The 46,424-nt window shown below is 70.7% G+C and carries 44 protein-coding genes; 34 read left to right on the top strand and 10 right to left on the bottom strand.

Going from position 1 to position 46,424, the window contains the following annotated elements:
* Positions 1–271: 271 nt before the first annotated feature.
* Both arfB and PD653B2_RS21885 read right to left on the bottom strand, forming a co-directional pair.
* Positions 272–724 (bottom strand): alternative ribosome rescue aminoacyl-tRNA hydrolase ArfB, encoded by a 453-nt coding sequence (gene arfB, locus PD653B2_RS21890; RefSeq protein ID WP_085874545.1) that lies wholly within the window; start codon positions 722–724, stop codon positions 272–274.
* Positions 721–1,131, bottom strand: coding sequence for a CoA-binding protein (locus tag PD653B2_RS21885; RefSeq protein WP_085874539.1), 411 nt, complete (start codon positions 1,129–1,131; stop codon positions 721–723). The genes arfB and PD653B2_RS21885 overlap by 4 nt, the downstream gene beginning before the upstream one ends.
* A gap of 146 nt (positions 1,132–1,277) precedes the next feature.
* On the opposite strand from PD653B2_RS21885, the gene PD653B2_RS21880 reads away from it, so the two are divergent.
* Together PD653B2_RS21880 and PD653B2_RS21875 are read left to right on the top strand one after the other, a co-directional pair.
* Positions 1,278–2,135 carry an Ig-like domain repeat protein gene (locus PD653B2_RS21880; RefSeq protein ID WP_085874538.1) on the top strand — a complete coding sequence of 286 codons (858 nt, stop codon included), beginning with the start codon at positions 1,278–1,280 and terminating at the stop codon, positions 2,133–2,135.
* Between the two features lie 98 nt (positions 2,136–2,233).
* Positions 2,234–3,406, top strand: coding sequence for an acyl-CoA dehydrogenase family protein (locus PD653B2_RS21875; RefSeq protein ID WP_085874537.1), 1,173 nt, complete (start codon positions 2,234–2,236; stop codon positions 3,404–3,406).
* Between the two features lie 24 nt (positions 3,407–3,430).
* On the opposite strand, the gene PD653B2_RS21870 is transcribed toward PD653B2_RS21875, so the two are convergent.
* Positions 3,431–4,816: an FAD-dependent oxidoreductase gene (locus PD653B2_RS21870; protein ID WP_085874536.1), complete on the bottom strand. Its 1,386-nt coding sequence runs from the start codon at positions 4,814–4,816 to the stop codon at positions 3,431–3,433.
* Between the two features lie 111 nt (positions 4,817–4,927).
* Between PD653B2_RS21870 and PD653B2_RS21865 the strand changes: the two genes are divergently transcribed.
* The 8 genes from PD653B2_RS21865 (at position 4,928) to paaK (ending at position 11,682) form a co-directional block, all read left to right on the top strand.
* Entirely contained in the window at positions 4,928–5,857 is a 930-nt protein-coding gene (locus tag PD653B2_RS21865; protein ID WP_085874535.1) for a helix-turn-helix domain-containing GNAT family N-acetyltransferase, read from the top strand.
* Positions 5,858–6,077: 220 nt separating this feature from the next.
* A complete protein-coding gene (locus PD653B2_RS21860; RefSeq protein WP_242665395.1) occupies positions 6,078–6,389 on the top strand; it encodes an ArsR/SmtB family transcription factor in 312 nt (103 codons plus the stop codon).
* A complete protein-coding gene (gene arsB / locus PD653B2_RS21855; RefSeq protein WP_085874534.1) occupies positions 6,386–7,519 on the top strand; it encodes an ACR3 family arsenite efflux transporter in 1,134 nt (377 codons plus the stop codon). Before PD653B2_RS21860 ends, arsB begins: the two co-directional genes overlap by 4 nt.
* Positions 7,520–7,530: 11 nt before the next feature.
* Positions 7,531–8,232: a three-helix bundle dimerization domain-containing protein gene (locus PD653B2_RS25965; RefSeq protein WP_085874533.1), complete on the top strand. Its 702-nt coding sequence runs from the start codon at positions 7,531–7,533 to the stop codon at positions 8,230–8,232.
* A 101-nt stretch (positions 8,233–8,333) separates the two neighbouring features.
* A complete protein-coding gene (locus PD653B2_RS21845; RefSeq protein WP_085874532.1) occupies positions 8,334–9,074 on the top strand; it encodes a dienelactone hydrolase family protein in 741 nt (246 codons plus the stop codon).
* 108 nt (positions 9,075–9,182) lie between these two features.
* A complete protein-coding gene (locus PD653B2_RS21840; protein ID WP_085874531.1) occupies positions 9,183–9,992 on the top strand; it encodes a sigma-70 family RNA polymerase sigma factor in 810 nt (269 codons plus the stop codon).
* On the top strand, positions 9,989–10,414 hold the full coding sequence (paaI, locus tag PD653B2_RS21835; protein ID WP_242665394.1) for a hydroxyphenylacetyl-CoA thioesterase PaaI: 426 nt from the start codon (positions 9,989–9,991) through the stop codon (positions 10,412–10,414). The genes PD653B2_RS21840 and paaI overlap by 4 nt, the downstream gene beginning before the upstream one ends.
* Positions 10,411–11,682: a phenylacetate--CoA ligase PaaK gene (paaK, locus tag PD653B2_RS21830; protein WP_242665393.1), complete on the top strand. Its 1,272-nt coding sequence runs from the start codon at positions 10,411–10,413 to the stop codon at positions 11,680–11,682. The genes paaI and paaK overlap by 4 nt, the downstream gene beginning before the upstream one ends.
* On the opposite strand, the gene PD653B2_RS21825 is transcribed toward paaK, so the two are convergent.
* The 3 genes from PD653B2_RS21825 to PD653B2_RS21815 are packed head-to-tail and all read right to left on the bottom strand — an operon-like array spanning position 11,676 to position 15,145.
* Entirely contained in the window at positions 11,676–12,542 is an 867-nt protein-coding gene (locus PD653B2_RS21825) for a crotonase/enoyl-CoA hydratase family protein (RefSeq protein ID WP_085874530.1), read from the bottom strand. The two genes, paaK and PD653B2_RS21825, sit on opposite strands and share 7 nt — an antisense overlap.
* Before the next feature lie 6 nt (positions 12,543–12,548).
* Positions 12,549–13,757 (bottom strand): LCP family protein, encoded by a 1,209-nt coding sequence (locus tag PD653B2_RS21820; protein ID WP_085874529.1) that lies wholly within the window; start codon positions 13,755–13,757, stop codon positions 12,549–12,551.
* Positions 13,758–13,768: 11 nt separating this feature from the next.
* Complete coding sequence (locus PD653B2_RS21815; protein ID WP_165763578.1) at positions 13,769–15,145, bottom strand: wax ester/triacylglycerol synthase family O-acyltransferase; 1,377 nt, start codon at positions 15,143–15,145, stop codon at positions 13,769–13,771.
* A 120-nt stretch (positions 15,146–15,265) separates the two neighbouring features.
* Between PD653B2_RS21815 and PD653B2_RS21810 the strand changes: the two genes are divergently transcribed.
* The 4 genes from PD653B2_RS21810 (at position 15,266) to PD653B2_RS21795 (ending at position 19,092) form a co-directional block, all read left to right on the top strand.
* On the top strand, positions 15,266–15,775 hold the full coding sequence (locus PD653B2_RS21810) for an acyl-CoA thioesterase (protein ID WP_085874527.1): 510 nt from the start codon (positions 15,266–15,268) through the stop codon (positions 15,773–15,775).
* A 133-nt stretch (positions 15,776–15,908) separates the two neighbouring features.
* A complete protein-coding gene (locus PD653B2_RS21805) occupies positions 15,909–17,354 on the top strand; it encodes an LCP family protein (RefSeq protein WP_085874526.1) in 1,446 nt (481 codons plus the stop codon).
* Between the two features lie 83 nt (positions 17,355–17,437).
* On the top strand, positions 17,438–18,475 hold the full coding sequence (locus PD653B2_RS21800) for a 5'-3' exonuclease (protein ID WP_085874525.1): 1,038 nt from the start codon (positions 17,438–17,440) through the stop codon (positions 18,473–18,475).
* A gap of 149 nt (positions 18,476–18,624) precedes the next feature.
* The gene (locus PD653B2_RS21795) at positions 18,625–19,092 is read left to right on the top strand and encodes a hypothetical protein (protein ID WP_085874524.1); all 468 of its coding nucleotides are present in this window, start codon (positions 18,625–18,627) and stop codon (positions 19,090–19,092) included.
* Positions 19,093–19,177: 85 nt separating this feature from the next.
* Here PD653B2_RS21795 and PD653B2_RS21790 read toward each other — a convergent pair whose 3' ends face one another.
* From PD653B2_RS21790 to PD653B2_RS21780, 3 genes are read right to left on the bottom strand one after another with little or no spacing between them, the layout of a single operon-like run.
* Positions 19,178–19,993 (bottom strand): N-acyl homoserine lactonase family protein, encoded by an 816-nt coding sequence (locus tag PD653B2_RS21790; RefSeq protein WP_085874523.1) that lies wholly within the window; start codon positions 19,991–19,993, stop codon positions 19,178–19,180.
* A gap of 27 nt (positions 19,994–20,020) precedes the next feature.
* Positions 20,021–20,659 (bottom strand): dihydroxyacetone kinase subunit DhaL, encoded by a 639-nt coding sequence (gene dhaL, locus PD653B2_RS21785; protein ID WP_089504039.1) that lies wholly within the window; start codon positions 20,657–20,659, stop codon positions 20,021–20,023.
* A gap of 1 nt (position 20,660) precedes the next feature.
* Entirely contained in the window at positions 20,661–21,659 is a 999-nt protein-coding gene (locus tag PD653B2_RS21780; protein ID WP_085874521.1) for a dihydroxyacetone kinase subunit DhaK, read from the bottom strand.
* Positions 21,660–21,835: 176 nt separating this feature from the next.
* Between PD653B2_RS21780 and PD653B2_RS21775 the strand changes: the two genes are divergently transcribed.
* The 19 genes from PD653B2_RS21775 to PD653B2_RS21685 all read left to right on the top strand — a co-directional run bounded on the left by PD653B2_RS21775 (position 21,836) and on the right by PD653B2_RS21685 (position 44,524).
* Positions 21,836–23,434, top strand: coding sequence for a sugar ABC transporter ATP-binding protein (locus PD653B2_RS21775; RefSeq protein ID WP_085874520.1), 1,599 nt, complete (start codon positions 21,836–21,838; stop codon positions 23,432–23,434).
* A complete protein-coding gene (locus tag PD653B2_RS21770) occupies positions 23,431–24,459 on the top strand; it encodes an ABC transporter permease (RefSeq protein ID WP_085874519.1) in 1,029 nt (342 codons plus the stop codon). The genes PD653B2_RS21775 and PD653B2_RS21770 overlap by 4 nt, the downstream gene beginning before the upstream one ends.
* The gene (locus tag PD653B2_RS21765; RefSeq protein ID WP_085874518.1) at positions 24,456–25,562 is read left to right on the top strand and encodes an ABC transporter permease; all 1,107 of its coding nucleotides are present in this window, start codon (positions 24,456–24,458) and stop codon (positions 25,560–25,562) included. The genes PD653B2_RS21770 and PD653B2_RS21765 overlap by 4 nt, the downstream gene beginning before the upstream one ends.
* 19 nt (positions 25,563–25,581) lie before the next feature.
* Positions 25,582–26,715 (top strand): sugar ABC transporter substrate-binding protein, encoded by a 1,134-nt coding sequence (locus tag PD653B2_RS21760; protein WP_085874517.1) that lies wholly within the window; start codon positions 25,582–25,584, stop codon positions 26,713–26,715.
* Between the two features lie 103 nt (positions 26,716–26,818).
* Positions 26,819–27,556 (top strand): FadR/GntR family transcriptional regulator, encoded by a 738-nt coding sequence (locus tag PD653B2_RS21755; protein WP_133059092.1) that lies wholly within the window; start codon positions 26,819–26,821, stop codon positions 27,554–27,556.
* An 8-nt stretch (positions 27,557–27,564) separates the two neighbouring features.
* Positions 27,565–28,275, top strand: coding sequence for an isochorismatase family cysteine hydrolase (locus PD653B2_RS21750; RefSeq protein WP_085874515.1), 711 nt, complete (start codon positions 27,565–27,567; stop codon positions 28,273–28,275).
* A 59-nt stretch (positions 28,276–28,334) separates the two neighbouring features.
* Complete coding sequence (locus PD653B2_RS21745; protein WP_085874514.1) at positions 28,335–28,859, top strand: type 1 glutamine amidotransferase domain-containing protein; 525 nt, start codon at positions 28,335–28,337, stop codon at positions 28,857–28,859.
* Positions 28,860–28,878: 19 nt separating this feature from the next.
* The gene (locus PD653B2_RS21740; RefSeq protein WP_085874513.1) at positions 28,879–30,552 is read left to right on the top strand and encodes a GMC family oxidoreductase; all 1,674 of its coding nucleotides are present in this window, start codon (positions 28,879–28,881) and stop codon (positions 30,550–30,552) included.
* A gap of 21 nt (positions 30,553–30,573) precedes the next feature.
* Entirely contained in the window at positions 30,574–31,290 is a 717-nt protein-coding gene (locus PD653B2_RS21735; protein ID WP_085874512.1) for a gluconate 2-dehydrogenase subunit 3 family protein, read from the top strand.
* A gap of 91 nt (positions 31,291–31,381) precedes the next feature.
* Positions 31,382–32,518 carry a mandelate racemase/muconate lactonizing enzyme family protein gene (locus PD653B2_RS21730; protein ID WP_085894336.1) on the top strand — a complete coding sequence of 379 codons (1,137 nt, stop codon included), beginning with the start codon at positions 31,382–31,384 and terminating at the stop codon, positions 32,516–32,518.
* 127 nt (positions 32,519–32,645) lie between these two features.
* Positions 32,646–33,749, top strand: coding sequence for a sugar kinase (locus PD653B2_RS21725; protein ID WP_242665392.1), 1,104 nt, complete (start codon positions 32,646–32,648; stop codon positions 33,747–33,749).
* A gap of 116 nt (positions 33,750–33,865) precedes the next feature.
* Entirely contained in the window at positions 33,866–34,582 is a 717-nt protein-coding gene (locus tag PD653B2_RS21720; protein ID WP_165763577.1) for a FadR/GntR family transcriptional regulator, read from the top strand.
* A 44-nt stretch (positions 34,583–34,626) separates the two neighbouring features.
* Positions 34,627–35,571: a glycosyltransferase family 2 protein gene (locus PD653B2_RS21715; RefSeq protein WP_242665391.1), complete on the top strand. Its 945-nt coding sequence runs from the start codon at positions 34,627–34,629 to the stop codon at positions 35,569–35,571.
* Positions 35,568–36,467 carry a glycosyltransferase family 2 protein gene (locus PD653B2_RS21710; RefSeq protein WP_085874509.1) on the top strand — a complete coding sequence of 300 codons (900 nt, stop codon included), beginning with the start codon at positions 35,568–35,570 and terminating at the stop codon, positions 36,465–36,467. Before PD653B2_RS21715 ends, PD653B2_RS21710 begins: the two co-directional genes overlap by 4 nt.
* Positions 36,468–36,473: 6 nt before the next feature.
* Positions 36,474–37,661, top strand: coding sequence for a UDP-galactopyranose mutase (glf, locus tag PD653B2_RS21705; RefSeq protein ID WP_085874508.1), 1,188 nt, complete (start codon positions 36,474–36,476; stop codon positions 37,659–37,661).
* Entirely contained in the window at positions 37,658–39,661 is a 2,004-nt protein-coding gene (locus PD653B2_RS21700) for a glycosyltransferase (RefSeq protein ID WP_085874507.1), read from the top strand. Before glf ends, PD653B2_RS21700 begins: the two co-directional genes overlap by 4 nt.
* Positions 39,654–40,535 (top strand): ABC transporter permease, encoded by an 882-nt coding sequence (locus PD653B2_RS21695; RefSeq protein ID WP_085874506.1) that lies wholly within the window; start codon positions 39,654–39,656, stop codon positions 40,533–40,535. The genes PD653B2_RS21700 and PD653B2_RS21695 overlap by 8 nt, the downstream gene beginning before the upstream one ends.
* Complete coding sequence (locus tag PD653B2_RS21690; protein WP_085874505.1) at positions 40,535–41,323, top strand: ABC transporter ATP-binding protein; 789 nt, start codon at positions 40,535–40,537, stop codon at positions 41,321–41,323. Before PD653B2_RS21695 ends, PD653B2_RS21690 begins: the two co-directional genes overlap by 1 nt.
* Before the next feature lie 291 nt (positions 41,324–41,614).
* Positions 41,615–44,524: an FG-GAP-like repeat-containing protein gene (locus PD653B2_RS21685; RefSeq protein ID WP_085874504.1), complete on the top strand. Its 2,910-nt coding sequence runs from the start codon at positions 41,615–41,617 to the stop codon at positions 44,522–44,524.
* Between the two features lie 35 nt (positions 44,525–44,559).
* On the opposite strand, the gene PD653B2_RS21680 is transcribed toward PD653B2_RS21685, so the two are convergent.
* Positions 44,560–45,273 (bottom strand): TIGR03089 family protein, encoded by a 714-nt coding sequence (locus PD653B2_RS21680; RefSeq protein ID WP_085874503.1) that lies wholly within the window; start codon positions 45,271–45,273, stop codon positions 44,560–44,562.
* Positions 45,274–45,290: 17 nt separating this feature from the next.
* Between PD653B2_RS21680 and PD653B2_RS21675 the strand changes: the two genes are divergently transcribed.
* Positions 45,291–46,376, top strand: a complete 1,086-nt coding sequence (locus PD653B2_RS21675) for a mannose-1-phosphate guanylyltransferase (RefSeq protein WP_085874502.1) — start codon at positions 45,291–45,293, stop codon at positions 46,374–46,376.
* Positions 46,377–46,424 lie beyond the last annotated feature (48 nt).

Genomic DNA, 46,424 nt, shown 5'->3' with positions numbered 1-46,424 from the left:
TGCTCCTGCAACCTCGCCCCGCTCTGCCGCCACCACCACCGCCTCAAGACCCACGGCGGCTGGACCTACCAACGCACCGCAGCACGCATCTTCCGCTGGACCAGCCCGTTGGGGCACGTCTACGTCAACGACCTCACCCACCCACGACATCCCTGACCCACCGACCCCGCCGGCCACCGCCGACGGGGCCACACCCGTGCGCGCACCCTGGTGGTCCGCTACGGCGGGCCGGGTCGATCGCGGCCGTCGCACCGACGCAGGCCCGGGCTCCCTACTCGCCGACGACCCGCCCCCGGAGCGACTTGGTCTGGCCGCGCTGCTTCTTGGCCTCGAGCCGGCGGCGCTGCGAGCCGCGGGTGGGCTTGGTCGGGCGGCGCGGGGGAGGGGGTGGGGCGAGGGCGTCCCGGAGCTGCTCGGCCAGCCGGTCGCGGGCGGCGACCCGGTTGCGGTGCTGGGAGCGGTGCTCCGAGGCCACGACGGTGATGACCGGACCCGGCAGCCGGCCGAGGGCCCGGGCGCGCTGCGCGTCGGTGAGGACGGTCGAGGCGGCGACGTCGTACTCGAGCTCGACCCGGCTGTCGGTGGTGTTGACGGACTGGCCGCCGGGGCCCGGCGACTTCGAGAACCGCTCGACTAGCTCGCCCGCGGGGACGGTCACGCCGTCCGGGAGTCCGGGTCCGGCCGGGACGACGAGGTCGGAGCCCGGGCCGCTCTGCGGGCTCACCGTCTCGTGCGCCACTCGATCGCGGGACAGGTGTCCATCACCATCGGCACGCCCGCGGCGGTGGTCCGCGCGAACGCGTCCTCGTCGACGACCCCGAGCTGGAACCACACGCCGCCGGCCCCGATCGCGACCGCCTGGTCGGCGAACTCACCGGCTGCCTCGGAGCGCCGGAACACGTCGACGACGTCGATCGGGAACGGGACGTCGGCGAGGCTGGCGTAGCCCTGCTCGCCGAGGACCGTGGCGGCCGACGGGTGGATCGGGACGATCCGCTTGCCGCGCGACTGGAGCAGCTCCGCGATCTGGTACGCCGTGCGCGACGGGTCGCCGGACAGGCCGACCACCGCCCAGGTGTGGGCGTCGTCGAGCATGGTGTCGATCCAGTCCGAGTTCTGCCAGTCAGCCATGGGCCCAGCCTAGGCGGAGCACTCTCCTGGACATTTGCCGGAGATTCCGCGGTTCGTGCGCGCGCCCCGGGAGCAGGGGATACGGTGGCCCGGTCTTTGCTACCCCCTGGTAGCGAAATGAGTTGCTCGGGAGGGAGCACTTCTTCATGAACATTCGCCGCATCACCGCCCGCACCGCGATCGCGGGCGTCACCACCGCCCTTGCCGCCGGCGCCCTGGTCGGGATCAGCACGACCGCCGCCAACGCCGAGTCCGCGTCGAGCACCTACACCTGCAGCGCCCCCGCCGACGCCTACGTCTCCGACTTCGCCATCACGGTCGAGGGTGGTCTGCCGGTCCCGCAGTTCTGGGCCGGCGCGCCCGTCCCGCCCGGTCTGGTCTCCATCGACGTCACCTCGACCCTGACCCCGGAGCAGGCGGCGGCGCTCGGCAGCTTCGGTGTGACCGGTGCGCACTCCGACGACTTCACCCTCGGCTTCGGCCCGACCACGGTGCCGCTGCCGGTCGACGGTGACTTCGACTCCAGCTCCGGCTCGACCGTCTGGACGGCCTCCGGGTCGAACCAGGCCTTCACGACGCCGGACCCGGGCATGCACGACATCGTCCTGCCGTCGTCGTTCACGATGATGACGGAGAACTCGTCGGGTGACTTCCTCCCGCTGTCCTGCGTCATCCAGGCCGACACGACCCCGGCGGTCCTGGTCAGCGGCTACCCGCTGGCGCAGCAGCTGTCGCAGACCACGGCCACGCCCAAGAGCGGCAAGAAGCCCACGATCGCCGTCGTGGTGCAGAGCACCTCGTGGGGCCAGACGGTCCCGGCCGGCAAGGTCGTCGTCAAGGAGGGCAAGAAGGTCGTCGGCAAGGGCACCCTCAAGAAGGGCAAGACCGTCGTCACCCTGGTCAAGACCCTGAAGGTCGGCAAGCACAAGGTCACCGTCTCCTACGCGGGCACCAAGAGCCTGAAGGGCAGCTCCACCAAGGCGACCGTCACCAAGAAGAAGTAGCTCCACAGCTCCGTCCCGAACGCCCGGCCGGGTTCTACCCGGCCGGGCGTTCGCATGCCCGGTCCGAGCGCCGGTTACTGGCGAGTAAACTCGGCCCTATGAGCTCCGAGTACCCCCTCTATGCCCTCTCCGAGGAGCACCAGGCGATCCGCGAGGCCGTCCGCGCGGTGTGTGACGCGAAGGTCGCGCCGTACGCCGCGGACGTGGACGAGAACGCCCGTTACCCGCAGGAGGCGGCCGACGCGCTGCTGGCCGCGGACTTCCACGCCCCGCACGTGCCCGAGGAGTACGGCGGTGCCGGGGCCGACGCGCTGGCGACCGTGCTCGTCATCGAGGAGGTGGCCCGGGCGTGCGCGTCGTCGAGCCTGATCCCGGCGGTCAACAAGCTGGGCTCGCTGCCGGTGCAGCTGTCGGGCTCGGAGGAGCTGAAGCAGAAGTACCTCGGAGCGCTCGCGCGCGGCGAGGGCGGGTTCTCCTACTGCCTCTCGGAGCCGGACGCGGGCTCGGACGCGGTCGGGATGAAGACCCGCGCGGTCCGCGACGACGACACCTGGGTGCTCAACGGGGTGAAGCGGTGGATCACGAACGCCGGCGTCTCGGAGTTCTACACGGTGATGGCGGTGACCGACCCGGAGAAGCGGTCGAAGGGCATCTCGGCGTTCGTGGTGGAGAAGTCGGACGACGGTGTCTCGTTCGGCGCCCCGGAGAAGAAGCTCGGGATCAAGGGCTCGCCGACGCGTGAGGTCTACCTCGACAACGTGCGGATCCCCGCGGACCGGATGATCGGCGCCGAGGGCACCGGCTTCGAGACCGCGATGAAGACCCTCGACCACACCCGCGTCACGATCGCCGCGCAGGCCGTCGGGATCGCCCAGGGTGCCCTGGACTACGCGCTGGGCTACGCCCAGGAGCGCCAGCAGTTCGGCAAGCCGATCGCCGACTTCCAGGGCCTGCAGTTCATGCTCGCCGACATGGGCATGAAGGTCGAGGCGGCCCGGCAGATGACGTACGCCGCGGCCGGGCGCTCCGAGCGCAACGACAAGGACCTCACGTTCTTCGGTGCGGCCGCGAAGTGCTTCGCCTCCGACGTCGCCATGGAGGTCACGGTCAACGCCGTGCAGGTCCTGGGTGGCTACGGGTTCACCCGCGACTACCCGGTCGAGCGGATGATGCGCGACGCGAAGATCACCCAGATCTACGAGGGCACCAACCAGGTCCAGCGGATCGTGATGGCCCGCCAGCTCCTCGCCGGGGTGCAGAGCACCCTCTGAGTACGCGGCTCCCGGCCCCGCCGCTCATCCGCAGCTGGTGCCTCCACCGATGGTGATCAGCTCGGGCTCGGCGGGGCTGCAGCATCCGCCGCCAGACTCCTCGCTCGGCTGGCTGTCGAACTGTCCCGAGCCGCCACAGACGCCGGACTCGGGCAGGACGAGCTCGACGCGGGCCGCGGACTCGTGGTCTCCGGCGATCGCTGCGATGACGCTGCGGGTCTGCTCGAAGCCGGTCAGCGCCAGGAACGACGGGGCGCGGCCGTAGGACTTCATCCCGGCCAGGTAGAGACCGGTCTCGGGCTGGGCGAGCTCGCCGGCGCCGTGCGGGTAGACGGTGCCGCAGGAGTGGACGTTGGGGTCGATGAGGGGCGCGAGCTGGGTCGGCGCGGACAGGACCGGGTCGAGGTCGAGACGGACCTCGCCCAGCCAGGTGAGGTCGGGGCGGAAGCCCGTGACGACGACGACTTCGTCGACGCCGACGAGCGTGGCGCCGTCGAGGCTGGTGAGGACCAGGGCGCCCGTGCGGTTCGGGTCGGCGGCGACTTCGCCGGTGCGAAACGACGTCACCACGGAGACGGGGCCGGACTCGACGGCTGCCTGGGCGCGCTTGCCGAGCGCGCCGCGGGCTTCGAGCTGGTCGTTGTCGCCACCGCCGAATGCGTCGCCGGTCGCGGCACGGCGCACCAACCAGGAGATCTGCGTGGCGGGGTGGGACTCGGCGAGGGTGGTCAGCCCGACCAGGGTGTTCAGCGCGGAGGCGCCGGTGCCTGCGACGGCGACGTGCTTGCCGGCGTAGCGGGCTGCGGTAGCTGGGTCGGTGAAGTCCGGGATGCCGTAGAAGATCCGGCCGGCGTGAGTGTCCTCGCCGATTGCGGGCAGCCCGTCGCCACCCAGCGGGCTGGGGCCGCCCCAGGTGCCGGACGCGTCGACGACGGCGGCGGCTTCCAGCCGGACCCGTCCCTCGGGAGTCTGAACGTGCACGGTGAACCCGGCGGCCTCGCGGCCCGAGTCGACCATCCGGTCCCGACCACGCTTGGCGAGGCCGACGACGCGGTGCCCGAACCGGACGTCGACCTCGTCCGTCGCGGCAAGGGCGGTTGCGAGCGGAGCGAGGTACTGCTCGACCCAGTCCGCACCGGTCGGGTAGGCCTGCGGGTCGGGTGCGATCCAGCCGGTGGGCGCGAGGATCTCCTCCGCGACGGGATCGACCAGCTCGCTCCAGGCCGAGAACAACCGCACGTGGCCCCACTGCCGCACCGCGGCCCCCGCGGCGTCGCCCGCCTCGAGGACGACGGTGGGCAGCCCGCGGGACTGGGCGTGCGCCGCCGCAGCGAGGCCGATCGGACCGGCACCGACGACCACGACCGGACGGGCCGGGCTCGGGGCCACCTGAGGGGGGGCGGTGGTCATGCTCTGCTCCTGCACCTGGTCGAAGACGTATCGACGGTGGTCGATGAACCGGACTGTATCGACGGTTGTCGATGATTGCAACCATCGACGGTGATCGATACAGTCTCCGGCATGAGCGTGGACCTGACCATCCCGATCGCCGACGTGACCAGCCCGCCCGCGGGCGACTGCGCCGCGCCGGGTGGCGGTCCGGCGTCCGCAGGCGGGGCAGCAGTTCTGGGTGAGGACTCGGCCGCGACCTACGCCGGGTGGTTCGCCAGCTTGTCCGACCCCACGCGTGTCCGGCTGCTGCACGCAGTCTCCACGGCGCCGGCCGGCCGCATCCGGGTCGGAGACCTGGCGAGCGTGCTCGGCATCAGCCAGTCGACCTGTTCCCACCACGTCCGCAAGCTCGCCGAGATCGGCTTCGTGTTCGTCGACAAGGTCGGCACCGCCTCGGTCGTCACCGTGAACCCGGCCTGTTGTACCGGTCTTCCGCACGCGGCCGACGTGGTGATGGGCACGCTCGCATCGGCTCCGTGCTGCCCCGAAGACCTCCCGACCGACGTCACCACCCGCGCCCTGGTCGAGGACGACCTCCCGGTCGTGCGGGACATCTACGCCGAAGGCATCGCCACCCGCAACGCCACCTTCGAGACCGAGGTGCCCACCATCTCGGCGTTGACGACGAAGTGGCTGCCGGGCCATGCCTGGGTCGCCGAGCTCGACATCGACGGTCAGCGGCAGGTCGTCGGCTGGACCGGGGTCTCGGCGGTCTCGGCCCGCGACTGCTACGCCGGCGTGGGCGAGACCAGCGTCTACGTCACCGAGGCAGCCCGCGGGCGGGGTGTCGGCAAGACGCTGCTGCATCGCCAGGTCACCGAGGCCGACGCCGGGGGGCTCTGGACGCTGCAGACCTCGATCTTCCCGGAGAACCGCGCCTCCCTGGCCCTGCATCACTCGGCCGGCTACCAGACCCTCGCCGTACGCTCACGTATCGCCCGGCTCGATGGCGTGTGGCGCGACACCGTGCTGCTCGAGCGTCGCCGCGAGAACGACTGAGCCGGCCTTCCCTCGGGTGGCGCCGATCCCAGCACCCGATCGCACCACGTGCCTGGGCGGCACACTAGGTGGCCAGGGCTGTTGTTCACCCAGCGTTCGCTCACCTGGGTCGCCATCAGACATAGACACATGTGAGTATTCACCTATGTCGATGTCCGGTTCTGGTGCGTGCAACCCCGATGACGAGCTGGCGTGCTGCACGCCGCTGGCGCGTGAGCCCATGAGTGCCGAGCAGGCGGCCCAGGTGGTGCCCCTGCTGAAGGCCCTCGCCGACCCGGTGCGGTTGCGGCTGATGTCGATGGTGCTCTCGCACGAAGGTGCCGAGGCGTGCGTGTGCGACCTGCTCCCGGCCTTCGATCTGTCGCAACCCACGATCAGCCACCACCTCAAGGTGCTGCACGAGTCCGGGCTGCTGAACCGGGAGAAGCGCGGCGTGTGGGTCTACTACCAGGCACGCCCCGCGGCGATGGAGGCGATGGCGACGCTGTTCACCACCGCCGGACTCTCGCTGCCCGTGGGAGCTGGAGCATGAGCGACCTGTCCCAGGAGACCGGCCGTACCCCACCGGAGGGCACGTCGCTCGAGGACGCGGCCGTCCTGCACCGGCTCTCGGTGCTCGACCGGTTCCTTCCCGTCTGGATCATCGCCGCGATGGTCGTCGGACTCGTGCTCGGCCGGGCTGTCGACGGTCTCGACGACGCCTTGTCCGAGGTCGAGGTCGGATCAGTCTCACTCCCGATCGCGATCGGTCTGCTGATCATGATGTACCCGGTCCTCGCCAAGGTCCGCTACGACGAGCTCGGCCACGTCACCGGCGACCGCAAGCTCCTGGTCTCCTCGATCGTCCTGAACTGGATCATCGGGCCGGCACTGATGTTCACCCTGGCCTGGCTGCTGCTGCCCGACCTGCCCGAGTACCGCACCGGCCTCATCATCGTCGGCCTCGCTCGCTGCATCGCGATGGTGCTGATCTGGAACGACCTCGCCTGCGGCGACGGCGAGGCTGCGGCGATCCTGGTCGCGCTCAACGCGGTCTTCCAGATCATCGCGTTCGCCGGCCTCGGCTACTTCTACCTCGCACTGCTTCCCGGCTGGCTCGGCCTCGATCAGACCGGCCTCGACGTCTCGGTCTGGGGCATCGCCAAGTCCGTGCTGATCTTCCTGGGCATCCCACTCCTTGCCGGGTTCCTGACCCGCACGCTCGGTGAGCGCGCGAAGGGCAGGGAGTGGTACGAGTCCCGCTTCCTGCCGAAGATCGGACCCACCGCGCTCTACGGGCTGCTGTTCACCATCGTGATCCTGTTCGCCCTCCAAGGCGACACCATCACCAACCAGCCCCTCGACGTCGCCCGGATCGCCCTCCCGCTGCTCGCCTACTTCGCCCTGATGTGGACCGGGTCCTTCGTCCTCGGCCACCGGCTGCACATGACCTACGAACGGACCACGGCCCTGGCTTTCACCGCGGCCGGCAACAACTTCGAACTCGCCATTGCCGTCGCCATCGGTGTTTTCGGGGTCACGTCCGGAGAGGCGCTCGCCGGTGTCGTCGGTCCGCTCATCGAAGTGCCCGTTCTGGTTGCGCTCGTGTACGTCGCCCTCTGGGCACGACGTCGCTACTACCCCTCGACCTCGTCGTCGACCGCAAGGTTGCCTGCCTCGTGAAGGGCTAGCCCATGACACCCGCACTCGACCGATCACCGCCGCTGTCCCTCCGGACCGACGTCACCGGATGGCACCTGCTCGAGCCCGAGCACCTGCTGCACAACATCGCCGAGGCCCTCACGCCTGAGTTCGCAGGCATCTTCGGCCCCGAGACGATCGAGGCCTACGTCGCCGACGCATACCAGCGCATCGCCCACGAAGCCCGGATCAAGACCTACCTGCCCACGCTGACCGCCCGGATCGCGCAGGCCGCACTGATCGAACGAGCCCGAACCCAGAAGGACATCCACATGACCACCACCCCCGAGGTCCTCTTCGTCTGCGTCCACAACCAGGGCCGCTCCCAGATGGCCGCTGCTCTCCTCGCTCACCATGCGGCCGGCCGCGTCCATGTCCGCTCCGCCGGCTCCGCGCCCGCCGACTCGGTCAACCCCGCCGTCGTCGAGGTCATGGCCGAGGTCGGGATCGACATCTCCCAGGAGTTCCCCAAGAAGCTCCTGACCGAAGACGTCGCTGCCTCCGACGTCGTCATCACCATGGGCTGCGGAGACGCCTGCCCGATCTTTCCCGGCAAGCGCTACGAGGACTGGGCGCTGAACGATCCGTCCGGCAAGGGCCCCGACGCGGTTCGAGAGATCCGCGACGAGATCGACCAGCGCGTTCAGAAGCTGCTCGCAGAACTCGTCGCCGGGACCGAGGCGCCCGTCGGGTAGGCAGGCGGCGACATGCTGTCCTGGTGAGACCGGTCCGTCCACGGCCGGCGGGGCGACCGCGTCCGGTCGGAGGACTTGGACCTCCCGCTAACGTCGCCCGCATGGGCGAGACCATCGAGATCCAGGCTCCCGGGGGAGCGGCCGAGGCGTACCTGACCGGCGAGGCCGGCAAGCCGGGTGTGCTGTTCTACATCGACGCGATCGGGCTGCGGCCGCAGATCGAGGAGATGGCCGACCGGATCGCGTCCTGGGGGTACGTCGTGCTCGCGCCCAACGTCTTCTACCGCGACGGCCGCGCCGCCGACCTGGCGCCGCAGGGCGACCTCCGCGACGCGGGCGCCCGGGAGGCGTTCTTCGCCTCCGGGGTGATGGAGCGGGTCAACGAGCTCACGCCCGACCGGTCCGGCCCCGACGCCGAGGCGTGGGTCCGCACCCTCGAGGAGCACGCCGGCGACGGGCCGATCGGCGTCACCGGCTACTGCATGGGCGCGCGGCTCGCCGTCCGCACCGGCGGGCAGTTCCCCGGCACGGTCGGGGCCGTGGGCGGCTTCCACGGTGGGCGACTCGTCACCGAGGCCCCCGACAGCCCGCACCTGGCGATCGCCGGGTCGACCGCGGAGTACGCGTTCGGCCACGCCGACCAGGACGGTTCGATGCCACTGGAGGCGGTCGCCGCGCTCGAGGAGGCGCTCCAGGCCGCCGGCCGGCCGCACGTGAACGAGGTCTACGCCGGGGCCGCGCACGGTTACTCCATGGCCGACACGTCGATGTACGACGAGGCCGGGGCCGAGCGACACTTCCGGGTCCTGCAGGACCTGTTCGCCCGCACGCTGGGCGGCTGAGCCCGCCACCGTTCTCGCCCCAAGGGGTGGTGTGGTCGTTCGATCGGCGCTGTCAGTATCGAATGAGAAGCGCGCCCTTCGGTCGCGCTGCGCGGTGAGGAGGGTGGAGTGGAGGACCGTCGCGAGGCCACCGCCCGCCTGTTCGACCTCGTCCGGGAGAGCGACGGCGACGACCGGGCGCGACACGAGGACGAGATCATCCGGCTCAACATGGTCGTCGCCCGCGACTGCGCCCGGCGCTACCGGGGCCGGGGCGTGGCCGACGACGACCTGGAGCAGGTTGCCTACCTGGGCCTGGTGAAGGCCGTCCGCGGCTTCGACCCCGACCGGGGCTTCGACTTCCTCTCCTTCGCGGTCCCGACGGTCCGCGGCGAGCTGCGCCGCCACTTCCGCGACCTCGGCTGGGCGCTGCGCCCACCACGCTCGATCCAGGAGCTGCAGACCCGGATGCTCGCCGCCGAGGGCGACCTCGCCCAGCAGCTCGGTCGCTCGCCGCGCCCCTCCGACTTCGCGCGCCACCTCGACGTCGACCTCGAGCACGTCCTCGACGCGCTCGGCGCGAGCGGCTGCTTCGCGCCCGCCTCGCTCGACGTGCCGACCGGCGAGGACGACTCCGTGCTCGCCGACCGGCTCGGTGGCCTCGACCCCGCCTTCGACTCGGCGGAAGCGCGGGTCACCCTCGCCGCCGTCATGCGCGGGCTGACCCCGCGGGAACGGCGGATCCTCGAGCTGCGCTTCTTCGGTGGCCACACCCAGGCCGAGATCGGGGCCGACATCGGGGTCACCCAGATGCAGGTCTCCCGGCTGCTGAACCGGATCCTCGCGCGGATGCGGGACAAGATGTTGGCCGACACCGCCTCCAGCGGCCCCCGCTGCCTGACCGCGTGCCGCAGGACGACCACTAGCCTGACCGGGTGACGCCCGACGAGGTCGCCCGGCGCAGCGCCGACGCCATGTGGGCCGAGGACCGCGCCAGCCGGTCGCTCGGGATGGTCCTCGATGCCGTCGGGCCCGGCACGGCGACGCTGCGGATGACCGTGCGCGACGACATGGTCAACGGCCACGACATCGGCCACGGCGGCCTGACCTTCACCCTGGCCGACTCGGCCTTCGCATTCGCCTGCAACTCCTACAACCGGCGCACGGTCGCCGCCGGCGCCGAGATCCGCTTCCGGGCACCGACCCGGGCCGGCGACGTGCTCGTGGCCACCGCGGTCGAGCGGGAGCGGTCCGGCCGCGACGGCACCTACGACGTGACCGTCAGCGCGGGCGAGATCGTGGTCGCGACCTTCGTCGGCCACTGCCGCGAGGTCGGCGGGGCGTTCTGGGGGGAGTCGTGACCGTCGGCGGGGTGCCCGACCTCGACCGGGCCGGCCTCGACGGGCTCCAGCTCACCCGGCTGCGGAACACGCTGCGCCACGTCCAGGAGCACGTGCCGCACTACCGGCGGGCGTTCGCCGACGCCGGCGTCGGGCCCGAGGACCTGCACACGCTGACCGACCTGGGTCGCTTCCCGTTCACCACCAAGGCCGACCTGCGGGAGAACTACCCGTTCGGGATGTTCGCCGTGCCGCGCGAGCAGGTGGTGCGGGTGCACGCCAGCAGCGGGACGACGGGGCGGCCCACGGTCGTCGGCTACACGCAGGAGGACGTCGACACCTGGGCCGAGCTGATGGCCCGCTCGATCCGCGCGGCCGGCGGCCGGCCGGGCGACCTGCTCCACGTCGCGTACGGCTACGGGCTGTTCACCGGCGGGCTCGGGGCGCACTACGGCGCCGAGCGGCTCGGCTGCACGGTGGTGCCCGTCTCCGGCGGGATGACCGAGCGCCAGGTCCAGCTGATCGTCGACTTCGGGCCGCGGGTGATCATGGTGACGCCGTCGTACTTCCTTGCGATCCTCGACGAGATGGACCGGCAGGGCGTCGACCCCCGGAGCACGGCGCTCGAGGTCGGCATCTTCGGGGCCGAGCCCTGGACCGACGAGCTGCGCCGCGCCGTCGAGGCGCGGTCGGGCATCCGCGCGGTCGACATCTACGGGCTCTCCGAGGTGATGGGGCCGGGCGTCTCCCAGGAGGCGGGGGAGACCCAGGACGGCCTGCACGTCTGGGAGGACCACTTCCTGCCCGAGGTCGTCGACCCCGTGACCCTCGAGCCGGTGCCGGACGGCGAGGAGGGCGAGCTGGTCCTCACCTCGCTGACCAAGCAGGCGATGCCGGTGATCCGCTACCGCACCCGCGACCTGACGCGCCTGCTGCCGGGTACGGCGTACCCGGCGTTCCGGCGGATGCAGAAGGTCACCGGGCGCACCGACGACATGATGATCGTGCGCGGCGTCAACGTGTTCCCCAGCCAGGTCGAGGAGCAGATCCTCGCGGTCGACGGCCTGGCGCCGCACTACCTGTGCGTGCTGACCCGGCCGGGCAGCCTCGACGAGCTCACCGTGCAGGTCGAGGCGGCGACCGCGGCGTACGACGCCGCGCTCGCCGGCCGGCTCGCGGAGCGGATCAAGCAGCGGATCGGCGTGACTCCCCGGGTCGAGGTGCTCGCGCCCCACGCCCTGGAGCGCTCGCTCGGCAAGGCGAAGCGGATCAGCGACCGTCGTCAGTAGACGCGGGGCAAGTCCGACGCCTTGCCGGTGAACTCCGGCGCGCGCTTCTCGAGGAACGCCGCGACGCCCTCCTTGCCGTCCCCGATCGACGCGTAGAACATCGCCAGCGAGTCGGCGAGGTGGGCCTCGAGCGGGTCGGCCACCGCGCTGTTGCGGTAGAGCAGGCGCTTGGCGAGGCCGAGCGCGACCGGGGAGCGGCCGACCACGAACGACCGGGCCAGGTCGTGGGCCGCGGGCAACAGCTCGTCGGGCTCGTGCACGCTGCGGAGCAACCGGCCGGCCAGCGCCTGCTCGGCGGTGAGGATGTCCGCGGCGTAGACCCACTCGAGCGCCTGCTGGATGCCGACGATCCGCGGGAGGAACCACGACGACGCGGCCTCGGGCACGATCCCCAGCCGGCCGAAGACGAAGCCGACCCGGGCCTTGGTCGACGCCAGCCGGAGGTCCATCGCGAGGGTCATGGTCGCGCCGATGCCGACCGCGGGCCCGTTGATCGCGGCGATCACGGGCTTCGGGAGCGCGTGGATCGCCAGCGTGACGCGGCCCCCGGTGTCGCGCACGCCGTCGTGGTACGGCGCCTCCGTGAGGTGGGCGCGGAGGTCCTCGGGAGTCGGTCGCACCGACTCGTCCAGACCGAAGACGTTGCCCTCGGCCGACAGGTCCATGCCGGCGCAGAAGGCCCGGCCGGCGCCCGTCACCACGACCGCGCGGACGTCGTCGGAGCGGGCGTCCTCCACGAAGACCTGCTCGAGCTCGCGGGCCATCGTGAGGTCGAACGCGTTGAGCTGGTCGGGGCGACTCAGCGTGAGGGTGGCGATGCCGTCCTCGTCGATCGTCCAGTCCAGGGTCTCGAAGCTCATGCGGTCCTATCCGGTGACGCTCTTGGGCAGGCCCGTCGGGGTGCACAGGGCCTTCGGGACGTCGGCGGTCTTGTCTTCCTTGATGAGGTCGAACATCTGCTGGGAGCGCTGCGGGTCCCAGTGCACCACGAGGTCGGAGATCGGCACGACGCAGCTGAGGTCGACGTTCGTCATCGCCGTGGCCCACTTGCCGGCCTGCAGGGTGCCGGTCCCCTCGCCGAAGGCGAAGAAGTCCGGCACCGCCATCGCCAGGCGCCAGTACCGCACCGGGTTGACGAAGGTCCAGGGTGACAGGACCTTGTCGCCGACCGCCGCGACGACCTCGCGCTGGTGCTTGACCCGGGTGATGTCGCCGTAGCGCGGATCCGTGTGGCGGGACCGGGCGTAGCCGAGCGCCGTCGCACCGTCGGCCTCCTGGCAACCCTTCTCGATGTCCAGGTTGGCGAGCTTGTCCTTCATGTCGAACGTCGGGCAGATCTCGATCCCGCCCACCGCGTCGACCACGCCGGCCAGGCCGCCGAGGCCGATCTCGACGTACTCGTCGACCCGGATGCCGGTGTTGAGCTCGATCGTCCTGGTCAGCAGCTTGGCGCCGCCGTAGGCGTAGGCGGCGTTGATCTTCGAGGTGCCGTGGCCGGGGATCTCGACGAGCGAGTCCCGGGGGATCGACATCAGCAGGTTCGGTCCGTCACCGGTGTGCAGCAGCATGATGGTGTCGGTGCGCTGCCCGCTGGCGTTGCCGGTGCCGAGGGCCTTGCGCTCCTCCTTGCTCAGCCGGGCGCGCGAGTCCGAGCCGACCATGAGGTACGTCGTGCCGGGCTGGTCGCCGGGTCGCTTGCCGGAGGGCTCGAAGTCGACCTTGTCGACCTTGGTCCACGCCCACACCGGCACGGCGACCAGGTAGACGACCCAGAGGAGCAGGAGCACCAGCACGAGGCGCAGCCAGAACCGGAAGCCGCGGCGCCGGCGCGGCGGCGGTGCGGTCGGGCCGGGCGTCGGCGCGGGCCGAGGCGGCACCGGAGGAGTGGAGGAACGACCGGGGGCGGTGGTCGGAGGTGGCACCGGCGTGCCGGACGGCCGCGGCTGCGTGGGCATCACGCGGGTCTCGTCGGGGCGGGGCTCGGCGCCATCCGGGCGCGCACCGCCGCCGTACAGCCAGTGGAAGTCGGGGGAGCCGTCCTCGGGCGCACCGTCTCCCCGAGGACGATCGGTCATGCTGGCAGACGCTACCGTGCGGCCAGGTCCGACCAGGACTCCGCAATGCCGTCGGCGAGGACCTGGAGGTCGGGCACGCTCTCGTGGTCGCCGGTCACGCCGTACGTGAGCGCGTCACCGTAGGACAGCATCGCGACGCCGATGCGCACGTCGTCGGCGATCGGGACGTAGGGGACCAGAGACCGGAGCGGTCGGCCCAGACAGTAGAGCGGCACCGGTGGGCCGGGCACGTTCGTGGTCACCGTGGTGACCTGGTGCTGCGGGATCCGGAGCGCCGATCGCATCGTCCAGGACACGAGGGGGAACGGGCTGAGCGCCGCGGTCGACGTGATCCCGCTGCCGGCCTCGGGTTCGTGGTGCCGGCGCAGGGTCCGCAGGCGACGGTGCACCTCCAGGACCCGCTGCCGGGCGTCGGGCTCCTCCACGGGCAGGTAGGGCAGCATCAGGGAGACCTGGTTGTCGGTCGTCGACTCCTGGCCCGGCGCCCGCGTCGACACCGGGACGAGGGACCGGACAGCCCGCGCGTCCGGCACCTCCCCCCGCCCGATGAGCAGCCGCCGGAAGCCGCCGGCGATCGCGGCCAGGGCGACGTCGTTGACACTCGCGCCGCACTCCCGGCGTACGGCGGCCACGTCCGACATGTGCACCTCGACCCAGGTGAAGCGGCGGTCGGCGCCGGTCGGACCCACCAGCGAGGTCGGGTGCACCGGCACGATCGCGCCCCCGAGGTCGAGCAGGCCCCGGGTGGTGCGGGCGGCGACCGCTGCCGAGCGCAGGGGGGTCCGTGCGAGCCGGCCCAGGGCGCCGATCAGGTGGCTGGGCGACGCGGCGAGCTCGCGGAGCCCGCCCACGGTGAAGGACAGGATCGACTCCGCGGCCGGCGGTGGTGCTCGATCGGGGATCACCGGCGTGGCGGTGGGCGTGAGGTCCAGGAACAACCGGTAGAGATCGGTGCCGGACACGCCGTCGGCGACGCAGTGGTGGATCCGCGACAGCACGGCCCACTGTATGTCCGGCATGCCCTCCACGAGCCAGCACTCCCAGAGCGGGTGGGACCGGTCCATCCGGGAGGCCATCAAGGTGGCGACCAGGTCGGCGATCTCCCGATGACCGCCCGGCGTCGGGAGCGCGGCCCGCAGCACGTGGCGACGCACATCGAAGTCCTCGTCCTCCACCCACGCGGGTGGTGCGAGATCCAGGAGGACCGGCCGGACGCGCTGCCGGTGGCGGGGGACGAGCGGCAGGCGGTGCTCGATGAGGGCGACGAGCTCGGCGTAGGTCGGAGCCGGGCCGTCGAACACGGCGAGGGAGCCGATCGCCAGGGATGCGGCGGGATCGGCGTCCTCGGCGGAGAGGAACGCGTCGGCGAGAGGAGTGAGTCGCTCCACGGTGGTCTCCTGGGGGATGCGGTCTCCCCAGTCTCGACGGGCCGGCGCGACGCCACCCGGGCACACGGACCCCTCCGGCTGGGCCCAAAGGCCCCGGCCGGCGCCGGTACGGTGCTGGGCATGGCAGCTGAGATGCACGGCCTCGCGCCGTCGTACGCCCGTGTGTCGCTCGCGATCGTGACCTCCGGGCGGGAGGCGAACCTGCTCGGCAACATCCACGGCGGCGAGATCATGAAGCTGGCCGACTCGACCGCCGGCGCGGTGGCCGCCCGGCACAGCGGAGGGCCGGCGGTGACGGCGGCCATGGACGAGATGGCCTTCCTCGAGCCGGTGCACGTCGGCGACATCGTGCGCACCTTCTCCCAGGTCAACTGGGCCGGGCGCTCCTCGATGGATATCGGGGTGCGGGTCGAGACCCAGCCGTGGAACGACCCGTCGACCACCTCGCTGCACGTGGCGTCGGCGTACTTCGTGTTCGTCGCCGTCGACGGGGCCGGCCGGCCGCGGCAGATCCCGGGGCTGGTGCCCGAGACGCCCGACGAGGTCCGCCGGATGCGTGAGGCCGAGATCCGCCGGGCGCACCGGCTGGCGAAGAAGCAGGAGATCGACTCCGCTCGCCGCCTGGACTGACCCCGGCCCCAGAAGCGATCGGGCGCGGACCGGCACTCTCGGCGCGTCGCGACCGGATGTGACGCCTGTGACTGGTGATACTGGCGGGGCACCACCCCTTCCCCGTTCCACAGCTCAGCAGAGAGGCATCTCGATGCCACCCGTCTCTTCCCCCGGGTTGCACGACAGCCAGGCGTCGCGGTTCACCGCGGGCGACCGCGCGGCACGCGTGCGCTTCCGTCGGGCCATGGCCCTGATGGTGATGACGCTCGTCCTGCCGGGCTCGGCCCAGCTGGTCGCCGGCAACCGCCGCGTCGGCTTGATCGCCCTCCGGATCTGGTTCGGCCTGGTCGTCACCTTCGTGCTCACCGTGGTCGTCGGCCTCCTCTGGCACGAGCTCTTCCTCGAGCTCGCGTTCGACACGTTCGCGCTCTTCTGGATCCGGCTGGCGATGATGGCGCTCGCCACCGGCTGGGCGGTGCTGTTCTTCGACGCCTGGCGGATCGGCCAGCCCCTGACTCTCAGCCTGGGTCACCGGCGCGCGGCCGTCGGCTTCAACGGCGTCCTGGCGCTGTCGGTCGCGGCCTCGCTGCTCTTCGGCGCGCACCTGATCGGCGTCCAGCGCGACTTCATCCTCGCGATGTCGGGCGACGGTGACGTCACCGGCACCCACGACGGCCGCTACAACGTGCTGCTGCTCGGCGGCGACTCCGGAGCGGGCCGCTGGGGCCTGCGGCCGGACTCGATGACCGTCGCCAGCATCGACGCCGAGACCGGCCGGACGGTCCTCATCTCGCTGCCCCGCAACATGAAGAACTTCCCGTTCGCCAAGGGCTCGGTGATGCGCGAGCAGTTCCCCGACGGGTTCGACGCCGACTACCTCAACGGCGTCAGCACCTGGGCCGGCGACAACACGGAGCTGTTCCCCGACTCCGACCACCCGGGCGTCGACGCGACGATCGAGGCGATCGAGGGCATCACCGGTCTCCGGATCAACTACTGGGCGATGGTCAACCTCGAGGGCTTCAAGGACCTCGTCGACGCCGTCGGCGGCGTCACCCTCAACGTGCGCCAGCCCATCCCGGTCGGCGGGCTCGGTGACGACGTCACCGGCTACATCCAGCCCGGCGTCCGCAAGCTCGACGGCCACGACACGCTCTGGTTCGCCCGCGCCCGCGACGACTCCGACGACTACTCGCGGATGGCTCGCCAGAAGTGCGTGATGAACGCGATGCTCCAGCAGATCAGCCCGCAGACCGCCGTCCGCAACTTCGCCAGCATCGCGGAGGCCAGCTCGGCCATGGTCTCGACGAACATCCCGTCCAGCGAGTTCGGGCGCTTCGCGTCCCTCGCCCTCAAGGCGCGGGGCCAGAAGATCTCCACGCTCTCGCTGGTGCCGCCGATGATCAACACGGCCGACCCGGACATCAAGCTGATCAGGTCGAAGGTCGCCGGCGCCATCGCCAAGGCCGACGGCACCGCCGACGCCCCCGGTAAGTCGGGCGCGAAGAAGGTGCAGTCGGTCACCGGCGGCTCGCTCGGTTCCATGAGCGAGGGGTACGCCGCCAACGAGGCCGCCGACCTCGACGCTGCCTGCTGACGCGCACGCGTCAGCGGGCGCGTCGATGGTGGTCCAGGAGCCGCGCGACCGAGGAACGAGGTCGGCGTGGGAGGCTCGTCCCGATGTCCCCGCGCACGCTCCTGGCCCTCGACGGCAACTCGCTGCTGCACCGCGCGTTCCACGCGTCGGCGGCGAGCGGCTTCCGCACTCCTGACGGACTGCCGGGCTGGGCGGTGCGGGGGGTGCTCTCCCAGCTCGTCGCCGCCGCCGACCGGGTGTGCGCCGACGCGGTCGTCGTCGGGTTCGACGACCCCACGTCGAGCTCGCGGCGCGAGCGCTGGCCGTCGTACAAGGCCCACCGCACGCCCAAGCCGCCCGCGCTCGAGGTCCAGCTGGAGGCGGCCGTCGACGCGCTGCGCGACCTCGGGGTCCAGGTCGTGGTGCCGCCGGGTCTCGAGGCCGACGACGTGCTGGCCAGCGCGGCCGCGTACGCGCCCACGGCCGGCGCCCGGACGGTCGTGGTCACCTCCGACCGCGACTCCTTCGCGCTGATCGGCGAGCACACGCGGATGCTCCGGATCCTCAACGGCGGCGTGGATGCCTCGCCCCTGCTCGACCCGCAGCGGCTGGTGACCCTGACGGGCGTGCGGCCCGACCAGTACCTCGACTACGCCGCCCTGCGCGGCGACTCCTCCGACAACCTGGCGGGTGTCCCGGGCTTCGGCCCCAAGACGACCGCCCGCCTGCTCGCCGCGCTCGGCTCGGCGCGGGCCGCCTTCGACGACGCCGCGGCTGACGGGGCCGCCTGCCGCGACGCGGTCGGGCCCGCCCTCGCGACGGTGCTCGGTACGCCGGCCGCCCGCGAGGTCTGGGAGCTCAACTGCGCCGCGATGACGATGGTCGACACCATCGACCTCGGGCTCGACCTGGCCGGGGGAGCCGGCTGCCTGCCGCTGGAGGAGTCGGCGATCCAGGAGACGTACGCGCGCTTCGGTCTCTACCCGGGACCCGCCGTCCGCGCGCTCGCCCTGCGTGAGCCCGGTCCCCGGGTGGAGATGGTCGAGCCCGCATGGCACGCCCCGCCGGCCCAGCGCCGGCACCCGGCACTCGCGCCGACGGCGCCGGAGCCCGTCGGGTCGGTCCAGGAGGCCCTCTTCTGAAGGGACCGGACCAGACCGCCTGGCCTGGCCCGCTCACGGTCCGCGGGTCTGCCGACGTCCGCCCGGGCATCGCGATACGGTGCAGCCGACCGCGGAGCGGCTCGCCTGCTCCGGGCGAGGAGTACCCCGCGCCAATGAGAGGTACTCCGATGAAGCGCTCTGCCCTGCTCCTGCCCGCCGTGGCCCTGGCCCTCAGCCTGACCGCAGCCGGGTGCGGCGGTTCCGACAGCGACGCCAGCGACGGCGGCGACGCGCCCGCCTCGATCAGCAAGGCGGACTTCACCGAGCAGGCGAACACCATCTGCTCCGACGCGAGCGCCGAGCTCGAGACCGCCGGTGCCGAGCTCACCGACCAGTCCACCCAGGAGGAGGTCGTCGCGTTCGTCACGGACACCGCCGTCCCGAGCTTCCAGGCACAGCACGACGACATCGAGGCCCTCGGAGCCCCCGACGGCGAGGAGGACGACGTCCAGGCCCTGCTCGACGCCCTTCAGGACGGCATCGACGCGATCACGGCCGACCCGGACGCCTTCGTCACCGGCGACGTGACGCCGTTCGACGACGCGAACGCGGCCGCGAACGACCTGGGACTGACGGACTGCGGCAGCGAGAGCTGATCGCGACCCGCTGGGCCGCCTCCCTGGGCCCGCCCGGCGACCTCGGCGACGGATCCGGTCACCTCGGCGCAGCACGCGCCCGGGATCAGTCGAGGTCTCCGGCGGGCCACCGGGCCGTCCGCACGAGCCGGTCCGGTGCCTTCGGCATCGCCTGGAACTGCTGCAGGTCGTGGCCCGCCACCACGATCGCGTCGGTCGCGTCCGCCAAGGCAGTGAGCCTGCGCATCGAGAACGACGCCGCCACCGCGTCCGTCGTGATCCCCGGTGGAGCGTCGGTCGCGATGTTCTCGTGGGTGTTGATGGCGTCACCCGCCACGATGATGTTGCCCAGGTCGGGGACGTCCCAGAGCATGACTGACTGGTGTCCCGGGGTGTGCCCGGGCGTGTGGACGAGCGAGATCCCGGGCAGGACGTGCCGGTCGCCGTCGACGAGCCGCCACGAGCGGGGCGGGGACAGGTCACTCGGCAGGTAGGCGCCGGCGGCCGGTGGGTCCGGGTCGAGCGCCCACCGGTGCTCGGTGCGCTGGACCACGTGCACCGCATCGGTGAAGAGGCGGCCGCCGCCGGCGTGATCGTGGTGCAGGTGGGTGTAGACGACCATCGTGACGTCGGCAGGGGAGAGTCCGAGCAGCCCGAGCTGCTCCACCGGGTGGTGTCGAGGCTCCATCCGGGGGCGCGCGGCCCCGGCCAGACGCGGTCCCCATGCGGCCACGGGGTCGTCGATGACCGCGGGGTCGTTGCCGGTGTCCACCAGGACGTAGCCGCCGCTCGTGCCCACGAGGAACATCTGGACGGGGACCGTGAGCCGGCGTCCGTAGCGGCGGCCCGGGACCACGACGCTGGACTCCACGTCCAGCGTCCCGCCGTCGAGCAGGTGCACGGATGTCACGGACGTCTTCATGCCCCTGGCCTGCGCATCCTCGGCCCGTCAGCTCGCGGAGGCTACCGCGTGCAGGGACTGGAACAGCTGCGCCATCGAGGTCGCCCCTGCGTCGACGTGACCGATGCTGCGGTCACCGAGATAGCTGCCGCGCCCGACGCGCGCCAGCATGCCGGCGGTGGCATCGCGGCCCTCCTCGGCGGCGAGCGCGGCCACCCTGGTGGCCTCGACCAGGTCCAGCCCCGCAGCGGTCGCCGCCTGCAGTGCGGCGACCGCAGGTGAGATGGCGTCCAGCAACGTCTTGTCGCCCGGCTCGGACCGCCCCAGCTCCCCGATCCCGGCCGCGGCCGACGCGAACCCTCGCGTGAGCCGGGCCAGGTCCAGGAACGCCGTGCCGTCGCCCTCGTCGCTGACGCGCAGGAACAGGGTGCCGTAGAGGGCGCCGCTCGCCCCGCCGACGGAGTTCACGACGGCCATGCCGACCGCGTCGAGGAACGCCCGCGCGTCCGGGAAGTCCCCCTCGAGGACCTCGCGCATCGCGATCACCCCGCGGACCAGGTTCGAACCGTGCTCCCCGTCACCGGTCGCGGAGTCCAGCTCATCGAGGAGGTCCTGGTGGGAGATGACCGCGGTGCCGAAGTGATCGAGCCAGGCGCGCAGCTGGTCGAGGGAGAGCGTGGCGACCATCTCAGGCCCCCCATCGCAGGCTGGCGGTGTGGACGGGGTCGTCCCAGAGGTCCAGGAGCTCGTCATCGACCACCGCGATGGTCAGCAGCGCTCCGAGCGAGTCCAAGGAGGTCAGGAAGTTCCCCACGAGCGAGCGCTCCACGAGCGCCCCGCGGGCACGCAACCGTTCGTCCACGAGCCCGTAGAGCCCGAACAGCTCCAGCTGCGGCGTCGAGCCCAGGCCGCTGAGCATGGTGATGACCCGGGTCCCCTCGGTGACCTGGAGCTCGCCCACGAGCCTGTCGAGCAGCACGTCGGCGACGGCGGCGGCCGGCGGCAGCTCGCCGCGGTCCTGTCCGCGGTCGCCGCCCAGCCCCACGCCGATCTCGTAGCTGCCGCCGGGCAGCTCGAAGGTGGGCCGACCGAGCCGCGGGGGAGTGCAGGAGCTGAGGGCGACGCCGAAGGTCCGGGACCGCGCGACGACCCGCCGGGCCACGGCGGCCACCTGATCGAGCGGCTGGCCGCGCTCCGCGGCGGCGCCGGCGATCTTCTCCACCAGCACCGTCGCGCCGAGCCCGCGACGCCGCGACTCGAGGCCGGGCGGGAACGAGGCGTCGTCGTCGACGAGGACCTTCTCGATGCGCATCCCGCGGCGGGTCAGGATCTCCGCCGCCAGGCCGAAGTTCATCACCTCGCCGCCGAAGTTCTTGATGACGAAGAGGACGCCCGAGCCGTGGTCGGCAGCGGCGGCGGCGGCCATCACCTGGGCCGGCACGGGCGAGGTGAAGATCTCGCCCGGGCACGCCGCGTCGAGCATGCCCCGGCCGACGTACCCGGCGTGGAGGGGCTCGCACCCGGAGCCGCCCCCGGAGATCAGGCCCACCTTGCCGCGCCCCGCGGGAGCCGCCCGCGTCACGATCCGGTCGTCCGGCTGGAAGCGGACGACATCGGGATGTGCGGCCGCCAGACCGGCCAGGTACTCGGGCACCGCCGTGTCGGGCGCGTTGATGAACTTCTGCATGGGTCGTTCCCTCTCTCGCCGGTCCGGCTCCGACACCTTCACGAAACGCGTCCGAAACTTTCTCTTGACAAGCGCGGCACGGGCCGATGGTATTGGTCCTACCACCCGATCACAAGATGACATGAAGAGCCGGGCGGAGATCGGTCTCGGATGACACGCGAGTGGGAGGGCGACGGATGGAGACCACGTCCGCAACACTGTCGGTCGGGCCCGTCGCGGGCCCGGCCCCGCTCCTGGAGATGGCCGACATCTCCAAGCGATACCTGGGCGTCCAGGCCCTCGATCACGTCAGCCTGGTCGTCCGCCAGGGCGAGATCCACGCCCTCCTCGGCGGGAACGGGGCCGGGAAGTCCACGCTGCTCAACGTGCTCGCCGGCCTCGTCAGGCCCGACGCCGGCTCCATCACGCTCAGCGGCGAACCCGTCAGCATCGATCACCCCCGCGAGGCGCAGAAGCTCGGGATCGTGACGATCCACCAGGAGCTCTCGACGGTTCCGGACCTGACGGTGCTCGAGAACATCCTGCTCGGCAACGAGACGGCGCTGACCGCCCAGGGCGCCCTGTTCCTCAACCGGCGGCAGATGGCCCGGCGGGTGCAGCCACTGGCCGCGGAGTTCGGGATCACCGCCGCCGAGCTGTGGCGGCCCGTGGCCGAGTTCGGGGCCCTGAAGCGGCGCGCCATCGAGATCGTCAAGGCCCTGGCCGCCGAGCCGAAGATCCTCATCCTCGATGAGCCCACCTCGGGCCTGGAGGACCACGAGAAGTCGCTGCTGTTCGAGCACATGCGCGGCCTCCAGAGACGTGGAGTCGCCCTGATCTGGGTCACGCACCACCTCGACGAGCTGTTCGGGCTCGCCGACGTGGCCACGGTGCTGCGCGACGGCAGGACCGTGACGACCGCGGCGATCGCCTCCCTGGACCAGCGCCGGCTCGTCAGCCACATGTTCGGCGGCGACGCGGCCGAGCTGCTCTCCACGCCCGGGACCCTGGAGCGGCCGGTGGACGACCCCGTCCGCGGCCGGCCCCGGCTGCGGGTGAGCAACGTGTCGCGCCCGGGCGTGCTCCGCGACATCTCCTTCGACCTCTACCCCGCCGAGGTGCTCGGCATCGCGGGGCTGGCCGGGGCCGGGCGTACGGAGCTGGTCCGGGCCATCATGGGGCTCGACAAGATCAGCGCCGGGCGGATCGAGGTCGACGGCCGGGTTCAACGACTGTCTCATCCCCGCAAGGCCTACCGGGCCGGCCTCGCGATGGTCCCCGAGGACCGCAAGCAGATGGGCATCCTGCCGGAGTTCTCCGTCGCGGAGACCATCTCGGTCTCGCGGCTCGGCTCGGTCTCCGTCGCCGGGTTCCTCAGCGGTCGCAAGGAGCGTGGCCTCGCGGACTCCTACATCTCGACGCTCGGCATCAAGACGCCGAGCCCACGCGAGAAGATCCGCAACCTCAGTGGGGGCAACCAGCAGAAGGCCGTCATCGCCCGCTGCCTCAACACGCGTCCCGCCATCTTGATCTTCGACGAACCCACCCAGGGCATCGACGTCCATGCCAAGGCCGAGGTCCACCGGTTGATCCGGGAGCTCGTCGACGGGGGTACCTCGGTGCTCCTCGTCGCCTCGGAGTTCTCCGAGCTGATCAGCCTGAGCGACCGCGTCATCGTCATGAACCGCGGCTCCCTCGTCGGCGAGATCCCCGACATCCACCGACGTGTCGCCGACCAGGGCATGGACGCGGTCAAGCACCTCATCATCGACCGTGCCTCGAGGGCGGAGCAATGAGCACCCCACGCACGACAGCTGCCCGGGTCCTGGGGATCGACGGCGTCCCGATCGTCACCGCGCTGGTGATCGTCACGGCGTACTTCTCGGCGACCGTTCCCGCCTTCCTGGACGGCGAGGGTCTGCGCTACTACCTCAACGAGGAGGTGCCGATCTTCATCATCACCGCGGGCCTGGCCCTGGTGATCATCGCCGGGGGGATCGACCTCTCGATCGGCGCGGTCCTCGGCCTCAGCGCCGGCACCTCGCTGCTCGCCTCGATGCACGGTGCCCCCGTGATCCTCGCGGTGCTCGTCGGCGTCGGCACGGGTGCCGCCTTCGGCCTCCTCAACGGGCTGGTCATCGTGAAGCTGAGGCTCAACGACTTCATCGTCACCCTGGGCACCCTCAACATCGCCGCCGGCCTGCTCGTCGTGCTGACGGACCACGTCCAGATCACCGGGACCGACGACGAGAGCTACCTCGCCATCGCGAACCACCCGGTCCTCTCGGTCAGCAGTGCGCTGGTGCTGGCGGTCCTGGTGGTCGCGGTCCTCCAGGCCGTGCTCGTGAAGACCGCCTTCGGGCGCAGGGTCCGGGCGAGCGGCGCCGGCGCGTCGCCGGCGCTGGTGGCCGGCGTGGACGCAGGGCGGACCAAGCTCTACGCGTACGTCATCTCCGGCAGCCTGGCGGGACTCGGGGGTGTGCTGCTCGCCTCCCGACTCAACTCGGTCCAGCCGGGGATGGCCGGTGGCTACGAGCTGTCCGCCATCGCGGCCGCCGTCCTGGGCGGGGTGAGCCTCGCCGGCGGACGCGGGGCCATCTGGCAGGCGGCCGTGGGCGGCCTGCTGCTCGCCACCCTCAAGCAGGGCTTCCGGCTCACCGGGGTGGACCCGCTGGTCTTCTCCATCATCATCGGCGTCTGCATCCTCGTCGGCGTCATCGTCGACCGGAGCGTCTACCGACTCGCCCTGACCCTCGGGTCACCTGCGTCCGTGCCGCCACGTCCGGAGCCGGCTCGCGCGAACGGAGGAATCGGACGATGAGTGCCATGACGTCCCGGGCGCTGGGCGAGACCCTGCGCACGCGGTTCCTGGGTGATCCCGCCGTGGGCATCCTCAGTCTGCTGGTGGTCGCCGCCGTCGTCATGTCGGCCTACGAGCCCACCTTCGCCACCACGGGGAACGTCACCAACATCGTCAACGCGATGGTGACGGTCAGCTTCCTGAGCATCGGGATGACCGTGGTCCTGATCGCCGGCGGCCTGGATCTCTCGGTCGGCTCCACGATGGGGCTGTGCGCGGGAGTCGCCGCGAAGCTGCTGACCTACGGCCTGCCGATGCCGGTGGCCTTCCTCGGAGCCCTGGCGGCGGGAGCCGGCATCGGTCTGCTGAACGGGCTGCTCATCACCAGGCTCGGGATCCCGGACTTCATCGCCACCCTGGCGATGCTCGGGATCGCCGGCGGCGTCCTGCTCTACTGGACGACCGGTGTCCCGATCCTCGGCTACATGACCCCCACCTACTACTACATCGGCGGCCTGACCCGGCTGATCGGGCCCATCACGGTCCCCATGATCCTGGTCGCGGTCATCGCCGTGGGAGTCTCGGTCCTCCTCCGACGCACCCGCTTCGGCGTCATGTTCTACGCCGTGGGCAGCTCCCCGACCGGCGCCCTCAACGCCGGCGTGCGCGTCGCGCGGGTCAAGACCGCGGCGTACGTCATCAGCGGGCTGATGGCCGCCGTCGCCGGCATCCACATCGCCGGGCGCACGACGACCGTCCCGCCGCTGATCGGCAACGGCTACGAGATCACCGCGATCGCGGCTGCGGTGATCGGGGGCGCGTCGCTCGCGGGCGGCAAGGGCCGCGTCTTCGGCGCGTTGGTCGGCGCGCTCACGCTCACGCTCACGCGCAACATCATCAACCTGACCGGGGTCGAGTCCAGCTGGCAGGCCGTCGTCACCGGCCTGGTCCTGATCGTGGCGATCACCGCCAACCAGACGTGGAGCGTGCTCTCGGCGCGCTCTCGAGCCAGAGCGCTCACCCGAACGATCTCCGTCTCCCGGGCTCACGCGCCGTCCACGCGTCGTGAGGGCATCGCAAGCGAAGCACCCGCCACCCAACGGCACCCCGAAACAACCCCGTGAAGACAAGAAGGAGTCCGACATGACCAAGACCGACGGAATCTCTCGGCGCATGGTGCTTCGAACCGGCACCCTGGTGGGTGCCGGCATCGGGGCGGTTGCCTTGGCCGGCTGCACGGCCGACGCAGGCAGCAGCACCGGCGGGGGCTTCGACAACACGGCCACCAAGGGCTACGACGACGCGGTCAAGAAGCTGGTCGCCGGTCGCGAGATCAAGGTCGGGTTCACGCCCCCCGTGTTGTCGGAGAACTTCACCCAGATCGAGCACGCGGCGTGGCAGAAGATGTACGAGTACGAGCAGCGCTTCGGGTGCACATGGGTGTGGGAGCGCCAGGCGCCGGTCGGCGACTTCAACGCGGTCCAGGGCACCCTCGGCATCGTCCAGTCCTGGGTGTCGCGGGAGTTCGACGCGATCGCGGTCTGCACGGGCGCGAACTTCGCGACGGTCCAGAGCCTCTACCAGGACGCCTCCGCCAAGGGCGTGAAGATCTACCAGTTCAACCAGCCGGCGGAGCTCTACCCGGAGGAGGAGCTGCGGACGGTCACCAACGTCGGCTACGACAACAGGTGGCAGTCGGGATACCTCGCCGGGACCTACATCGCCGAGAAGCTGGGGGGCAGCGGCAACATCCTGCAGATCTGGGGTCCGTCCGGCTCGGACTGGACCCGCGGCCGCAAGATCGGCTTCGACAAGGCGCTCGCCGAGAACCCCGGCATCAAGGTGGTGGGGGAGGCGGACGGTGGCTACGTCCGGGACAAGGGCTTCGCGGCGGCGCAGGACCTGTTGACCAAGAACAGTGACGTGAACGCCATCTACGGCGAGAACGAGGAGATGGCCCTGGGCGCCTCGCAGGCCATCGACCAGGCCGGTCTGAAGCACTGGGACGGCTCGGACGGCATCCTCACCATCGGTGCGGACGGTCTGGTGTCCGGCTACGACCAGATCAGCGCCGGGAAGCTGAGCGCCACCGTCGACATCGGAGGTGTCGACCAGGGCCAGAACCTCATCGAGGCCATCTTCGCGACCGCGGTGCTCGGCGAGACCGTCACCCAGCTGATCAACAACCCGACCCAGGTCGTCGACAAGTCCAACGTCGACTGGCACCGCGAGTACACCAAGTGGGCGCTCGACGTGCCCAAGAAGTACGGCGCCTGAGCGTCTGCGGAGGCCGGCGTCCGCGACTGCGCGGGTGTTGTCCGGCCGCGCCCAGCATCCACCGTCAGCACGAACCGTCAACCACGCCGAGGAGGTGAGCACCGTGACGGCCCAGGAACCCGTCGGGATCGTCCCCGTGAAGCAGCTGCGTCTGTCCGACGCCGTCGCTGCTCAGCTCGAGGCGCTCATCAACTCCGACCACTTCGGTGAGGAGGGGCGGCTGCCCTCGGAGCGGGAGCTGGCCGAGCGGTTCGCGGTCGGACGCGGCAGCATGCGCGAGGCCATCCGCAAGCTCGAGGCCCTGGGCATCATCACCAAGACCCACGGTGTCGGCACCTTCGCCGTCAGCGGCGCCATCCCGCGGATGGGGCTGCTGAGCGCCGGTGAGGTGTCCGCGCTCGAGCTGTTCGAGGTGCGCTACACCATCGACACCCTGGCCGCGGGTCTCAGCGCCCAGCGCAGGACCGTGGGCGACCTCAAGGCGCTCAAGGTCCTCCTGGACCACTCGATGAGCCCGGACGTGGACAACGCGGAGTTCGTGCGGCTCGACTTCGAGTTCCACCGCCTCGTGGCCCAGTCCGCGAAGAACAGCCTCGTCGCCCAGATGTACCAGCAGCTCGCCCCGCACCACGCCATCTACTCCGGCAAGGTCATCTCCCTCCCCGATCGGCGATCCCGAGCCCACGAGGGACACCTCCGCATCCTGGCGGCCGTCACCCACGGAGACGCCTCCGAGGCGCGTCGACAGGCGCTCGAACACCTCCTCGCTGCGGAGGAGGACCTGGTGAGCGCCGTCGAAGAGTCAGATTCACATCCCACCGATTCACCCCACAACCGATAGGAACCGCCATGTCATCGCTCGACTTCACCTACGACCACATCGACGACGTACTGCCGCGAGGCGCCTGGGTCGCCCCGGAGATCGACCCCGCGCGCACGATGCTCCTGGTGCTGGACGTCCAGAACCTCATCGTCAACGAGACCGGCGCCGCGTACGTCAAGTCGGTGGGCGGCGCGCCCGAGGGCAAGGACACGCTGGAGCCGATCAAGCGCGTCCTCGAGGCCTGCCGCGACAAGGAGATCCCCGTCGTGTGGTCCCTCTGGGGCCTGCGCCCCGACGGGCGCGACGCGGGCCTGGCCAAGGACAAGTGGCCCGGGCTCGACTGCGGTGCGCCCGAGTCGCCGGCCAGCTGGGGGAACCCGACCGGTGACGACCAGCTGCACCCGGACATGAAGCCGCTCGACGGTGAGCCGGTGATGTACAAGCACCGGTTCAGCAGCTTCTACAACACCCCCCTCGAGGAGTACCTGCGCGAGGACGACCGCGACACGCTGATCATCGTCGGCGTCACCTCGGCCAACTGCATGCACGCCACGGCCCTCGACGGCTGGAACAAGAACTACAAGATCGTCTGCGTCGCCGACACCACGACCGCCGTCCCCGCGCCCAACGAGGAGCAGCCGCTGGGCTACGGCCAGCACTGGGAGGCGCTGCGCAACATCCAGATGAACTACGGCGACGTGCTCCTGAGCACCGAGCTCCTCGAGAAGCTCAAGTAGCCGACCGGCATCCCGTCCCGGCCGTAGGGCCCCCACCACACGACGAGTTGGAGTTTGACGTGAGCATTCAAGGCAAGCGCATCGCCCTCATGATCGAGGACGACTACCAGATCCTCGAGGGCTGGTACCCCTACCTGCGGCTGATCGAGGCCGGGGCGGTGGTGACGGTGGTCGGCAACGGTGACAAGAAGACGTTCGAGAGCAAGGAGCACTACCCGATGGAGGCCGACGCCTCCCCGGGAGAGGTGTCCGCCGACGACTTCGACGGAGTGGTCGTCCCGGGAGGCTTCGCACCGGACAACATGCGGCTGCACCGCCCGATGATCGACCTGGTGCGCGACATCTCGGCCCAGGGCAAGATGACGGCCGCCATCTGTCACGGCGGCTGGATCCTGGCCTCGGCCAACGCGGTCGCGGGCCGTCGGGTGACCGGGTACGCCCCCATCGAGGACGACCTGGTCAACGCGGGCGCGACCTGGGTCTCCGACGAGCCGGCCGTGGTCGACGGGCACGTCATCACGGCCCGGACGCCTCCCGACCTGCCCGACTTCCTCAAGGCGATCGTCGCCTACTTCGAACGCTGACCAGGCAGGGGTGAGAACCATGGCCGTACAGAAGAAGCCGGACGCCGTCGACGTGGTCATCGTCGGCCTGGGTGCCAGCGGCGGCACCGCCGCCAAGGTGCTGAGCGAAGCGGGCCTCCGCGTCGTCGGGCTCGAGCGCGGGCCCTACCTGCGCCACGACGAGCACTTCTCGGGCGACGAGCTGAAGTTCGTGAACCGCAGCTACATGTGGCCGGATGCCAAGCTCACGCCGCGCACCCGGCGCGTCGACGACGACGAGGTCGCCCAGCCGTACCCGTTCTCGATGACCCCGCAGCTGGTCGGCGGGGGCACCAACCACTGGGCCGGCTGGGTCCCGCGTCCGAGACCGTCGGACTTCCTTCAGCGCAGTCTGCATGGCGACGTCGACGGTATGAGCCTGGCGGACTGGCCCTTCCAGTACGAGCACCTCGAGCCCTACCTGACGAAGATCGAGTGGGAGTTCGGGGTCTCGGGGATCGCCGGCGCGGACCGCGGCGAGGGCTTCCGCAGCCGGCCGTTCCCCAGCCAGCCGTTGCCGCCGACGCGGTGGGGCCGGAAGTTCTACTCCGCCGCCAACGAGATGGGCATCAACGCCTTCCCCATCCCGCACGCGATGGTGACGAACGAGCACAAGGGTCGCCGGCCGTTCAACCGGACCAGCTTCTGGAACCAGTACGGCGACCCGAGCGGGGCGCGGTCGAACACGGCCACCACGTTCATCCCGGAGGCCCTGGCGACCGGCAACTTCGAGCTCAGGTCGGACTGCTTCGTCCGCGAGGTCAAGGTCGGCAAGGACGGCCGGGCCACCGGGGTGGTGTACGTCGACCAGACAGGGGCTGAGGTCGAGCAGGACGCCAGGGTCGTGGTCTTGTCGATGGGCGCCATCGAGACGGCGCGTCTGATGCTGCTGTCGCAGTCCGCGCTGTTCCCCGACGGCCTCGCCAACTCCTCGGGCCTCGTGGGGAAGAACGCCACCTTCCACGAGTACCTCTTCGCGATCGGCTTCTTCGACAACGAGATCGACGACCCGCTGTACGGCTGGACCGGCAACTACATCAGCGGCGGCACGATGGACTTCTACGAGACCGACGAGAGCCGCGGGCACATGGGCGGCTGCATCGTGTCGTCGTCCCAGACCTGCCACCCGATCAACATGGTCTTCCCGGGACGACCGGCGTGGGGCCAGGCCTTCAAGGACGCCGACCGCACGTTCTTCAACTACGCCATGAAGATCGGGTTGATCCTCCACGACATGCCCCAGGAGCGGAACCGGGTCGACCTCGACCCCACCCACAAGGACTTCATGGGGCTGCCCGTCGCCCGGATCACGCACCGGGCCCACGAGAACGACCGGGCCATGGGCAGGTGGCAGGTCGACAAGAACATCGAGATCCTCGAGGTCGCGGGCGCCCGCAAGACGATCCCCGTCTACCTGGACCAGGTCACCGGCAACACCTGCCATCAGCACGGCACGGCACGGATGGGCTTCGACCCGCAGACATCGGTCCTCAACGAGTGGTGCCAGACCCACGACATCGACAACGTGTTCGTCGTCGACGGGTCGGCCTTCCCGACGTCCCTGGGCGTCAACCCGACGCTGGCCATGATGGCGAACGCCTGGCGCAGCTGTGAGTACATCGTCGACAACTACCTGCCCGGCCGGGTCGAGCGGCTCGCTGCCGCCCGAGCCTGACGGCGGGGAACGGAGAAGCCCATGAGCTCCAAGGCAGACTGGCCGACGTTCCTGGAGCCGGTCGACCCGGACTCCTCGGACCGGTTGTTCTTCAGCCCCCACGAGTGGGACACCGTCGAGGCCCTCTCGGCGCGCATCATCCCCACGGACCACGACCCCGGTGCCCGGGAGGCGCGGGTCGTGGTGTTCATCGACCGCTACCTGTCGGGCATCAACTACATCTTCGCGGCTGCCGACGGAAGCGGGTTCCTGCGCATCGACGGGCACTACGCCACCGCCTGGCGCTCGCGGATCGCCGACATGCAGCGCACCTACCGCGACGGGCTCGTCCAGCTCGACGCGATGTGCCGCTCCGAGTGGGGCGAGCCGTTCGTGAGCCTCGACGAGGACCGACAGGACCGGGCCATGGAGCTGCTCTGGGGGGCACCCAAGCCGGGCCCCGTCACGCTGGGCACCACCGAGCCGGCCAGCACGTTCACCCAGTTCCTGACCGACGACGGGCTCGGGTTCTTCGACGCCCTGTGCCTGCACGTGAAGCAGGGGTTCTACGCCGACCCGGTCTACGGCGGCAACAAGGAACGCATCGGCTGGAGGGTGATCGGTTTCGAGGGCCCCGAGAAGCTCAAGGACACGATGGACGGGACGTACTCGACCGACTCGCTCTTCGTCCAGGACTACTCCTGGGCCGACCTGATCCCGCAGCTCAAGGCGCAGACGACGTGGGACCTGCCCACCTGATCGGGGGTCCGGTTGCCGGGGGCGGCTGGACCACGATCCTCACCACACGCCCCCATCCGCACCAGATCCAGCACGTCGAACGGTGGACCAGATGAAGATCGAAACTGTGAAGGCCTACCCGGTGGGGCTGCCCCTGGCCGAGGACCTCCGATGGGGCGCCATGTCGGTCAGCACCAAGGGCGGGATCGTCGTCGAGGTCGTCACCAGCGACGGGCTCGTCGGCATCGGCGAGGCCGGGTTCTCGGCCGAGTACTTCTCCACCGTCGGCCCGATCGTCAACCAGCAGCTGGGGCCGATGATCGTCGGCCGCGACCCCCGGGACGTGTCCTCGCTGTGGCACGACATGATGCGGGCCACCCACATGTGGGGGCGGCGTGGAATCGAGACCTACGCCCTCAGCGGCATCGACATGGCGTTGTGGGACCTGCTCGGCAAGATCACCGGTCAGCCCGTGCACCGGCTGCTCGGCACCTACAAGCCGTCCGTGCGCGCCTACTTCGCGCCCTCCCTGAAGGCCCCCGCCAAGGCGGTCGCCGAAGCCGCCGCGGCGGCGCGCGACGGCTACACCGCCATCAAGCTGCGAGTCGACGGTGATCTCGACGCCGCGGTGCACGTGGTCGGCTCGGTACGCGACGCCGTGGGCGCCGGCGTCGACCTGATGGTCGACGCCAACATGGCCTACGACCGGCGCGGCGCCCTCGCCCTCGCGAAGGAGCTGCAGCCGCTCCAGGTGTCCTGGCTCGAGGAGCCGATCATGTCCCGGTCGCTGTCCCAGTACGTCGCGGGGCACGCCTGGCTGGCGGACCGGGTGGACATCCCCCTGGCGGGCGGCGAGTCGCTGCTGACCCGCTACGAGTACGTCGACCTGATGGGTGAGCTGCCGTTCGACGTCATCCAGCCGGATGCCGCCAGCGTGGGCGGGATCTCCGAGCTCAAGCGGGTCGCCGACATGGCGAGCGCGTGGAACCTCCAGTGCGTGCCGCACATCGGCTGCTCGTCGGGGACCGGCATCGGCCTGGCGGCCGGTCTGCAGGTCATCCTCAGCTGCGAGAACGCGCCCCTCATCGAGGTCGACGCCTACGGCGGCCTCGGCTGGGAGGGCTTCCTGGAGAACCCTCCGGTCGTGGAGAACGGCTGGCTCTGGGCCACCGACGCGGTGGGGATCGGGGTCACCATCGCCGACCGGGCTGCCGAGCGGTTCGGGATCGCCGCCGACGGACCCGCGTGATGGCCGCATCCAGGCTGTGCCTGGCCGGCATCGCTCCGCAGCGGGTCCTGCCCGGGGGACTGATCGCCCCCCGGGCCACGCGCGCCGTACGCGCGAGCCAGGTCGGCGTCGTGGACGGAGGTCCTCGGTGACCGGCCTGGAGCTCCGGGCGGCGGCCGCCTGCCGTTTCGACGCCCTGGGACTCGGTGAGGTGATGCTCCGGCTGGACCCGGGGGACCGGCGGATCAGGACGGCCAGGCACTTCGACGTGTGGGAGGGCGGTGGCGAGTACAACGTCGTCCGCGGCCTGCACAAGGTCTTCGGGCACCGCTCGGGCATCGTCACCGCCCTGGCGGACAACGAGGTGGGCCGCCTCGTCGCGGACCTGATCAGCCAGGGCGGGGTGGACACCAGCCTGCTCCGCTGGGTGGAGTACGACGGGGTCGGGCGTCAGGCCCGCAACGGACTCAACTTCACCGAGCGCGGCTTCGGCGTGCGGGGTGCGTTGGGGGTCTCCGACCGCGGGCACACGGCGGTCGGTCAGCTCGCCCGCGGTGACGTCGACTGGGACCATGTCTTCGGAGAGCTGGGGGCCCGATGGCTGCACACGGGCGGGATCTTCGCGGCGCTCTCCGCGAGCACGCCCGACGTCGCCGAAGAGGCCATGAGCGCGGCACGACGACACGGGACCCTCGTCTCCTACGACCTGAACTTCCGCCCGAGCCTGTGGCAGGGGATCGGCGGCAGGACCACTGCCCAGCAGGTGAACCGCCGGCTGGCACCCCTCGTCGACGTGATGATCGGGAACGAGGAGGACTTCGTCGAGTCGCTCGGCTTCGAGGTCCGTGGACTCGACGCGGACTTCACGAACCTCGACCACGGCGCCTTCCTCGCCATGATCGAGGACGTCGTGGCGGCGTTCCCGAACCTGCAGGTCATCGCCACGACACTGCGGGGGGTCGCGTCGGCGAGCCGCAACGACTGGTCGGCCATCGCGTGGTCGAAGGAGACCGGGTTGGTGGGCTCTCGACGGTGGGACGCGATGGAGATCTTCGACCGGGTGGGGGGCGGGGACAGCTTCGCCTCCGGGCTGATCCACGGTCTCCTCGAGGGTGCGCCACTGGACCGGGCAGTGCAGCTCGGGGCGGCCCACGGCGCTCTCGCCATGACGACGCCGGGCGACACCTCGATGGCCACGGCGACCGAGGTCGACAAGCTCGCGAAGGGTGCCTCCGCTCGTGTGCAACGCTGACGCCTCGATAGACTGACCACGCTGGTCCCGTGCCGGGTCCCGCACGGTCCAGGAGGTACTCGTGGAAGTTTCGTCGGCGGTGTCTCGGGTCGCCGGAGTCGGCTCCAGGGGCAGGCGTGGCTAACGCTCCCCGGTCCGGGATCAAGCCTGTCAAGCAGCTCAAGCTGGCCGACGCGGTGGCCGCCCAGCTCGAGGAGCTGATCCGTCAGGGGCACTTCGAGAGCAGTGGCCGGCTTCCCGCCGAGCGTGAGCTCGCCGACCAGTTCGGCGTCGGTCGCGGCACCATGCGCGAGGCGGTGAGCAAGCTCGAGACCCTGGGGATCGTCACGAAGAGCCAGGGTGTCGGGACGTTCGCCGTCTACCCGCCGCCCAGCCCGGCTGACCACCTGCTCATGCTGACGGCCGGCGACGTCACCGCGCTGGAGCTCTTCGAGGTCAGGTACGCCCTCGAACCGGACGCGTCCGCCCTGGCGGCGACCCGCCGGACCGAGGCGGACATCCACGAGATCCGCGCCATCCTCGAGCACTCGATGGCGCCGGGCATCGACACCGCCGCGTTCGTCGCCCTCGACTTCGACTTCCACAACCGGGTGGTGCAGGCCTCCAAGAACCGCCTTCTGCGCGGCCTGCACGAGCAGGTCGGCCCGCATCACGCCATCTACTCCGCGAAGGTGATCTCGATCCCCGGGCGGATGGAGCGGGCCTGCGAAGGGCACCAGCAGATCCTGGATGCGATCGTGCAGCGCGACCCCGAGGGCGCGCGCACCGCGGCGCTGACGCACCTGCGCTCGGCGGAGCGCGACCTCGCTCTCGCGGCGAGCCAGCGAGACTGAGGCGCTCCTGTCCCAGCCGCGGCCCCCACCGTAGGGTGTGGGCCGTGATCGAGGAGGGACGGACGCCGAGCATCGCTGCCGTCGTGGTCACCTTCAACCGTCTCGAGCTCCTGCAGACCCTGCTGGCGCGGCTCGACGAGGTGCCCGAGCTGACCGAGATCCTGGTGATCGACAACGCGTCGACCGACGGCACGGGGGAGTGGCTGGCCGGGCTCGACGACCGGGAGACCGGCGACGACCGTCCGACCACGCCCGTCCTGGGCCGGACGCTGGCCGAGAACGGGGGCGGCGCCGGCGGCTTCCACGACGGGGTGGCCTGGGCGATGGAGCGCGGCGCCGACCTCGCCTGGCTGATGGACGACGACGGCCTGCCGGATGTCGCGTGCCTGGCGCGCCTGCTCGAGGAGCGGGACCTGGACTTCTGGGGTCCGCTGGTCGTGGACGAGGCGGACCCGGGACGGCTGGTCTTCCCGATCCGGCTGCCCGGCGGCACCCGCGTCGTGCACCGGCTCGCCGACGTCGAGCGCGCCGCGACCGGCGGCCGGATCGAGGGCATCGTCATCCCGTTCAACGGCGTGCTGGTGACCCGCGAGCTGGTCGAGCGGATCGGGCTGCCCCGCGCGGAGTACTTCATCTGGGGTGACGACCACGAGTACCGCCTGCGGGCCGAGGCCGCCGGCGCCCGGATCGCGACGGTCGTCGAGGCGCAGGTGCGACACCCGTCGGTGGGCGACCTCGGGTCGCCGATGATGTTCGGGCGCACGACGTACAACCACACCCCGAGCGACCTGAAGCACTACTGCATGGCGCGCAACAACCTGGTCAACCTGCGGACGTACGCCGGACCGCTCCACGCCCTGGCCTTCGTCGTGAAGACGGTGTGGTTCTACACCTTCACGCGACCCAACCCGGCCCGGCTGCGGCTCAGCGCCCGGGGGATGTACGCCGGGCTCCGCAACGACTTCACCGGACACCAGAGGTACCTGTGAGCGAGACCGTCGCGATCGTCGTGGTGACCTACAACCGCGCCGGCCTGCTCGCGCACATGCTGACCGGACTGGCCGCGCTCGACCGGCTGCCCGACGCGGTCATCGTCGTCGACAACGCCAGCACCGACCACACGCCCGACGTCCTGGCCGCGGCGACCAACCCGGGGCTGCAGGTGGTCCGGCCCGAGGACAACCTCGGCGGCGCGGGCGGCTTCCACCTCGGCGTCCAGACGGCCCACCAGCAGGGCTTCGACCGGATCTGGCTGATGGACGACGACGTGGTGCCCGCGCCCGACTGCCTGAGCGTGCTGATGGCCCAGGACGAGGCGTGCCTGATGGCGGTCCGCGAGGACAGCGCCGGCGACCTCGTCGAGAAGGCCGCGATCCGCTTCGACCTCGCCAACCCCCTCGCGATCCGGCCCAAGACCGCCATGGTCGAGACGGAGTACCGCGCCCGGCACCGGATGCCGGAGCGGGTCGAGCTCCACAACGTGGCCTTCGAGGGCTTCATGGTGCACCGGGAGGTCGTCGACGCGATCGGGCTGCCCGACCCGTCGTTCTTCATCTTCTACGACGACGTCGACTACGCGCTGCGCGCCCGGCGGGCCGGGTTCCGCATCTGGGCGGTCCGCGACGCCGTCCTGGTCCGCCAGCTCGACTTCGACCAGCAGCACGACCTGAGCGGCTGGAAGGGGTACTACATGTACCGCAACCTCTTCGTCGTGCATCTCCGGTACGGCGAGAACGCGCTGGTGCGGCTCAAGCCGTGGCTGGTCACCGCGGTGGTCGTCCTGCTCAGCCCGGTCCGCGGCGGGCGGGCCGAGGCCCGCAATGTGATCCGAGCCATGCGCGACGCGCGGGGAATGCGGGCCGTCCCGGCCCGATCCGTAGACTGACCGATCGTGTCCACCTCTGCTCCCGGCCCCGATCTGGTCGTCGTCGGCTCCGGCTTCTTCGGCCTCACCATCGCCGAACGCTGCGCGACCGAGCTGGGCCTGCGGGTGCTCGTCCTCGAACGGCGCTCCCACCTCGGTGGCAACGCCTACAGCGAGTTCGACGCCGAGACGGGCATCGAGGTGCACGTCTACGGCACCCACCTCTTCCACACCTCCAACAAGAAGGTGTGGGACTACGTCACCCGCTTCACGACGTTCACGAACTACCAGCACCGGGTCTTCGCTCGCTACCAGGGCCAGGTCTACTCGTTCCCGATGAACCTGGGGCTGATCAACCAGTTCTTCGGGAAGGGTCACACCCCCGACGAGGCGCGGGCGCTGATCGCCGAGCAGGCCAGCGAGATCGCGACCGAGGACGCCACGAACCTCGAGGAGAAGGCGATCAGCCTGATCGGGCGCCCGCTCTACGAGGCGTTCGTCAAGGGCTACACCGCCAAGCAGTGGCAGACCGACCCGACCGAGCTGAGCGCGGACATCATCACGCGGCTCCCGGTCCGCTACACCTTCGACAACCGCTACTTCAACGACACCTACGAGGGGCTGCCGACCGACGGCTACACCGCGTGGCTGGAGCGGATGGCCGACCACCCCAACATCGAGGTCCGCCTCGACACCGACTTCTTCGACGTGGCCGACGAGTTCAAGGGCAAGGTCCCGATCGTCTACACCGGCCCGGTCGACGAGTACTTCGGCAACTCCGAGGGCCGGCTGTCCTGGCGCACCATCGACCTCGAGCGCGAGACCCTCGACGTCGACGACTACCAGGGCACCGGCGTCGTCAACGCGAACGACGAGGACCTGCCCTACACCCGTACGCTGGAGTTCAAGCACCTCCACCCGGAGCGCACCTACCTGCCCGGCAAGACGATCGTCGTGCACGAGTACTCCCGCTTCGCGGAGGAGGGCGACGAGCCCTACTACCCGATCAACACCGCGGACGACCGGTCCAAGCTGCTCAAGTACCGAGAGCTCGCGAAGAAGGAGCCCAAGGTGCTCTTCGGCGGACGGCTCGGCACCTACAAGTACCTCGACATGCACATGGCCATCGGGTCGGCCCTCTCCATGTTCGAGAACAAGCTCCGGCCGCACTTCGCCGAAGGCGCGGCCCTGACGAGTGGAGGGGTCGACGAATGACTTCCACCAGGCTGCTCCAGCGCCAGATCCTGCCGCTGGACCGTGACTTCGACGTGCTCGCCCTGTACGTCGACCCCGAGGACGCCAAGCTCGACGCCGACAAGTACGAGGTCGGCGGCAGCCGGGCGGCGAAGGACCTCAACAACGCCGCGATCCGGCAGTCGACCGCGACCGGCGACTCGATCCACCCCGACCAGATCCTGTCGCGCACCTCGCTGCGGGTGACGTCGGGCGACAAGCTCTCCTTCGGCACCTACTTCAACGCGTTCCCGGCGAGCTACTGGCGGCGCTGGACCGTCGTCACCGACGTGACGCTCACCGTCAAGGTCCGCGGCCTCGGCGCCACCGTCATCGTCTACAAGTCGATGGCCAAGGGCCACTCGCAGCGCGTGGGCTCCGCCGACACGACCACCGACGGCTCGAGCACCTTCACCTTCGACCTGTCGTTGAAGCCGTTCGTCGACGGCGGCTGGTACTGGTACGACGTGATCGCCGGCGACGAGGACGTCGTGGTCGAGTCGGCCGAGTGGACCGCCGAGGTCCCCGACGATCGTGCCCAGCACGGCACCGTCGACATCGCGATCACCACCATGAACCGCCCCGACTTCTGCGCCAAGCTGCTCGGCCAGATCGGCGACGACGCCGAGCTGCGGCCCTTCCTCGACACGGTCTTCGTGATGGAGCAGGGCACCCAGAAGGTCGTGGACTCGCCCGACTTCGCGAAGGCGCAGGGCGCCCTCGGCGACACGCTCCGGGTGATCGAGCAGGGCAACCTCGGCGGCTCGGGCGGCTACGCCCGCGGCCAGCTCGAGTCGGTCCGCAAGGGCACCGCGACGTACGCGATGATGATGGACGACGACGTCGTCTGCGAGCCCGAGGGCATCATCCGCGCCGTCACCTTCGCCGACCTGGCCCGCCGACCCACGATCGTCGGCGGCCACATGTTCAACATCTACGCGCGCTCACGCCTGCACAGCTTCGGCGAGATCGTGCAGCCGTGGCGCTTCTGGTGGCAGTCGCCGTTCGACACCTACAGCGACTGGGACCTCGCCGGGCGCAACCTGCGCTCGAGCCGCTGGCTCCACAAGCGCATCGACGTGGACTTCAACGGCTGGTTCATGTGTCTCATCCCCCGCCAGGTGCTCGAGGACATCGGCCTGTCGCTGCCCCTCTTCATCAAGTGGGACGACTCCGAGTACGGCCTGCGAGCCAAGGCGGCGGGCTACCCGACGGTGACGTTCCCCGGTGCGGCGGTCTGGCACGTGCCGTGGACCGACAAGAACGACGGGCTCGACTGGCAGGCCTACTTCCACCAGCGCAACCGCTTCATCGCGGCGCTGCTGCACTCGCCGTACCCCAAGGGCGGCCGGATGGTCCGCGAGAGCCGCAACCACCAGATCTCGCACCTCGTCTCGATGCAGTACTCGACCGTCGAGATCCGGCACCAGGCGCTGCTCGACGTGCTCGCTGGCCCCGACCACCTCCACGAGATGCTGCCCACGCGGCTCGGCGAGATCAACGCGACCCGCAAGCAGTTCTCCGACGCCCGGCTGGAGGTCGACCCCGACGCGTTCCCGCCGGTGCGCCGCGAGAAGCCGCCGCGCAAGGGCAAGGACGGCACCGAGATCCCGGGCCGGCTCGCGACGCTGATCAACGCGGGCCTCCAGCCGCTGCGCCAGCTCAAGCCCGCGCGCCCGATGTCCCGGGAGTACCCCGAGGTCGAGCTCCGTGCGATGGACGCCAGCTGGTACCGGCTCGGCACCTACGACTCGGCGGTCGTGTCGATGGCGGACGGCACCTCGGCGGCGCTCTACCAGCGCGACCCCCAGAAGTTCCGCGAGATGATGGTCAAGACGATCGAGATCCACGAGCGCCTCAAGCGCGAGTGGCCGCGGCTCGCCGCGGAGTACCGCGCCAAGCTGGGCGAGGTCACCTCGCCGGAGGCGTGGGACGAGACCTTCCGGCCGTGGACGGGTGACGAGACGAGGTCCGGTGACTGAGGCGGGCCTGCGCCACGTCGTCGACGCGCCGCTGGAGTCGCCGGCGCCGTCGTCGGGCCTGCTCAACGTCTTCCGGCGCCGCTACCTCCTCCGGCTGCTGGTCAAGCGTGAGATCAGCGCCCGCTACCAGGCGTCGGTGCTGGGGCTCTTCTGGTCCTACATCAACCCGCTCTCCCAGCTGTTCATCTACTGGTTCGTGATGGGCAAGATCATCGGGCGCGGGACCGAGATGCTCGCGATCCACGTCTTCTGCGGGTTGATCGTCGTCCAGTTCTTCGTCGAGACCTTCAATGCCGGCACCCGCTCGATCGTGCGGAACAAGGCGCTGGTCCAGAAGATGGCCGTACCCCGGGAGATGTTCCCGGTCGCGTCGATGCTGGTCTCGCTCTACCACATGGGTCCGCAGCTCGTGATCCTCACGTTCATCTGCGCGCTGTGCGGCTGGACGCCCGATCCCCTGGGCATGGCGGGCTTCGTCCTGGCGGTCGCGATCATCATGCTGCTCGGGACGGCGCTCGCGCTCATGTTCAGCGTCGCCAACGTCTTCATGCGCGACGCCAGCAGCGTGGTGTCCATCCTGACGAACTTCGTGCGCTTCTCCGTGCCGATGATCTACCCCTACAGCCTGGTCGACTCCCGGTTCGGTTCGTTCGCGCAGTTCTACCTCCTGAACCCGATCGCCGATGCCGTGCTGCTGGTCCAGCAGGCGTTCTGGGTGGGGACCACCAAGAACCCGGACGCGATCCAGGCGGTCAACATCCCCGACAACCTGTTCGCCTTCTCGTTCCTCGCCCTGGGGGTCTCGGCGCTGCTGCTGGTGATCGCCCAGCTGATCTTCATGCGGTTCGAGAACAAGATCCCGGAGCGGCTCTGATGGCGTACCCCGCCAGCACCTCGATCGTCGTCGAGGACGTGACGAAGACCTTCACCCTGCGCTACCACCGCACGCTGAAGCAGATGACCGTCGCTGCCGTGAAGGGCCGCGAGATCAGCGACACCTTCAACGCGCTCAGCGAGGTGTCCTTCACGGTCGAGCAGGGTGAGTCGATCGGCCTGATGGGTCTCAACGGCTCGGGCAAGAGCACGCTGCTCAAGCTGATCAACGGCGTGATGCGACCCGACTCCGGGTCCGTCCTCACCCGCGGCCGGATCGCCGGGCTGATCGCGACGGGCGCCGGCTTCCACCCCCAGCTCACCGGCCGAGAGAACGTCTTCCTCAACGCCGCCGTGCTCGGGATGACCGACGCCGAGACGCGCCGCAAGTTCGACGCGATCGTGGAGTTCGCCGACATCGGCCGGTTCCTCGACTCGCCGGTCGGTCACTACTCCTCCGGCATGCAGGCCAGGCTCGGCTTCGCGGTCGCGATCCACGTCGACTCCGACATCTTCCTCGCCGACGAGGTGCTCGCCGTGGGGGACAAGCCCTTCAAGCAGAAGTGCCTGGAGCGGATGCAGGAGGTGCGCGACAGCGGGCGCACCCTCTTCTACGTCAGCCACGCGGCCGGCTCGGTGCGCAAGATGTGCGACCGGGTCATCGTCTTGGACAAGGGCCGGCTCGCCTTCGACGGCGGCGTCAACGAGGGCATCAAGTTCGTGAAGTACGACGAGGGCACGACGTCCGACGACGAGCTCTCCGACGACGAGCTCGGCTCTGACATCTGAGCTGCCCCAGCCTGAGCCTGCGAAGGCTGGTGACCTTCCGCGCGGGACCGATCGTGGTGTCGCCCGCGTCGTCGTGCCGTGGCCTCGACTGCTCCGTCGCGACCTCGACCTGGCTGCAGGCGGGGGCCAGCTCGAATTACAAGCTTGAAGTTTCTTGACAAATCTCGAATTCATCGGCGTGTCGAGTAGAAATTACACGTCTGTAGTTACTCACGAAACCTTCCGGACCTCCTGTGACGCGTGTGAAAGTTGCGTCACGTGTGAACTTCCCCGCACACATGGAGTAGCCCGATGCCCCCCAGCAAGATCCGTTTCGTCACGGCCTGTCAGCAGCTGCTGGCGCTCGGTGTCGTGCTCGCTGCGCTGACCCCCGCCGCCAGCGTCGTCAGCCTCGACGTCGTCCGCGAGACCCCGCGCGACAGCGCGCTCGGCGGCGCCACCATCGAGGGCGACCTCTCGGCGTACACCCGAGCCAGCGCCCGCCCGTCCCAGGTGCCGACCGAGGTCGTGGACCCGACGGTCACGGAGTACTCGCTGACCGCCGGCCCGGGTGCCCGGGGCCGCACGCAGCTCGCCGTGCTCGACACCCCGTCGCTGCGCGGCAAGGTGGGCGCCCTGCCCGCTCCGGACGCCGTGACCAGCATCCCCGAGGCCGTCGTCGGGTACGGCGCGGTCGGTGTCACCTGGCAGCACGGCGTGACGGTCCCCGAGGACGACATCAGCCTCCGGGTGCGCACCCGCACCGGCGACGAGTGGTCCGCGTGGATGGACCTCGAGTACCACGACGACCACGGCCCCGACCCGGTCAGCGACGAGGCGAAGCACGCCCGCCCCGGCACCGACGCACTGCTCGTCGGCGACGTCGACCAGGTGCAGGTGCAGGCCGACACGACGTCGGGCACCACCCTCCCGCCGGACATGAAGCTCGCCGTCATCGACCCGGGCAAGGCCACGAGGTCGGCGGTCGAGAAGCCCGCCCTCGACACCACCACGATGGACGGGTCGCCGGGCGACGCGACCGGCACGCCCACCACGCTGACCGGCGACACCCTGGCCACCGACGAGGGCGAGGGCACCGACGGCTCGGACCAGATCGACCTCCGTGCCGCGACCTTCACGCCCAAGCCGCAGATCTACTCCCGCGCCCAGTGGGGCGCCGACGAGAGCATGCGCGACAAGAGCTCGCTGCACTACTACGAGGTGCACGCCGGCTTCGTCCACCACACGGTCAACGCCAACGACTACACGCGTGCCGAGGTGCCGGCCATCCTGCGCAGCATCTACGCCTACCACACCCAGTCCCGCGGCTGGTCCGACATCGGCTACAACTTCCTCGTCGACCGGTTCGGCCGGATCTGGGAGGGCCGGTACGGCGGGATCGACCGACCCGTCGTCGGCGCCCACACGCTGAACTACAACGACTACTCGTTCGCGATGTCGGCGATCGGCAACTACGACGTCAAGCAGCCGTCGCAGGCGATGATCCAGGCGTACGGCGCCCTCTTCGCCTGGAAGCTCTCGCTGCACGGGGTGGACGCGTCCTCGCCGAAGCAGTGGGTCGGCTCGAAGTACTTCGAGGCCATCAACGGGCACCGCGACGCCGCGTCGACCGCGTGTCCGGGCAGGTACCTCTACGCGAAGATCCCCGAGATCCGCACCCTCGCCGCCGAGGCGCAGCGCGGCTGGTCGGGCCGCGAGCTCGAGTCCAACCTCGCCTCGACGCCGCACCCCGACCTGATCGTGCGTCGGGCCAGTGACGGCCAGGGCTTCGTGATCCCGACGGCCGGGCTGACGAGCTTCGGCAGCGGGGTCACGGCCCTCTCCGGGCTGACCTCCGACCAGACGGTCGCGGCGTCACCCGACCTGACCGGCGACGGGATCGCCGACCTCCTCGTGCGCTCCGGCGACGGCACGACGCAGGTGCGACCCGGCACCGGCACCGGCACCTTCGGGGACGCGGTCAAGCAGACCAAGGCGTTCGCGGGCCACGACCTGGTGACGCCCGTCGGCGACCTGAACGGCGACGGCAAGAACGACGTGGTGGCCCGGGTGCCCGACTCCGGTCGCCTGGACGCCTACCTCGGCCGCGGCACCGGAGCCTTCAAGGTCAAGCACCTCGGCCCCGTCTGGGGCGACTACACCCAGCTCGTCGGCGCCGGCGACGTGAACGGCGACGGCCGCCCCGACGTGCTCGGCCGCGACCAGGCCGGTGCCCTCTGGCTGCACCCCGGCGCCAAGAGCACCGGTTTCCGCGCCCGGGTCGCGGTGACCGGCGCCTGGCAGCGCTACTCGTCGATCAGCGGGTACGGCGACTTCGACGGGGACGGTCGTGACGACCTCTTCGCCCGGGACTCGGCGAGCGGCAACGGCTTCGTCATCCCGTCCCTCGGCGACGGCACGTTCGGTCACCCCCTCGGCCCGATCACCCGGGTCACCGGGGTCGGCACCATGGCCGGCGCCGCCCAGCTGCTCGGGGACGGGACGCCGGACCTGGTCGCCCGCAGCGGCCAGCGGCTGGTGGCCTTCGTCAACAAGGGCACCACCGAGACGGGCCGGCCGATCGCGACCGGAGCCGACCTGTCCAACGCCAACCTGGTGCTGAACGCGGGCGACTGGAACCGCGACGGCTTCGGCGACATCATCAACCGCAACAAGAACAACGGCTCGCTCTACGTCCGCCTCGGCGACGGCACCGGACACTTCGCGCCGCCGAAGAAGATCGGTGTCGGCTTCGGGGGTGTCCAGCTGCTCGCCGCGGTGGGCGACATGACCGGCGACGGCTTCCCCGACCTGATGGGGCAGCCGAAGGACGCCGCGATCCGGATCTACCCGGGCAACGGGACCAACGGCCTGAAGGCGAGCTACGTGGCGCACGGCCCGATCGACGCCGGACGCCAGGTGGCGGTCGGCCGCTGGGACGGCGACGGGTCCCCGGACTCGCTGTTCCGCAAGGGCAACAAGCTCACCCTCTTCCCGGGCAACGGTCCGGGTGGGCTGACCAGCCCGAAGCCGCTCGGCCTGAACCTGGCGCCGTACGACTGGGTGATCGGGGTCAGCGACGTCACCCTGACCGGCCACGCCGACGTGATCCTCCGGGAGAAGGCCACGGGCGACCTGTGGCTGGTCCAGGGCACGGCGTCCGGCTTCAAGACCCGGAGGTTCCTCGCGGAAGGGATGGGCGACTACGACCTGGCCGGATAGGTCCGGCCGGACAGACCTGGCTGGTTGACCTGCGATCAAGGGAAGCGGGCCGTCGCGCGCTCGGCGACGTACGTCGCGTCGAGGCGCTCCGGTCCGGCGTGGGTGACCAGAACCAGCGAGCCGCCGCGTGCGAGCGGCTCGGTGAAGGTGGCGATACCTGGTGGGGAAGCCGGGTTCGCGACCGAGAGAAGACGGCCGCCGTCGGTGAGGAGACTCCCGGCGGCGGCCGTTCTCCACAGCTCGCCCTGGGTCACGCCGGGGTACGCCGGATCCTCGGCGGTCGGCGGGTCCCAGGGCGTGAACGCGTCCGGCTGGCCCCAGATCTCGACGCCGACATCGTGGACCCCGGGCGGCAGCGCCTCGGCGAACCGCACGCCCAGGGGCAGCAGCGAGCAGGCCAGCACCGGGAGGTCGTCGGCGCGCGCCGCCCACCGCCCCAGCGACCCGCGCCCGCACACGACGGCGTCCGGCTCCCCGTCGTCGGGGCCGGTGACCATCAGCCCGGCGGTCCACGCGGCGCCCAGGAACACCGGTCCCAGCCAGTGGATCGGCAGGTCGACGCACAGGGACTGGCCGCGCTCGAGGTCGTGCTCCTCGACCAGGAGGGACGCCGCCTTCGCGACCCAGTTCGCGTACGTCGTCACCGACAGCTCGACCCGCTCTCCGGTCGCGTCGTCGTAGAAGGTGATCAGGGGTCGGGCGGAGTCGGCCCGCAGCTGGCGCGCCAACACGTCGGCGAAGATGCTCATGCATCTAGGCTCCCAGCATGTCCGCCATCGACCACTTCTGGGCCGTGATCCCGGCCGGCGGAGCAGGCACGCGGCTCTGGCCGCTGTCGCGCTCGTCGGCCCCGAAGTTCCTCCACGACCTGACGGGGGACGGGCGCACACTGCTGCAGTCGACCCACGACCGGCTCGCGCCGCTGGCCGACGACCGCTTCGTCGTCGTCACCGGTGCCGCGCACCGGCCGGCCGTCGTCGAGCAGCTGCCCGGCCTCGAGCCCGACGCCGTCCTCGCCGAGCCGTCCCCGCGGGACTCGATGGCCGCGATCGGCCTCGCGGCGGCCCTCCTGGAGCGCCGGGACCCCCAGGCGGTGATGGGGTCCTTCCCCGCCGACCACGTGATCGCCGACCCTGACGTCTTCGCGGACTGCGTGCGCGCCGCGGTCGACGTCGCCCGCGACGACTGGCTGGTGACCCTGGGCATCGAGCCGGCGTTCCCGTCGTCGGCGTTCGGCTACATCCATCTCGGCGACGAGCTGCCCGGTCACGCCGGCGCGACCGCCGTCCGCGAGTTCGTCGAGAAGCCGTCCGTGCGCACCGCGGCCGAGTACGTCGCCACCGGGCGCTACCGCTGGAACGCCGGCATGTTCGTCGTCCGCCCGACCGTGCTCCTCGACCTGCTCGGCCGGTGGCATCCGGAGTTCGCGGCCGCGCTGCGCGCGATCGCCGCCGACCCGTCCCGGATGGACGAGCTCTGGCCCGCACTGCCGAAGATCGCCCTCGACCATGCGGTCGCGGAGCCCGCGGCCGACGCCGGCCAGGTCGCCTGCGTCCCGTCGTCGTTCCGGTGGGAGGACCTCGGTGACTTCGACTCGCTCGCGACCCTGCTCGGTTCGCCGTCCGGCACCGAGGGGCCGAGCGTGCTCGGCGAGGCCGGCTCCGTGCTCGCGATCGACTCGACCGGCCTGATCGTCTCCGGCTCCGGGCGGCTCGTCGCCGTCATCGGGCTCGACGACGTGGTCGTGGTCGACACCCCGGACGCACTGCTGGTCACGACCCGGGCCCGCGCCCAGGACGTGAAGCAGGTCGTGGGCGAGCTCAAGGACACGGGCCGGGCCGGCCTGACCTGACCCGCCCGTCCGTCGGTGTCCCGAACAGCGCAATTGCGCGGTTTGGGA

The organism is Nocardioides sp. PD653-B2, assembly GCF_002117935.1.
Classification (GTDB): domain Bacteria; phylum Actinomycetota; class Actinomycetes; order Propionibacteriales; family Nocardioidaceae; genus Nocardioides.
This window is presented reverse-complemented; position numbering and strand designations above follow the sequence as displayed.

Excerpts from the sequence above, each read along its gene's own strand:
- PD653B2_RS21885 (WP_085874539.1), bottom strand. The coding sequence starts at position 1,131 with ATGGCTGACTGGCAGAACTCGGACTGGATCGACACCATGCTCGACGAC.
- PD653B2_RS21880 (WP_085874538.1), top strand. The coding sequence starts at position 1,278 with ATGAACATTCGCCGCATCACCGCCCGCACCGCGATCGCGGGCGTCACC.
- PD653B2_RS21875 (WP_085874537.1), top strand. The coding sequence starts at position 2,234 with ATGAGCTCCGAGTACCCCCTCTATGCCCTCTCCGAGGAGCACCAGGCG.
- PD653B2_RS21870 (WP_085874536.1), bottom strand. The coding sequence starts at position 4,816 with ATGACCACCGCCCCCCCTCAGGTGGCCCCGAGCCCGGCCCGTCCGGTC.
- PD653B2_RS21865 (WP_085874535.1), top strand. The coding sequence starts at position 4,928 with ATGAGCGTGGACCTGACCATCCCGATCGCCGACGTGACCAGCCCGCCC.
- PD653B2_RS21860 (WP_242665395.1), top strand. The coding sequence starts at position 6,078 with ATGAGTGCCGAGCAGGCGGCCCAGGTGGTGCCCCTGCTGAAGGCCCTC.
- arsB (WP_085874534.1), top strand. The coding sequence starts at position 6,386 with ATGAGCGACCTGTCCCAGGAGACCGGCCGTACCCCACCGGAGGGCACG.
- PD653B2_RS25965 (WP_085874533.1), top strand. The coding sequence starts at position 7,531 with ATGACACCCGCACTCGACCGATCACCGCCGCTGTCCCTCCGGACCGAC.
- PD653B2_RS21845 (WP_085874532.1), top strand. The coding sequence starts at position 8,334 with ATGGGCGAGACCATCGAGATCCAGGCTCCCGGGGGAGCGGCCGAGGCG.
- PD653B2_RS21825 (WP_085874530.1), bottom strand. The coding sequence starts at position 12,542 with ATGAGCTTCGAGACCCTGGACTGGACGATCGACGAGGACGGCATCGCC.
- PD653B2_RS21820 (WP_085874529.1), bottom strand. The coding sequence starts at position 13,757 with ATGACCGATCGTCCTCGGGGAGACGGTGCGCCCGAGGACGGCTCCCCC.
- PD653B2_RS21810 (WP_085874527.1), top strand. The coding sequence starts at position 15,266 with ATGGCAGCTGAGATGCACGGCCTCGCGCCGTCGTACGCCCGTGTGTCG.
- PD653B2_RS21805 (WP_085874526.1), top strand. The coding sequence starts at position 15,909 with ATGCCACCCGTCTCTTCCCCCGGGTTGCACGACAGCCAGGCGTCGCGG.
- PD653B2_RS21800 (WP_085874525.1), top strand. The coding sequence starts at position 17,438 with ATGTCCCCGCGCACGCTCCTGGCCCTCGACGGCAACTCGCTGCTGCAC.
- PD653B2_RS21795 (WP_085874524.1), top strand. The coding sequence starts at position 18,625 with ATGAAGCGCTCTGCCCTGCTCCTGCCCGCCGTGGCCCTGGCCCTCAGC.
- PD653B2_RS21790 (WP_085874523.1), bottom strand. The coding sequence starts at position 19,993 with ATGAAGACGTCCGTGACATCCGTGCACCTGCTCGACGGCGGGACGCTG.
- dhaL (WP_089504039.1), bottom strand. The coding sequence starts at position 20,659 with ATGGTCGCCACGCTCTCCCTCGACCAGCTGCGCGCCTGGCTCGATCAC.
- PD653B2_RS21780 (WP_085874521.1), bottom strand. The coding sequence starts at position 21,659 with ATGCAGAAGTTCATCAACGCGCCCGACACGGCGGTGCCCGAGTACCTG.
- PD653B2_RS21775 (WP_085874520.1), top strand. The coding sequence starts at position 21,836 with ATGGAGACCACGTCCGCAACACTGTCGGTCGGGCCCGTCGCGGGCCCG.
- PD653B2_RS21770 (WP_085874519.1), top strand. The coding sequence starts at position 23,431 with ATGAGCACCCCACGCACGACAGCTGCCCGGGTCCTGGGGATCGACGGC.
- PD653B2_RS21765 (WP_085874518.1), top strand. The coding sequence starts at position 24,456 with ATGAGTGCCATGACGTCCCGGGCGCTGGGCGAGACCCTGCGCACGCGG.
- PD653B2_RS21760 (WP_085874517.1), top strand. The coding sequence starts at position 25,582 with ATGACCAAGACCGACGGAATCTCTCGGCGCATGGTGCTTCGAACCGGC.
- PD653B2_RS21750 (WP_085874515.1), top strand. The coding sequence starts at position 27,565 with ATGTCATCGCTCGACTTCACCTACGACCACATCGACGACGTACTGCCG.
- PD653B2_RS21740 (WP_085874513.1), top strand. The coding sequence starts at position 28,879 with ATGGCCGTACAGAAGAAGCCGGACGCCGTCGACGTGGTCATCGTCGGC.
- PD653B2_RS21735 (WP_085874512.1), top strand. The coding sequence starts at position 30,574 with ATGAGCTCCAAGGCAGACTGGCCGACGTTCCTGGAGCCGGTCGACCCG.
- PD653B2_RS21730 (WP_085894336.1), top strand. The coding sequence starts at position 31,382 with ATGAAGATCGAAACTGTGAAGGCCTACCCGGTGGGGCTGCCCCTGGCC.
- PD653B2_RS21700 (WP_085874507.1), top strand. The coding sequence starts at position 37,658 with ATGACTTCCACCAGGCTGCTCCAGCGCCAGATCCTGCCGCTGGACCGT.
- PD653B2_RS21690 (WP_085874505.1), top strand. The coding sequence starts at position 40,535 with ATGGCGTACCCCGCCAGCACCTCGATCGTCGTCGAGGACGTGACGAAG.
- PD653B2_RS21685 (WP_085874504.1), top strand. The coding sequence starts at position 41,615 with ATGCCCCCCAGCAAGATCCGTTTCGTCACGGCCTGTCAGCAGCTGCTG.
- PD653B2_RS21680 (WP_085874503.1), bottom strand. The coding sequence starts at position 45,273 with ATGAGCATCTTCGCCGACGTGTTGGCGCGCCAGCTGCGGGCCGACTCC.
- PD653B2_RS21675 (WP_085874502.1), top strand. The coding sequence starts at position 45,291 with ATGTCCGCCATCGACCACTTCTGGGCCGTGATCCCGGCCGGCGGAGCA.